Annotated in this window: 49 protein-coding genes and 1 pseudogene; 16 read left to right on the top strand and 34 right to left on the bottom strand. The window is 59.4% G+C overall.

The window, feature by feature from the left end:
- The 5 genes from AC6RA8_RS05600 to AC6RA8_RS05580 form a co-directional block, all read right to left on the bottom strand.
- Positions 1–452 (bottom strand): transporter substrate-binding domain-containing protein (locus tag AC6RA8_RS05600; protein ID WP_500351133.1); only part of this gene is annotated, 452 nt, incomplete at its 3' end.
- Between the two features lie 223 nt (positions 453–675).
- A complete protein-coding gene (locus AC6RA8_RS05595) occupies positions 676–2,877 on the bottom strand; it encodes a hybrid sensor histidine kinase/response regulator (RefSeq protein ID WP_500351132.1) in 2,202 nt (733 codons plus the stop codon).
- Positions 2,877–4,073: an FIST N-terminal domain-containing protein gene (locus AC6RA8_RS05590; RefSeq protein WP_500351131.1), complete on the bottom strand. Its 1,197-nt coding sequence runs from the start codon at positions 4,071–4,073 to the stop codon at positions 2,877–2,879. Before AC6RA8_RS05590 ends, AC6RA8_RS05595 begins: the two co-directional genes overlap by 1 nt.
- Before the next feature lie 33 nt (positions 4,074–4,106).
- Positions 4,107–4,808, bottom strand: coding sequence for a response regulator (locus tag AC6RA8_RS05585; RefSeq protein ID WP_500351130.1), 702 nt, complete (start codon positions 4,806–4,808; stop codon positions 4,107–4,109).
- Positions 4,809–4,918: 110 nt separating this feature from the next.
- Positions 4,919–6,685, bottom strand: a complete 1,767-nt coding sequence (locus AC6RA8_RS05580) for a PQQ-dependent methanol/ethanol family dehydrogenase (RefSeq protein WP_500351129.1) — start codon at positions 6,683–6,685, stop codon at positions 4,919–4,921.
- Positions 6,686–6,903: 218 nt separating this feature from the next.
- Here AC6RA8_RS05580 and AC6RA8_RS05575 point away from each other — a divergent pair, with 218 nt between their 5' ends.
- The 3 genes from AC6RA8_RS05575 (at position 6,904) to AC6RA8_RS05565 (ending at position 9,131) form a co-directional block, all read left to right on the top strand.
- The gene (locus AC6RA8_RS05575; protein ID WP_500351128.1) at positions 6,904–7,425 is read left to right on the top strand and encodes a hypothetical protein; all 522 of its coding nucleotides are present in this window, start codon (positions 6,904–6,906) and stop codon (positions 7,423–7,425) included.
- Positions 7,426–7,496: 71 nt separating this feature from the next.
- Positions 7,497–8,465: an ABC transporter substrate-binding protein gene (locus AC6RA8_RS05570; protein ID WP_500351137.1), complete on the top strand. Its 969-nt coding sequence runs from the start codon at positions 7,497–7,499 to the stop codon at positions 8,463–8,465.
- Positions 8,466–9,131, top strand: coding sequence for an ABC transporter ATP-binding protein (locus AC6RA8_RS05565; RefSeq protein WP_500351127.1), 666 nt, complete (start codon positions 8,466–8,468; stop codon positions 9,129–9,131).
- Here the strand turns inward: AC6RA8_RS05565 and AC6RA8_RS05560 are convergent.
- Genes AC6RA8_RS05560 through AC6RA8_RS05535 form a run of 6 tightly spaced genes read right to left on the bottom strand, consistent with a single transcriptional unit; the run spans position 9,071 to position 13,750 of the window.
- Positions 9,071–9,607 (bottom strand): tetratricopeptide repeat protein, encoded by a 537-nt coding sequence (locus AC6RA8_RS05560; RefSeq protein ID WP_500351126.1) that lies wholly within the window; start codon positions 9,605–9,607, stop codon positions 9,071–9,073. The genes AC6RA8_RS05565 and AC6RA8_RS05560 overlap by 61 nt on opposite strands.
- A gap of 53 nt (positions 9,608–9,660) precedes the next feature.
- A complete protein-coding gene (locus tag AC6RA8_RS05555; RefSeq protein ID WP_500351125.1) occupies positions 9,661–10,452 on the bottom strand; it encodes an ABC transporter permease in 792 nt (263 codons plus the stop codon).
- The gene (locus tag AC6RA8_RS05550; protein ID WP_500351124.1) at positions 10,449–11,165 is read right to left on the bottom strand and encodes an ABC transporter ATP-binding protein; all 717 of its coding nucleotides are present in this window, start codon (positions 11,163–11,165) and stop codon (positions 10,449–10,451) included. Before AC6RA8_RS05550 ends, AC6RA8_RS05555 begins: the two co-directional genes overlap by 4 nt.
- A complete protein-coding gene (locus AC6RA8_RS05545; protein WP_147113881.1) occupies positions 11,162–11,617 on the bottom strand; it encodes a hypothetical protein in 456 nt (151 codons plus the stop codon). The genes AC6RA8_RS05550 and AC6RA8_RS05545 overlap by 4 nt, the downstream gene beginning before the upstream one ends.
- 25 nt (positions 11,618–11,642) lie before the next feature.
- Positions 11,643–12,605: a YVTN family beta-propeller repeat protein gene (locus tag AC6RA8_RS05540; RefSeq protein ID WP_500351123.1), complete on the bottom strand. Its 963-nt coding sequence runs from the start codon at positions 12,603–12,605 to the stop codon at positions 11,643–11,645.
- Positions 12,602–13,750, bottom strand: coding sequence for an ABC transporter substrate-binding protein (locus AC6RA8_RS05535; protein ID WP_500351122.1), 1,149 nt, complete (start codon positions 13,748–13,750; stop codon positions 12,602–12,604). The genes AC6RA8_RS05540 and AC6RA8_RS05535 overlap by 4 nt, the downstream gene beginning before the upstream one ends.
- A gap of 178 nt (positions 13,751–13,928) precedes the next feature.
- On the opposite strand from AC6RA8_RS05535, the gene pedF reads away from it, so the two are divergent.
- From pedF to AC6RA8_RS05505, 6 genes are all read left to right on the top strand, one after another.
- Entirely contained in the window at positions 13,929–14,627 is a 699-nt protein-coding gene (gene pedF / locus AC6RA8_RS05530; protein WP_500351121.1) for a cytochrome c-550 PedF, read from the top strand.
- Positions 14,628–14,631: 4 nt separating this feature from the next.
- Complete coding sequence (locus AC6RA8_RS05525) at positions 14,632–15,531, top strand: substrate-binding periplasmic protein (RefSeq protein ID WP_500351120.1); 900 nt, start codon at positions 14,632–14,634, stop codon at positions 15,529–15,531.
- An 87-nt stretch (positions 15,532–15,618) separates the two neighbouring features.
- A complete protein-coding gene (locus AC6RA8_RS05520; RefSeq protein WP_500351119.1) occupies positions 15,619–16,134 on the top strand; it encodes an SRPBCC family protein in 516 nt (171 codons plus the stop codon).
- A gap of 39 nt (positions 16,135–16,173) precedes the next feature.
- Positions 16,174–16,659 carry a (2Fe-2S)-binding protein gene (locus AC6RA8_RS05515; RefSeq protein ID WP_500351118.1) on the top strand — a complete coding sequence of 162 codons (486 nt, stop codon included), beginning with the start codon at positions 16,174–16,176 and terminating at the stop codon, positions 16,657–16,659.
- A 15-nt stretch (positions 16,660–16,674) separates the two neighbouring features.
- Positions 16,675–19,047, top strand: coding sequence for a xanthine dehydrogenase family protein molybdopterin-binding subunit (locus AC6RA8_RS05510; RefSeq protein WP_500351117.1), 2,373 nt, complete (start codon positions 16,675–16,677; stop codon positions 19,045–19,047).
- A 12-nt stretch (positions 19,048–19,059) separates the two neighbouring features.
- Positions 19,060–19,842 carry an FAD binding domain-containing protein gene (locus AC6RA8_RS05505; protein ID WP_500351116.1) on the top strand — a complete coding sequence of 261 codons (783 nt, stop codon included), beginning with the start codon at positions 19,060–19,062 and terminating at the stop codon, positions 19,840–19,842.
- A 59-nt stretch (positions 19,843–19,901) separates the two neighbouring features.
- On the opposite strand, the gene AC6RA8_RS05500 is transcribed toward AC6RA8_RS05505, so the two are convergent.
- Positions 19,902–20,771 (bottom strand): FAD:protein FMN transferase, encoded by an 870-nt coding sequence (locus tag AC6RA8_RS05500; RefSeq protein WP_500351115.1) that lies wholly within the window; start codon positions 20,769–20,771, stop codon positions 19,902–19,904.
- Complete coding sequence (locus AC6RA8_RS05495; protein ID WP_500351114.1) at positions 20,768–22,876, bottom strand: 4Fe-4S binding protein; 2,109 nt, start codon at positions 22,874–22,876, stop codon at positions 20,768–20,770. Before AC6RA8_RS05495 ends, AC6RA8_RS05500 begins: the two co-directional genes overlap by 4 nt.
- Positions 22,877–22,979: 103 nt before the next feature.
- On the opposite strand from AC6RA8_RS05495, the gene AC6RA8_RS05490 reads away from it, so the two are divergent.
- The gene (locus AC6RA8_RS05490; protein WP_500351113.1) at positions 22,980–23,747 is read left to right on the top strand and encodes an ABC transporter permease; all 768 of its coding nucleotides are present in this window, start codon (positions 22,980–22,982) and stop codon (positions 23,745–23,747) included.
- Here the strand turns inward: AC6RA8_RS05490 and AC6RA8_RS05485 are convergent.
- The 10 genes from AC6RA8_RS05485 to AC6RA8_RS05440 form a co-directional block, all read right to left on the bottom strand.
- A complete protein-coding gene (locus tag AC6RA8_RS05485; RefSeq protein ID WP_500351112.1) occupies positions 23,744–24,391 on the bottom strand; it encodes a vWA domain-containing protein in 648 nt (215 codons plus the stop codon). The two genes, AC6RA8_RS05490 and AC6RA8_RS05485, sit on opposite strands and share 4 nt — an antisense overlap.
- A 62-nt stretch (positions 24,392–24,453) precedes the next feature.
- Positions 24,454–25,533, bottom strand: a complete 1,080-nt coding sequence (gene pqqE, locus AC6RA8_RS05480) for a pyrroloquinoline quinone biosynthesis protein PqqE (RefSeq protein WP_500351136.1) — start codon at positions 25,531–25,533, stop codon at positions 24,454–24,456.
- Entirely contained in the window at positions 25,523–25,801 is a 279-nt protein-coding gene (gene pqqD, locus AC6RA8_RS05475; RefSeq protein WP_500351111.1) for a pyrroloquinoline quinone biosynthesis peptide chaperone PqqD, read from the bottom strand. The genes pqqE and pqqD overlap by 11 nt, the downstream gene beginning before the upstream one ends.
- Complete coding sequence (pqqC, locus tag AC6RA8_RS05470; protein ID WP_500351110.1) at positions 25,798–26,544, bottom strand: pyrroloquinoline-quinone synthase PqqC; 747 nt, start codon at positions 26,542–26,544, stop codon at positions 25,798–25,800. Before pqqC ends, pqqD begins: the two co-directional genes overlap by 4 nt.
- Positions 26,541–27,428 carry a pyrroloquinoline quinone biosynthesis protein PqqB gene (pqqB, locus tag AC6RA8_RS05465; protein WP_500351109.1) on the bottom strand — a complete coding sequence of 296 codons (888 nt, stop codon included), beginning with the start codon at positions 27,426–27,428 and terminating at the stop codon, positions 26,541–26,543. The genes pqqC and pqqB overlap by 4 nt, the downstream gene beginning before the upstream one ends.
- Before the next feature lie 14 nt (positions 27,429–27,442).
- Positions 27,443–27,550: a pyrroloquinoline quinone precursor peptide PqqA gene (gene pqqA / locus AC6RA8_RS05460; protein ID WP_076630733.1), complete on the bottom strand. Its 108-nt coding sequence runs from the start codon at positions 27,548–27,550 to the stop codon at positions 27,443–27,445.
- A 108-nt stretch (positions 27,551–27,658) separates the two neighbouring features.
- Positions 27,659–29,008 carry a sigma-54-dependent transcriptional regulator gene (locus AC6RA8_RS05455; protein ID WP_500351108.1) on the bottom strand — a complete coding sequence of 450 codons (1,350 nt, stop codon included), beginning with the start codon at positions 29,006–29,008 and terminating at the stop codon, positions 27,659–27,661.
- Positions 29,009–29,012: 4 nt separating this feature from the next.
- The gene (locus tag AC6RA8_RS05450) at positions 29,013–29,138 is read right to left on the bottom strand and encodes a hypothetical protein (RefSeq protein WP_268244668.1); all 126 of its coding nucleotides are present in this window, start codon (positions 29,136–29,138) and stop codon (positions 29,013–29,015) included.
- Between the two features lie 3 nt (positions 29,139–29,141).
- Positions 29,142–30,416: a c-type cytochrome gene (locus AC6RA8_RS05445; RefSeq protein WP_500351107.1), complete on the bottom strand. Its 1,275-nt coding sequence runs from the start codon at positions 30,414–30,416 to the stop codon at positions 29,142–29,144.
- Positions 30,397–31,593: a formate dehydrogenase subunit gamma gene (locus AC6RA8_RS05440; protein WP_500351106.1), complete on the bottom strand. Its 1,197-nt coding sequence runs from the start codon at positions 31,591–31,593 to the stop codon at positions 30,397–30,399. The genes AC6RA8_RS05445 and AC6RA8_RS05440 overlap by 20 nt, the downstream gene beginning before the upstream one ends.
- A gap of 188 nt (positions 31,594–31,781) precedes the next feature.
- Between AC6RA8_RS05440 and AC6RA8_RS05435 the strand changes: the two genes are divergently transcribed.
- A complete protein-coding gene (locus AC6RA8_RS05435; RefSeq protein WP_500351105.1) occupies positions 31,782–32,366 on the top strand; it encodes a hypothetical protein in 585 nt (194 codons plus the stop codon).
- A 60-nt stretch (positions 32,367–32,426) separates the two neighbouring features.
- Here the strand turns inward: AC6RA8_RS05435 and fdh3B are convergent, their stop codons facing one another.
- The 6 genes from fdh3B to AC6RA8_RS05405 all read right to left on the bottom strand — a co-directional run bounded on the left by fdh3B (position 32,427) and on the right by AC6RA8_RS05405 (position 38,037).
- Complete coding sequence (fdh3B, locus tag AC6RA8_RS05430; protein ID WP_039689579.1) at positions 32,427–33,035, bottom strand: formate dehydrogenase FDH3 subunit beta; 609 nt, start codon at positions 33,033–33,035, stop codon at positions 32,427–32,429.
- 12 nt (positions 33,036–33,047) lie between these two features.
- Positions 33,048–35,945: a formate dehydrogenase subunit alpha gene (locus AC6RA8_RS05425; RefSeq protein ID WP_500351104.1), complete on the bottom strand. Its 2,898-nt coding sequence runs from the start codon at positions 35,943–35,945 to the stop codon at positions 33,048–33,050.
- 148 nt (positions 35,946–36,093) lie between these two features.
- Positions 36,094–36,282: a twin-arginine translocation signal domain-containing protein gene (locus tag AC6RA8_RS05420; RefSeq protein ID WP_189371898.1), complete on the bottom strand. Its 189-nt coding sequence runs from the start codon at positions 36,280–36,282 to the stop codon at positions 36,094–36,096.
- Between the two features lie 56 nt (positions 36,283–36,338).
- Positions 36,339–36,962, bottom strand: a complete 624-nt coding sequence (locus AC6RA8_RS05415; protein ID WP_500351103.1) for a TorD/DmsD family molecular chaperone — start codon at positions 36,960–36,962, stop codon at positions 36,339–36,341.
- Positions 36,962–37,507, bottom strand: coding sequence for a DUF3306 domain-containing protein (locus AC6RA8_RS05410; RefSeq protein ID WP_500351102.1), 546 nt, complete (start codon positions 37,505–37,507; stop codon positions 36,962–36,964). The genes AC6RA8_RS05415 and AC6RA8_RS05410 overlap by 1 nt, the downstream gene beginning before the upstream one ends.
- A complete protein-coding gene (locus tag AC6RA8_RS05405) occupies positions 37,504–38,037 on the bottom strand; it encodes a DUF3305 domain-containing protein (RefSeq protein ID WP_500351135.1) in 534 nt (177 codons plus the stop codon). Before AC6RA8_RS05405 ends, AC6RA8_RS05410 begins: the two co-directional genes overlap by 4 nt.
- Before the next feature lie 361 nt (positions 38,038–38,398).
- On the opposite strand from AC6RA8_RS05405, the gene AC6RA8_RS05400 reads away from it, so the two are divergent.
- The gene (locus AC6RA8_RS05400; protein ID WP_500351101.1) at positions 38,399–40,345 is read left to right on the top strand and encodes a 4Fe-4S binding protein; all 1,947 of its coding nucleotides are present in this window, start codon (positions 38,399–38,401) and stop codon (positions 40,343–40,345) included.
- Here the strand turns inward: AC6RA8_RS05400 and AC6RA8_RS05395 are convergent.
- Positions 40,339–41,070: a hypothetical protein gene (locus AC6RA8_RS05395; protein WP_500351100.1), complete on the bottom strand. Its 732-nt coding sequence runs from the start codon at positions 41,068–41,070 to the stop codon at positions 40,339–40,341. The two genes, AC6RA8_RS05400 and AC6RA8_RS05395, sit on opposite strands and share 7 nt — an antisense overlap.
- Positions 41,071–41,127: 57 nt before the next feature.
- Here AC6RA8_RS05395 and AC6RA8_RS05390 point away from each other — a divergent pair, with 57 nt between their 5' ends.
- Genes AC6RA8_RS05390 through AC6RA8_RS05375 form a run of 4 tightly spaced genes read left to right on the top strand, consistent with a single transcriptional unit; the run spans position 41,128 to position 43,573 of the window.
- Entirely contained in the window at positions 41,128–41,319 is a 192-nt protein-coding gene (locus AC6RA8_RS05390; RefSeq protein ID WP_500351099.1) for a DUF6494 family protein, read from the top strand.
- Between the two features lie 3 nt (positions 41,320–41,322).
- Positions 41,323–42,384 carry an Mrp/NBP35 family ATP-binding protein gene (locus AC6RA8_RS05385; RefSeq protein WP_500351098.1) on the top strand — a complete coding sequence of 354 codons (1,062 nt, stop codon included), beginning with the start codon at positions 41,323–41,325 and terminating at the stop codon, positions 42,382–42,384.
- A complete protein-coding gene (locus AC6RA8_RS05380; protein ID WP_500351097.1) occupies positions 42,381–43,091 on the top strand; it encodes a biotin/lipoate--protein ligase family protein in 711 nt (236 codons plus the stop codon). Before AC6RA8_RS05385 ends, AC6RA8_RS05380 begins: the two co-directional genes overlap by 4 nt.
- Positions 43,088–43,573, top strand: a complete 486-nt coding sequence (locus tag AC6RA8_RS05375; protein WP_500351096.1) for a DUF6505 family protein — start codon at positions 43,088–43,090, stop codon at positions 43,571–43,573. Before AC6RA8_RS05380 ends, AC6RA8_RS05375 begins: the two co-directional genes overlap by 4 nt.
- A gap of 112 nt (positions 43,574–43,685) precedes the next feature.
- On the opposite strand, the gene AC6RA8_RS05370 is transcribed toward AC6RA8_RS05375, so the two are convergent.
- The 4 genes and pseudogenes from AC6RA8_RS05370 to AC6RA8_RS05355 form a co-directional block, all read right to left on the bottom strand.
- A complete protein-coding gene (locus AC6RA8_RS05370; protein WP_500351095.1) occupies positions 43,686–44,489 on the bottom strand; it encodes an ABC transporter substrate-binding protein in 804 nt (267 codons plus the stop codon).
- Positions 44,486–45,202, bottom strand: a complete 717-nt coding sequence (locus tag AC6RA8_RS05365) for an ATP-binding cassette domain-containing protein (protein WP_500351094.1) — start codon at positions 45,200–45,202, stop codon at positions 44,486–44,488. The genes AC6RA8_RS05370 and AC6RA8_RS05365 overlap by 4 nt, the downstream gene beginning before the upstream one ends.
- Entirely contained in the window at positions 45,196–45,900 is a 705-nt protein-coding gene (locus AC6RA8_RS05360; RefSeq protein ID WP_500351134.1) for an ABC transporter permease, read from the bottom strand. The genes AC6RA8_RS05365 and AC6RA8_RS05360 overlap by 7 nt, the downstream gene beginning before the upstream one ends.
- Before the next feature lie 202 nt (positions 45,901–46,102).
- Positions 46,103–46,486: pseudogene (locus AC6RA8_RS05355) on the bottom strand (ParB/RepB/Spo0J family partition protein); the annotation flags it as partial.

Here is a 46,486-nt window from a genome sequence, read left to right as displayed (position 1 = left end):
ATTGTGCCGCCTTCAAGGTCCTTGGCTTCGGTAATGCCCAGGTCGCCATGTGCCATGAATTGGGTGCCGCCAAAGAAATACGGAAGGCTGAACTGAAGGCCAAGTTCCGTATCACGGCCCATGGTCCAACCGGTTGCCTTGATGATGACGTCGACGTCACCAGACTGCAGCGCCGGGAAACGTTGTGCCCAGGACAGCGGTACAATCTGGTTCGCGTTGGGATCGCCCAAGATGGCGGTTGTCAGCGCGCGACACAGGTCAATGTCCAAACCTTTCCATTCGTTTTTGTCGTTCACCTCGACGAAGCCGAAGTAGCTGCCGTTGTGACCGGAGCATAGCAGTGTGCCACGCTCCTTGATTTGCTTGACGGTTGCACTCTCGGCCATCGCAGTGACCGGGAGCAGTGCAAGCGCGGCCGCCACCACGCCGGTAAGAGACATTTCCCTGAGCATCTTATTTCCCTGTTGTTCTATATAATGGCACAAATGTGCCGTTATATAGCATGAATTTGAAACTCAACATGAGTCAAGCTTAAATCTTGATTGCTGCGCGTCCCGACATGCAGCGAGAACAAAGGTGCACTCATATTCGGCACGGCCTAGCGGCAGTGGATCAAGTGGAGGATGGAGTGTTTGGGATCGTCGGCAGAGTTATTGCGGCCGATGGCGACCGAAGTCAGCTTGCCTTGGTGCTTTCAGCCAAGAAATCGTTGACGCGCTGTGCGTTCACTGGCTTGGGCAGCAGTTTGATGTTCAAACGCTTGCAATGCGAGCGCAGTTCCGTCGTGCGATCCGCAGAAATGATCGATGCCGGGACACGACCGTATTTGTGTAGTAGATGCTCATACAGCGTGATGCCGGTCATGCCGTCGCCCAACTGGTAGTCCAAGAGAAACACATCGGGCACGAGGTCGATTTCAGAGATCGTCGACAGCGCTTCTTCTCCGGTTTCGGCCAAGATCACCTCGCCGCCGCAGCTTTCGATCAAATGGCTGATCGCCTGTGCGACACCCCGGTTGTTCTCAACCAGCATCACCAACAATCCGTTCAGATCGCGGAGTGTGTGTGAGTGCATAGTATCATGTGGGCTTTGTTGCCGTGCCATGGGTGCAGAAATTGGCACCACAATAGAAAAGCAACTGCCTGTACCCGGTTGTGACCAGAGTTCCAGCGGATGGCCAAGTCCCTTGCAGGCCCGTTCGACAATCGCCAAGCCCAATCCGAGGCCTGAGTTCGCCGCGCCAGGTCCCAGTTGCTTGAACTCCTGGAAAATCGTTTGTTGATCCTGTTCGGCAATACCGCATCCGGTGTCCCAAACTTCGATACGCGCAAAGTCTCCGACCCGTCTGACACCCGCCAGAACGCGCCCTGTTTCAGTATAGCGGATCGCATTCGACAACAGGTTCTGAACGACCCGGCGCAAATATCCCGGATCGCTGACTACCGTCAGGCCACTATGAATCAGGTTGAATGCAAGATCTTTGGCGCGCGCGCTTGGTGCCAGTTCATCCCTGAGCGGGTCAAAGATTTCGGTCAACGAGATGGGCTGGACATCAAAAACAGCCTTGCCCGCGTCCAGTTTTGAAATCGCTGACAAGGCTTCGATGATCTGCTCAACACCCTGCAGCGCCGTTTCAGTCTTCGCAACAATCTGTTGGACATCGTTGTCGTCGACCTGATCTGCAATCGATGACACAAAAAGTTTCGCTGCGGACAGAGGTTGCAGCAAGTCATGGCTGGCGGCTGCGACAAAACGGGACTTTGACGCATTTGCCCGTTCCGCTTCGGCCAAAGCATCCTCAAGCTCCGCTGTGCGTTCCTCAACCCACATTTCCAGCTTTTCGTTGACGTTAGCCAGGGCCCGGGTCGCAGCACGTTCCGAGGTGACATCGGTCAGACTGATCACGAAGCCTTTGTCCGGCATTTCCTGCGCAAAGATGCTGTAGATCTGATCACCCTTGCGAGTCACTTCGAAAGCGATGGGTTCACGTGATCCGGTGCGGTTTGCCCAGTCTGTCAGTCGCTGCGCGGAAAAGCTCGAGCCAAATGTCAGCTCTTCGCGAAACTGGTCCATCAGGTCGTCGAATTTCAGTTTGTCCCGCGTGCGCGTTGGTGCCACATCCAATAGCCGGTCCATACGCTTGTTCCATCCGACCAGCGTTTTATCGTGGTCAAAGATGCAGACACCCTGGTTCAGGTGATCAAGGGTTGCTTGCAACCTGCGCGCTTGCTGATGGCGCATCTTGTCACGTTCGTGACGCTCCATCCGAATGATGTCGGTTACATCGGTTTGCAGGATGACCGTCCCGTTGCGGGAGGTGCGGTGCTCAGAGGCTTGCAGCCAGCGATCCCAGATCAGGCTGACGTTGAAAACCACATGTTCTTCGCGGTGTCGCTCGATACGCAGTTGCGCCCAGTCTTCAGCGGTTTGCCCGTCTGGCAAAGCCAGAAAGCGGCTGTTTGAAATTGAAGTGACGTATTCCTGGAACGTTAGCCCTTCTTTCAAAACGGGTTCTACGTCCTGCAGGTCACGGCAAAAGCGACTGTTGAACAGGACCAGCTTGTCCTGCTCGTCAAACAGGGCGAAGCCTTCGTTGATCGTCTCGATTGCTTCGGTCAAATTCGACCGGGCCGTTTCAGTCTCTATGTTGGCCTGTTCAAGCCGCGCGTTAGAGTCCTGCAGAAGGTCCAATGTGCGTTCAAGGTCACGGGTTCTCTCCCGCACCTCGGATTCCAGAAGCGCCGCACGTTCGAATTGCTGATAGGCAAAGCCGGATTGTTCCGTCTTTTGTTCGACCCGCCGCATCAACGCCTGAGATATCTGGAGAAGCTTTTCGTTCTGCCGTTCAAGCGAATCCCGTGGATCGATCAGAGACATTATGCGCGTCCCTTATCTCGCGGGTCAGGATGATAGAAAGCCACGCCGCTCATTGTGTGGTTCACGTGCAAGGGGCCGATCTGTTCACCATAGGTCGAAAAGCCAGTGACCCGATGCTCGCCCAAGACGTCCGAAATCTGCCGCGTCTGTTGTGATTGCTCGGCCTCGATCCGGCGCAGAATGCAGTCGCAACCAATGATGTTGGCCGGTTTTCTTGGGTGGCTCAGATCTGAAAGTTTGTTTTGTAAATGCGCCGATAGGTTTTCCTGCGATGCGACTGTCAGAACCATCCCTTCGTCAATGGCGGAAAAGAAGACCAACTCGCCATGTTCGTTTACCTGTTGGATTGCACGAACGTGGTGCGTGTCGCCAATCCTGACGACAACAGGATGCGATGCGAAGGTGAAGCGATCCAGCTGGTTTGGATCCTTACCTACCAGCCGTGCATACTCTCGCGCTGCGGGCTCCGCATTGATCTCTTTGACAATGCGGCGAGCCGGGTCGGCGCCCGTCACAACCATCTGTGTGTCACCGGGCACCAGATGGTTCAGACTGAACACACGAGTGTGAAACTTGCTGCGGGCCAAGGTGAGGACCGCAGCGTTGCTCGCAACTTTGCCATTCAATGCCACGAGGGTCTGGGAAAAGCTGGTCCCATCGCCCGCTGATCCACCAAAAATGGGAAAGTCGCGCAACGCCGGCGCAATCGTGGCCGCCAACGTGTCCTCGCTGAGCGACAACCCATCCACGACGAGAAACGCAAAACTGTCATCAAGGTCAGGCGTCTTGTCCCGAAGGGCGATCCGTTCAAGCGTGATTTCGTCGATGGTCGCTTGCATATCGAGAGCATTGACGTCCTCGATCATGATCGATTTCGTCACAAAGCCGTCTGATGGAAATCCCACGGCAACGACAAGGCCTTCCTCATATCCCGTTGCACCGATCTCGCCCGCGGTGGTGCAGGCCAGGACATCGGTATCAGGAAACAGTGCCGCAGCCTCTGCCACGACACCGTGAAAATCGACCACTGGCGTTACAAACAAAGCAACAAGGGCAAACGGCCCCTCACCCAACTGTCGTTGCAGGTGTTTGACAGGCGATGTCGTTGAAGCGCGCACTTCACCTGTACGAAGTATATCGTACTGGTCTGCCACGGCACGTCCCTCAAGCCTGTCGGCCTTGGACTGCAATGTCATTTGATTATCTCCCTGACGCGCAGGATAGGTGCGTCAGTCCGATGTTGGCAAGACTTTTGAATACTTCGCTTCCTGCGCAACAAGAACAGCCTGAGTTCGGCTTTGCACACCAAGCTTGCGCATGATCGCCGTGACATGTGCCTTTACCGTTGTCTCAGCAATCGACAGATCAAAGGCAATCTGCTTGTTTAGCTTGCCCTCACAGATCAGGTCGAGAATGCGTGCTTGCTGATTTGTCAAAGAGGAAAGACGGCTCAGGTGATCCTCTTTAGCCTCCGATCCGTTTCCTTCGACATAACCCGCTGGTTTGTAAACGTCCCCGGCTGCAATGGTTTGAATAGCTTCAAGAAAGACGGAGCGGTGCGAATGTTTGGGCACAAACCCTTGCGCACCTGCGACGATTGAATTGGCTATGATCGAATTGTCGGTCATCGACGATACGATGATGACCGGTGTATTCTCGGCCGTACGTTTCAACCGCATCAACCCGTCCAGCCCATCAACGTCAGGCAGGTTTAGATCGAGCAGGATAAGTGATGGAGGCGCGTCGCCGGCCAATCTGTCGAGTGCATTCTCGAGGCTATCTGCGGTCACAACCTTGTCGAAATTGGCGACAGATCGCAGCGTCAATTCAAGCGCGTCACAGAACAGTGGATGATCATCGATGACCAGCGCCCAGCCTTGTGGCACCTTGGCTTCGGATGGTTTGGTCAGAGGTGTGGTTTGAAATGACATGATGTCAGCTTAGACCACCGGGTGCAGGCCGGTCACTTGCCAAAAGGTACTACATCAAAAGGACAAGCGCCCCCGCTGTTGCAGGAGCGCTTGCATGTGATGTTCGATGATTAGTTGGCCGAGGCCAGCTGTTCTGGCAGACGGAATGTCCAAAGCATACCGCCCTGGTTCAGGTAGTTTACTTTCTTGGCGACCTCACCGCCCCAGAGTGGAACCGCGCCACCCCAACCGGAAATGACGGTGACGTATTGTTCGCCGTCCTGTTCCCAGGTGACAGGTTGACCCACGATGCCCGAGCCGGTCTGGAACGACCAGAGTTCTTCACCGGTTTCATCGTCCAAGGCGATGAATTTGCCTTCCGGTGTGCCGTAGAACACCAGACCACCCGCTGTGGTCATTACACCGGACCATAGAGGTGCATCGTTCTTGGCCTCCCACTTGACGTCGCCCGTATCGGGGTCGATGGCTTTCAGGCTGCCGATATGGTCCTCGTAGTTTGGCTTGATGGTAAAGCCCGAGCCCAGATACGCGGCACCCTTCTTGTAGGTGATCGGCTCGTTCCAGATGTCCATGCCCCACTCGTTCGAGGGCACATAGAAGTTGCCGGTGCGCTGGCTGAAGGCCATTGGCATCCAGTTCTTGCCACCCAGGAACGATGGCGACGCAAAGACGACCTCACCTTTCTTGCCGTCGGCCGCTTCGGCAGGATCGCCGGGGCGGTTTTCTTCGTTGAAGATCGGACGACCGTTGTCATCAAGACCGCTGGCCCACGAGATGTCCTTGACGAAGGGTACGCCGCGCACGAATGCGCCGTCTTCGCGGTTCAGGACATAGAAGAAGCCGTTGCGGTCGGCCGTCGCAAAGCGCTTCTCGCCTGCGCGGTTTTCGTAGGCCACAACCTCGTTCACACCGTCATAATCCCAGCCTTCACGTGGTGTGGTCTGGAAGTGCCACTTGATCTCACCCGTTTTGGGATCGATGCCCAAACGCGACGCGGCATAAAGGTTGTCGCCCGTGCCGTCATTGTTCTGGCCCGCATCGCGCAGCCAAGAGTTCCACGGCGCCGGGTTGCCGGTGCCAAAGACCAGCGTGTCAGTGTCGGCGTCATACGAACCGCCGAGCCACGTCGCACCACCCCCGGTTTTCCACATATCACCGGGCCATGTCGCATTCAGGGTGCCGGTCATGGTGCTTTCTTCGCCGTTGAGCATACCCATGTGACCCTCGATCACCGGGCGATACCAAACCAGCTCACCGGTTTCGGCGTCGCGTGCTTCGACCGCACCAACAATACCAAACTCACCGCCGGAGTTGCCGGTAATGACCAGACCATCCACGATCAGCGGTGCGGCAGTATAGCTATAGCCGGCTTTGTAGTCAGCGATTTTCTTGTTCCAGACGGTGTCGCCCGTCTTGGCATTCAAGGCCACGATGCGCGCGTCGAGTGTACCGAAATAGATATTGTCTCCGTAGATGGCCGCGCCGCGGTTCACCACGTCACAGCAGGGCAGGATGCCCTCGGGCAAGCGGGCATCGTACTGCCAGATCTCTTCACCCGTCTTCACATCGATGGCGTACATCCGGGAATAAGAACCGGTGATGTACATGACGCCATCATGGACGATTGGTTGTGTCTCCTGACCGCGCTGTTTTTCGCCACCCAGTGAAAAGGCCCAGGCTGGGACAAGGTTATCCACGTTGTCCTTGTTCAGGATATCGAGCGGAGAGTAACGCTGAAGGTGGCGACCCATCCCGTTGGTCAGTACGTCTGACGTCGAGGCAGTGTCGTTCGCCAACATCTCCTCGGTCACGCCTTCTGCAAATGCTGGTGAGGTCGCAAGCACCCCCACAACCGCAGCGGCAATAAATCTGTTCATTTGTTTTCCTCCCAAAACCCGTTGGTGGGCAGTTCTTACAAAGGGGGCATGCCGAAACAGGCCGACCTTTGCCCTACGTCAATTATTTGCGCAAACGGGGCGCGCAGGTATTGCACAATGGTCGTAAGACCCCAAAGAACTTGACAGATGACGTGCGACTTTGGTCGTGCAGCGACTCGGTTGGACTGCTCATATCTTGCGTACCGGGGGGAATTGTCATGACATTTAGAGCAGTGCTTGCGCTTGTCGCGATGGCTTCGTCAGCCGCGGCGGAAAGCCAGAGTGTTTATCTTGAATCGCAGGATGGTGTGCAGATCAAGATCGCGACCATCGCTGTTGCGGATGACGGTGACTACTCCATTGCAATGGAAGAGGCGCCGTTCACAGATCATTTCCTGTCCATGCGCCCCTTCCGATGCCTTGAGGGTCCAAAGAAGCATTGGTGCCATGTCCCTTACCCCTATGACATAAATCGAAATGTCGACGCGGACCTGACCGATCTCGAATATGACTTTCTCTTTATTTGGAAGGGCGCCACGGAATACGGGATCAATATGTGGAATGGCATATACTACAAATTGGCCGAAGAAGATGGTCGCATGATCGGCACCTTGCACGAGATGGATATGGACCTGCTGTCAGCGCCACCAGAGGCCGGCAACCTTCGCCCTTTGAAGGCGACAGACCTGCACGAAAGTGACCCGGACAGTCATTGGTTGCCGCGCATGGTCATCGAATGAAGCTGCGGCTTTGGTCGTATTCCAGCCCCGCATGATGCTGTTAGGCTAAGGCCATACGGGAGGATCACATGATGCTGTTCAAAGCACTGGCAGGAGCGATTGCCGCCGCAACCATCGCCACGGCTGCACTGGCAGAAAATCCGGCATTGCGGGCTTCGGTTTTAAAGTTCGGAACCGTGAACTGGGAACTGAACACGATCAAGCATCACGGATTTGACGCAGCGCACGGGTTCGATTTGCAGGTGCAAGGCGTTGCCGGGGGATCGGCGGCCAAGGTCGCCTTCCAAGGCGGCGAAGCCGATGTCATCGTGTCCGACTGGCTTTGGGTCGCCCGCCAGCGTGCCGCCGGAAAGGACTACGTGTTCATACCCTATTCCAAGGCTGTTGGAGGCGTCATGGTGCCGGACGACAGCCCCGCCCAATCGCTGTCTGATCTTGCGGGTACCAAGATCGGGATTGCAGGCGGTCCATTGGACAAGAGCTGGCTGATCCTGCGCGCTTATGCGGAAAAGACGTACGGTGTCGACCTCAAGGCCACCACTGAACAAGTATTTGCTGCCCCGCCCCTGATCTTCAAATCCGCGCTTTCGGGTGAGTTGGATGGGGCCATCAACTTCTGGCACTTCCTCGCAAAGATGGAATCGTCGGGCATGCGAAAGCTCGTGGATGTTACGGATGCGGCAACTGATCTTGGGCTTGATCCCGACACACCTTTGCTGGGTTACGTTGTGAAAGGCGAGATGCTGCGCGACATGCCTGACGTCGTGAAGGGCCTTGCCGCTGCGTCGCGCGATGCCAAGAGTCTATTGGCGACCGACGATGCGGAATGGGACCGTCTGCGCGACAAGATGAACGCCAAGACCGATGCGCAATTTGAAGCGCTCAAGGCCGGGTTTCGCGCGGGCATTCCTGCCCCCGGTCCCGTGGATGAAGATGCCGCTGCACGCATGCTTGCACTGATGATCGAGCTGGGCGGCAAGGAGTTGATGGGCGAGGCGCAAGAGTTGCCAGCAGGTACATTCTTGCAACCTGGCAGCTAGTTGGCCTCCCCTCTGCTCGACGTCCGTCTGCGGAGTTTGTGCCATGACAGCACTTTGATCCTGCGCGACGTGTCCCTACGGCTAACTCGGGGTGAAACACTCGCCCTGGTCGGGCCATCCGGGATCGGCAAATCGTCTCTTTTGCGGGTCATCGCCCACCTGAATACCGATTTCGAAGGGACATGTATGTTGGATGGAACCTGCGCCATGGTGTTCCAAGAGCCGACTCTGCTGCCATGGCGAACGGTGCAGGACAACATCGGTGTCACAACAGGTGCCACAGCTGCTCAGATTGATACCGCGCTTGAAGATGTGGGTCTTGCCGGGCGCGGAAATGACTATCCGGCACAACTTTCGCTTGGCCAGCAACGCCGCCTGTCACTCGCCCGTGCGTTTGCAGTGAAACCAGACCTGTTGCTGCTGGACGAACCTTTTGTGTCGCTTGACCCCGAGTTGGTCGACGAGATGATGACGCTGTTTGCCCGGCTACGGGCCACGCACAATGTGACAACAATCCTGGTGACCCACGTTGCACAAGAAGCGGAGAAGCTAGCGAGCCGTATCGTGACGCTCGGCGGTAACCCCGCGACCATCGTTAGCGATGTTCAGAATGATGGCGCATACTTCCAGTTGTCAGCGTCTGGCGTCACCTCGTCCAGGTCGTAGTCAGCGCGCTGCAATCTTTGCGCGATCACCAGCCCTTCGCCCGCTGCCTCATCAACATACTGTCGTCCCAGGGTTTCGTCCTGCGCAACGCCGTGCCCCCGCATCAGCGCGATACCATAGTTAAACTTGCCCACAGGGTCGCCAAGTTCGGCCGCCCGGCGGTCCCATTCGGCAGCGGCATCCGGATTGTAGTCACCGCCCAACCCGTTGTTGTCCAGCTGACTCATCCAGGTCATGGCACCGGTATACCCATCGTTTGCGCAGTTCTCGAACAGTGTTCGTGCTGACTTGTGATCCCCCGACTTTGTCAGGGCATAGCCCATGGAACAGATAACCATACCCGTCTCACCACGCTCAGCTTCCTCAAGGAAATGCTGCCACGTCATCTCGTCCGGATTGAGTGTGCCAAACTCGTCGGCCAGAGCGGCTCCGGTGCAGCAAGTGCAAATGAGCGTTGCGATCACAGCGTGTTTCATGGCCCCTCCATACCACAGTTCCCGTCAGTCCGCGACTGAGCCATTGGTCGGGCCTATCCGCGTCGTCCGATCCGGGTACGCGCAGGATCATATCCAATCAACGCCGCCGCGGCGAAGACAGATGCCGCCAGCACAGTCCAAGCCAGTGCTGTCACGTTCACGTCGACATAGAGCGCGAAACGGATCAACTCGACCGCGTGTGTGAATGGATTGAACGCGCAGATATCGTGCAAAAGCTCTGAACTCTCCGCCATTTTCCAAAGTGGATAAAGCGCCGATGACAAGAAAAACATCGGGAAGATCACGAAGTTCATGACACCTGCGAAATTCTCAAGCTGCTTGATAAAGCTGGACAGAAGCAGCCCGAGCGCGCCAAGCATCAATCCCGCCACGATCAGGGCGGGCAAAACGGTCAGATAGCCCCAAGCCGGCATCCTGATGTCAAACGCAGCGGCGATGGCGAGGAACGCATAGACCTGCAAAATCGAAATCGTGGTTGACCCCAGAAGCTTACAGAACAGCAGCCACCAGCGCGGAAAGGGCGAGGTCAGCAACAGCTTCATCGAACCCATTTCCCGGTCATAGACCAGTGACAGCGACGATTGCATCCCGTTGAACAACAGGATCATTCCGCACAATCCCGGTACAATGTAGGTCTCGTAGGTGATGTAGGTCTGATAGGGTGGGATGATGCTCAGCCCGAGGGCCGCGCGAAATCCGGCGGCAAACACAAGCAGCCAGACCAACGGGCGAACAAGGGCCGCCACAAAGCGTTCCCGTTGATGGATAAAACGCAAGGCTTCACGCAGGACAATGGCTCGGAGAGACGTGAGATAGGCTGTCATGCATCCGCACCTGTCAGCGCAAGGAACCGATCTTGCAGGGTCGTATCTCCGGCAATGTCCCGGGCTTTGCCGGTTGCCAGAACCCGGGCCCGATGCAAAATCACCAGATCATCATCCGGCTGAACCTCATCTGTAAGATGCGTGGCCCACAGAATCGTCTTGCCCTCGTCCGCAAGCCCATGGGCATAATTCGTGATCGATGCGCGGGTCGCGGCATCAAGACCGACGGTGGGTTCGTCCAGCAGCAGGACACTTGGATCATGCAGCAATGCGCGGGCAATCTCGGTTCGGCGTCTGTGGCCGCCATTCAGGGTTCGGGCCTTTTCCCCGGCCCGCTCGCGCATGTCCAATCGGTCCAGCGCGCTTTCAATCTTGCTTTGGGCCCCGCGCCCCGAAAGCCCGTGCAGTGCGGCGAAATAGGACAGGTTCTGTTGAACTGTCAGATCCAGATCAAGCGTTGTTTGCTGAAAGACGATACCCAGCTGCGCCAACGCAGCCCGCGGGGATTGCCGCAGATCATGCCCCGCGATGGTGATCTGGCCCTCGGGTGCCACAAACAGGCGGGTCAGCAGATTGAAGAGAGTCGATTTGCCGGCCCCGTTTGGGCCAAGCAGCGCACAGAAGGCGCCAGAAGGCACGCTGAACGATGCATCGTCCAGCGCGCATTTGGTTCCGTAGGAATAGCTGAGGCCACGCGCCTCAAGTCCTGTCATTTAATAGTGATATCCAAGCGCTGCGTTTCGCCCGAGGTGCCCGGGATCTTGATGTAATATGCGCCGGGTTTGATCGCGACGAAACCAATTTCCATCTCGCCCGCTTCGTCAAACTCGATACTGTCGAGGCCGAGGGGGCGGATTTCGAGGCCTTCGACGACAATCTCGTCGATCCAGATGGCTCGGAAAAACTCTGGGCCGACCAGCGCCAGTTCCTGGCTGCCGTCGCCCTGGATTTCGAACTCGTAGTAGGTGCCGGATTTCAACTCCCACGCGCCTTCCGGCGCGATGGGTTCGCCTGCCGACAGGATGATTGGTGGTAGGTCTTCTTTGTTGCTGCCACCCAACAGACCCGCAGCGCCAAAGCCGGGGCCGTCATCATCGTCGTTGTCCGCCAGTGCCAGTGTCGGTGCGGCAAGCGCCATCGCGGCAATCAAAGCCAGAGTTTTCATTGGGTTCCTCCCGAGATTTTAGTGATTAGGATCCGGTGGGCCGATACGCGGCCCCCCAGGGAAAACGGCCCACCTTGATGGACTTGATGGCTTCGCGTTTGGCGACGTCAATCACAGTCACGTCGCCGGATACGCCATTGGTGGTGAACAACAGGGACCTGTCCTCGTTGAAATCCATATGCCAGACGCGACGCCCAACGAGGATGTAATCCTCGACCTCGTAAGTCTCGGCATTGACGACGGCCACGTGGTTTGACGGTCCAAGCGCGACAAAGGCATGGGTGTCCCCAGCGGTGAACTCGAACCCAACAGGCTGCACACGGTCAGGATGCACGCCCTGCACCTCAAAACTCATCTTGGCCTTTTCAGTCTGGGTTGCTGTGTCGAACACTGTCAGCGTGCCACCGATCTCCGAACTTACCCACATCTCGGCCCCGTCTTTGATGAACTCGGCATGGCGCGGGCGGCTGTCGACAAGCGTATTCGCGAACAACTCCTGCGTTTCGGTGTCGATCCAATGCGCCATGTTTGTCGTCTCGGACGTCGTGATGGCGATCTTGCCATCAGGCGACACAGCCATGCCCTCCGGCTCTACGCCCACGTCGATCTGCGCAACCACTTTCCGGGTTTCCACATCGACCACAGTCGTGATCGCATCGTCCTCGTTCGCGATGTAGAGGTGCCGGTCGTCCGGGTGCAGCACAAACTGTTCCGGGTCATCGCCCGAGGGCAGCTCGTGCAGTATCTCTCCCGAGTTCGGGTCCATTACCTGTACGGCATTGCTGTCTGAAGCACAGATGTAGACGCGGCTGTAGTCACTGTTGAACAAGATACCGCGCGGGCGTTCACCCGTGTCATAAGTCTTAATGACCTCTAGCGTTTCGGTCGAGATGACCGAGATCGTGTCATCCTTTTCATTCGTCACCCAAATCTCGCCCGCCATTGCGGTGGACGCCAGAAGGGAAAACATCGCTGTCAATCGGATCATTGGAAGGCCTCGCATTTGCTTTCGGGACGGTCGAGTCCCAGGCTATCAAGTTCATTGTTTTGGTGCAGGAACCCCTCAAGCGGGGCCAGAGCCACAAGCGCGCGGGGGTGCACGATGGCGATGGGCTGGCGCAACTGTCCGTTCCAGTCGCGGTAGGTTAGCGGCCGCCCTTTGAAACCGGCCAGCTCGAACTGGTCGGACATAATATAGCTGCGCAACGTCTCTGGATCATTCGCATTGGTACGCGTCATCGCCTCGCCTAGCGTTCGCACAGCAGCCCAAGCGGCATAGTCTTGCGCGGTCATCTCTCGCGTATGTTCTTCCTCGAACCGGGATTGCAGTTGCGCCGCCCCCCATTGTTCGATCACAGGGGACCAGCCCACGGCGGTCAGCCCTTCTGACCCCACGACCGGGCGCGCTTGCCATGTGTTGTAAAGTACATAGCGGCCGAAATCATGCACCTCGTCCGCAATGATCAGCGCATCGTAGTCGCCAAAATCCTGTGTGAAGAGCGGCACCTCTTGCGATGCGTTGCGACGCATATCGGCATCAAAGGCCCATTCTTTTTCGCCTTCGAGATCAAGACCGAACTTCGTCAACGACCGGCGCACTGCCTCGGCATAGCTAACGTCTGAAGCATGCGTACCGGCAATCATCACCAGATCATCCCACCGCTTCTTGACCAACACCTGCGCCAGCGCATCGGTGCGCATCGCATCGGAAGCCAGCGTGTGAAGGAGGTTGCCCCGGCATTCCGCGTCGCGAAGAGCGAGATCACCGGCGGACGTGTTGAATAATACTGCACCTTCCGCCTCGGCCAGATCGGCAATGGCAACGATATCTTCAGGTGCCGCGTCGATCACGAGGTAGGGAGAGGCCGTTAGTAGATCCCGCGCAGCGGCCAGTGGGTCTTCGCCTTCGAACACCTCGGTCACCGTCAGCTCATACTTCTGCCCCAGGAACTTTCCTGTTGTTAGGTTGTCGGCCAGGCCCGTTTGCGCACCTGCAAGCCCGTTATTCTCTGGAATCGGATCGAGGTTCGATAGGGTTGGCGGCGCCGGTTGTTCGACGCGCAGATACCCGATGTTCAGCGTTAGCTCGGCCGAAGCAGGCACGGCCAGCGCACCCCCAAAGAGTGCACCCATCACAAGGTGTTTCAAGACAATTCCTCCCATGGTTGCTAGGCTATCGTGGCGGGCAAAGTGACCGGTATAGGACCATGGTCTTACTCCTTTCGACGCACAACCAAAGTCCAATACCGCGCATCGTTTTACTGGCGTAGGACAAGGGCAAAGAGGATCACTCGTGTCAGGGAGGCATGTGATGAAAAGCACAACCCAAAAACAGTTTCTAATGGCCGGCGCGCTGACGGCTATTGCGACCCTTGCAGTTGCCCATGGCGACGTTGCACCACAGGCCGTTGACACCACCGGCCTCCCAACGATTGAGGGTGATTGGCTAACCGAAAACCCGTACCGCGCCGACAAGGTGGGTGAGGAAACCTGGCTGCGCGCCGTCGAAATCGGCGCCTCTGGCTACAACCAGAACTGCGCCCGCTGCCATGGCCTCGAAGTGGTGTCTGGTGGCCTCGCTCCCGATCTGAGGTTCCTTGAGGCCGAAGAGTACGGCGACGAATGGTATGTCGAACGCTTCGTCGAAGGCTACACCCAGAACGGCATCACCAAGATGCCGGCCTTTGGTGAGCTTCTGGGACAAGAGGCGGCTTGGGCCATCCGTACCTACATCGAAGCGCGCCCAGACGACGTCGCCATGGAAGAAGTTGCAGGTGAGCTGAAAACAATTCGGGACGAATTGGCTGGCTACATCAGCGACGCCAGCGGCGCAGATGCAGACGCACTTAAGGCACGGCTGGGTGAAATCGCAGGAGATATCCCGACACTGTCAGGTGCCCCTGTCGCTGATAGCGTCGCTTTCCGGGCCGCGAACCTGATCGATGGAACGCCCGGTGCATACAAGTCAGCCTCCGAAGCCTTGACCATCGGATTGTCTGCCGCAAACTGACGGCATGACAATTCGAAACACGCTTCTCTCCCTGGTGGTTGTGGGTCTGTCCGTTGGGCAGGCCCACGCTGCTGATCCCTGTGCTGACCACGTGCCACAACCCAAGCCCCAGAACGTGGGGCGCGACATCGTCGGCAAGGAACTGGATCAGATCCAGGACCAGGGCCACATGCTGTTCGCCGTATACGAAGACTACCCGCCCTATTCCTGGAAAGAGAATGGCGAGCCGATGGGCGTGGACATTGAGATTGCCCGTATCATCGCCGAGGATCTGGGTGTTGACGCCCGGTTCAACTTTGTGGCCGCGGGTGAGAACTTGGACGCCGACTTGCGCAACAACATCTGGCGCGGTGCGCTGATCGGGGGCCGCATCGCCAACGTGATGATGCGCATTCCCTATGACAGCGCGTTCAAGTGCCGGGTCGAACAAGTCGTATTTACGGGTCAATACGCAGGTGAAAGCATCGCCATCGCCTATGACAAGGCGACCTACCCTGACGACAAGCCGGTTCCGGCCTATTTCCGCTTTGATACCGTGGGGGTCGAAAATGACTCCATCTCCGACTTCTACCTGTCAGGCTTTGTGGGCGGACAGCTTCAGAACAACATCCGTCGCTTCCCCACCACCAGCGCAGCTATGGCGGCGTTGAACGCAGGTGAAGTAAAGGCAGTCATGGGGCCCTTAGGCGAGCTTGAACATGGATTGACGGACAGCACTGATGTGCACCAACCACCCCTTGCAGGGTTCGCGGTCAGTCAGTGGACCCTCGGCGTGGCAGTGAATTTCCGCTATCGCCCACTGTCCTATTCCGTCGATGACGCGATCAATTACGCGCTGCAAGACGGGCGGATTCCGGCGATCTATGAGAAGTACGGGCTGACCCATCAAACCCCTGAACGTTAAGGGCGACTTTGGTCGTACACACTTGGTCGAATGGTGCCCCTTTGCCCCGCCCAATAGGCTTTGCGAGAAGTAGAAGGGGAACCCATCATGAATCTCAGCGATTCACGTGTCATTGATGCCGAACGCGACCAAGTCTGGGCAGCCATTCTCGATCCCGAAGTATTGAAACTGTGCGTCCCCGGTTGCCAGGAAATGGCTGGCACCCCGGAGGACGGGTTCACCGCGACGGTCGTGCAAAAAGTCGGCCCGGTCAAAGCGACGTTCAAAGGGGCCGTGACCCTCTCGGATATGCAAGCGCCCGAAAGCGTCACCATCTCGGGCGAGGGCAAAGGCGGGGCCGCAGGCTTTGCCAAGGGCGGCGCCAATGTACGGCTGGAAGCACAGGGCGCACAAACGGTCCTGCACTACGAGGTGGAAGCCAAGGTTGGCGGCAAGCTCGCGCAACTCGGCAGCCGCATCATTGACGGCTTTGCAAAGAAGATGGCCGATCAATTCTTTACGAATTTTCAGGATCACGTCGGCGCACCGCCCACTGAGGAAACAGACCCCGAGGCGTCGGAAGAGACGCCCAAGAAGGGTTGGCTCAAGCGCTTGGTCACCTGAGCGCACCACACACAAAGAGATGTTCTAAGGGAGGACAGGATGACAAAGGTAACCATGACGGTGAACGGAAAGGCCGTCTCGGGCGACGTGGAAGGGCGCACTTTGCTGTCGTCCTTTCTGCGCGAGGATCAGGGGCTGACCGGGACCCATGTAGGCTGCGATACTTCGCAATGCGGGGCCTGCGTCGTGCATGTGGATGGGCAGGCGGTGAAGTCCTGCACCATGCTTGCCGCCGAGGCGGATGGCGCAACGGTCGACACGATTGAAGGGCAAGCAAATGCTGACGGCTCGCTCAACGTGATCCAGCAAGCGTTTCAGGATCACCATGGCCTGCAATGCGGGTTTTGTACTCCGGGGATGGTGATGTCGGCAGCTGCATTGCTCAAGGATAACCCAAAGCCGTCCGAGCAAGAGGTGCGCGAATACCTCGAAGGCAACATTTGCCGCTGCACCGGCTACCACAACATCGTCAAAGCGATCATGGCAGCGTCCGGTCAGGACGTCACCGCCATCGCCGCCGAATAAAGGGGAGGAGACAAGATGCCCAAAGATACAGGGATTGGTGCCGCCACCGTGCGCCGCGAAGACGTCCGTTTCCTGACCGGAACCGGCGAATACACCGATGACATCCAACTGGCCAAGCAGACCTATGCGGTCTTTGCCCGTTCGACCGTAGCCCATGGCAAGATCAAATCCATCGACACTTCCGCAGCCGAAGCCATGCCCGGTGTGCTGGCCGTGTTCACCGGAGAGGATTTCGCCGAAGTTGGCGGCAACCCGGCTGGTTGGCTGATCAATTCGCGCGATGGCGAGCCGATGAAAGAACCCAAGCGCCCGGTACTGGCCCATGGCAAGGTGCGCCACGTGGGTGACGCTTATGCCGCCGTCATCGCCGAGACAGCGCAACAAGCACGCGACGCGGTTGAAGCCATGGAGGCGGACATCGAAGAGCTTGACGCCATCGTTGACATGAACGCAGCCCTTTCGGGGTCCAACTTCGTCCATGACGAGATTGGCACCAACCAGTGTTTCGACTGGGGCTGGATCGAAGACAACCGCGAAGCAACGGACAATGCGATCAAGAACGCACATCACGTCACGACACTGGAACTGGTCAACAACCGCCTTGTACCGAACGCGATGGAGCCCCGTGCATCCATCGGCAGCTACAAGGCCAGCACCGGTGAATACACCCTGCACACAACTTCGCAAAACCCGCACCTGACGCGGCTGCTGATCTCGGCCTTTGTCCTTGGCATTCCAGAAAACATGTTGACGGTCATTGCGCCCGATGTGGGCGGCGGATTTGGTTCCAAAATCTATCACTACGGTGAAGAGGCGCTGGTGTTGGCTGCGGCCAAGAAGATTGGTCGGCCCGTGAAATGGACAGCAGATCGGACAGAGAGCTTCCTGACCGACGCGCACGGCCGCGACCACGTGACCAAGATCGAACTTGCGCTGGACAAGGACGGCAAATTCCTCGCCTTCCGCACCGACACCAAGGCAAATGTAGGCGCGTACTTGTCCAACTTCTCGACTGCCACGCCCACGTTCCTGCACGGCACGCTGATGGCCGGGAACTACACAGTGCCGCTTGTATATGTGAACGTGAAGGCCGTGTTCACCAACACCGCCCCTGTCGACGCTTATCGCGGGGCCGGACGGCCTGAAGCGACCTATTCTATCGAACGCGTTATCGACAAGGCCGCGCGCGAGCTGGGGATGGATCCCATCGAGCTGCGGCGCAAGAACTTCGTCAAACCCGACCAGTACCCCTTCGCTTCCGCCGCCGGACTGGAATACGACGCGGGCAACTACGACGCGCTCATGGACAAGATGGAAGTAGTCGCGGACGTGGCCGGTTTTGAGGCCCGACGCAAAGCAAGCGAGGCCAAAGGCCTGCTACGCGGCTTTGGCGTGAACGCCTATATCGAGGCCTGTGGGATCGCGCCGTCGAACCTTGTTGGCGTCCTGGGCTCCCGCGTTGGTCTCTATGACGCCGCAACGGTACGGGTGAACGCCACAGGTAATCTGAGCGTCATGGTCGGCGCGCACAGCCACGGGCAAGGGCATGAAACGGCCTTCCCGCAAGTGGTGGCCGAGATGTTGGGTATCGACCCCGCCGTCATCGACATCGTGCATGGCGACACGTCCAAAATCCCCTTCGGCATGGGCACTTACGGCTCGCGCAGCCTTGCAGTCTGCGGCTCTGCCGTGGTTCGCGCCACCGAAAAGATCATCAACAAGGCAAAGAAGATTGCCGGCCACATGTTGGAAGCCTCCGAACATGACATCACGCTGGCTGACGGCGTGTTCTCAGTCTCTGGTACGGACAAGTCGGTGACCTTTGGTGAGGTCGCGCTAAAGGCTTACATCCCCCACGAATACCCTCTCGAAGACATCGAACCGGGGCTGGAAGAAACGGCGTTCTACGATCCAGCGAACTTCACCTACCCCTCGGGCGCCTATGCCTGCGAGGTCGAGGTGGACCCGGAGACGGGCAAGGTGACAGTGGACCGCATGACGGCAGTCGATGACTTTGGCAACGTCATCAACCCGATGATCGTGACGGGTCAGGTGCATGGCGGTCTGGCCCAGGGTATCGGGCAGGCGTTAGTTGAAAACACCTCCTACGACGAAAACGGCCAACTGCTCAGCGCGTCCTACATGGACTACACCATGCCCCGCGCCGACGACATGCCCATGTTCGCCGTCGATCACAGCCAGGGCACGCCCTGCACCCACAACCCCCTTGGGGTGAAGGGTTGCGGCGAAGCCGGAGCAATCGGCTCGCCCCCCACGGTCGTGAACGCGGTCATCGACGCCCTCCAATCGGGCGGCAAGAACGTCACCCATATCGACATGCCCGTCTCACCCGCGCGCGTGTGGGACGCCATGCAGAACGCTGAATAAAGGAGGCTTCAAATGTATAATTTCGACGTTGAAAAACCGGGCACGATTGCCGAAGCCGCCATAGCAATGGGGGCCGAGGATGCGCAGGCGCTGGGTGGGGGGCAAACACTGATCCCCACGCTGAAGCAGCGCCTTGCCAGCCCGTCCAAGCTGGTTTCCCTGTCCGGCGTAACAGAGATGCAAGGCATCAGCAAAGAGGGTGACACGCTGCGCATCGGCGGGGCCACCACTCACGCCGCAGTTTCAGCCGACGGCAGCTACCCGGCGCTGGCGGCGCTCGCCTCGAACATTGGCGATCCGGCGGTGCGCAATCGCGGGACCATTGGCGGCTCACTGGCCAACAACGACCCGGCTGCCTGTTATCCAGCGGCGGCTCTGGCCTCGGGCGCCACGATCGTCACCAACTCGCGCGAGATCGCGGCGGATGACTACTTCCAAGGCATGTTCGACACGGCCCTGGATGAAGGTCAGATCATTACCGCCGTCAGCTTTCCGATCCCGCAGGCAGCGAACTACCAGAAGTTCGTGCAACCCGCATCGCGCTTCGCACTGGTGGGTGTGTTCGTCGCCAAATACGCCAACGGCGTGAGGGTTGCGGTCACGGGTGCGTCGAACGAGGGCGTATTCCGCTGGACCGAAGCTGAAACAGCCTTGAGCGCAAACTTCTCTGCCTCTGCACTCGACGGGTTGAGCGTATCTCCTGACAACATGATCACCGATCTGCACGGTTCGGCCACCTACCGGGCGCATTTGGTCAAAGTGATGACAGGCCGCGCGGTGACCGCCGCAAGCTGATCCACGGTAACTTGAAAGACAAAGGGCGGGGATCATCCCCGCCCTTTTCATTTCAGCTGTCACAGTGTGATCAGGTCTCCATCCGGATCAATCAAGGTGATCCGATGAACGCCCTTCGCACCACGTACCCGCTCAGCCAGTTCCAGATCACCCAGCGCCAACCCAGTCGATAGCGCGTCGGCCATGGTTGCCGTCTCAGCCTCCACCGATACTGTCGACCAACGCGGGGTCTGTACTGCGTGCACGATGTGACCGTGTGGTCCCACCGCCGTCGCTAAAGGGCTGGAAGTGGCAACAGCCATATTCTCGATTGTCCGCATCCCGAGTTGGCCGTGGATCGGGTCGGCAAGTCCCAACCGCCAAGGGCCACTAGACCCGCGATGTTCCCCGATGTTGACCAACGTCTGGTCAAAGCCGCGCTCGCGCAGCATGTCCGACACCAAATCCGTCGCGAAGCCCTGCGCAATGCCATTGAAGGTCAGCGCCTGCCAGGACCCAAGCTGCACTCTGTTGCCTTGCATCGTCACACGATCCCAACCAACCAGGCCCTGCGCGGTTGCAACATCCCCGCCCTCTGCCAGAGCTCGCCAAAGCGGCTGCACCGTAGGGTCGAACAGACCGTCGGTCAGGCGATATGCTTCGTCAGCGGTCCACATCAGCATCTCGAAACGCGGTGGCACTGTCCGCGCACCCTGCGCGTTCAACAAAGCCAGGTCTGATCCGGGATCATAAAGCGAGAACAACCCCTCAACCTCAGCTATCAACGCCTGTGCCCGCTGCAAGGCCGGGCCGGCGACATCGTTCGGCCCGCGCAGGTCAATCGACACTTCAGCCCCAAAGGCGTGCCCAGTCCAGCTGGTGCGTTGCGCAATGGCTGGCGTGGCGGCAAAGCTGCCCGCAATGGCAAGGAAACGACGACGGTTCATCATTCTGCAGCCACCTGCAATCTGCGCCCCTTGGCCGCCAGGATCAGCGGCACACACTGGCTCTCATCATCATGGATCGTCACACAGTCCAGACACTGGAAGCATTCCGAGTACTGGATTTCGCCGGTCTTCTTGATGGCACCGTAGCTGCACTTGACCTTGCACAGCTGGCACGGTGACCCACATTCGGCACGCCGCGCGATCCAGTCGCGCCCGCGCACCAACCCGCCAATGGCCATCACAGCGCCCAGCGGACACAGGTAGCGACAGAACCCCTTGAACAGCACCATGGACAGCACCAGCAATCCAACGGCATAGGCAACGTAGTACCATTCGCGGACAAAGAACGTGGTGATGGCTGTCTTGAACGGCTCCACTTCGATGGCCTTGTCCAAAGCCGCAGGCGCGGTGATCATAAGGGCGACGAGCACAGCCAGAACGACATATTTCAGGTTCTTGAGCTGCGCGTCCCAGAACGCGTTGGGTTCAATCTGTGGAAGGCGCAACAACCGCCCCAGATGATTGGCAAACTCCTGCAGCGCACCAAAGGGGCAAAGCCAGCCACAGAACAGCCCCCTGCCCCACAGAACGAAGCCAACAATGGTCACGCCCCAGATCACCAGGGAAAACGGGTCATACAGAAGGAATGTGTAGCTTCCACCCTCCAGCGCAGTGCGCCCCACAGCCAAAGGCGTGGCAATAGACAGCTGCCCTTGCCCCCACCAGCCGATGAATCCCGTGACAAAAGCCAGAATGCCCAACCGCAGCGGTGTGAACCATCGGTACGCTGCCAGCCGGTTCGTCCCAAAAAGAAGCAAAGCAACAAGACCGACCAGGAAGACCCCAAGCACGATCAAATCAACCGCCCGGTTGCGCAGCGCGTCCACCCATGGCGGCGCCGGCTTGATGATCTCGGGGCGGGCATAGAACCGCTCGGGTGTCACATGCGGCACGTCAAGCGTAACCGAGCCAATCTCCGGCTGAAAAGAGCCGTGCTCGCGCAGCGCCTTGATCTTCAAGGTCCAGTCGCTGGTGGGATCAAACCCCAGACGCCGATCCGTACGCAGGATCAAAGCCGCACCGTCATACACTGCATTGTGTAGTTCGTTCGGCAATGCGTCGTTCAGTTCGACATAGATGTCGCTGTCTCGAAACGCGATGGGAAAGCCGCCCTGCTCGGCACTGATCAGATTGGGAGCGGTATTGCGCACAAACTCGTCCGTTACGAGCCCATGCCGCGCCGCCTCGATCACCAGCACAGGCTCATCCGTATCAGCAATCTCCATGAACCCCTGCAGCTCTTCGAAGCTGCTCTTGCTCAGGACCGCTTGCGCAATGGACGGCGCACCAATGTCGACAACCCAAAGATCCAGATAAGCGCCATCGGGATCATCCTTTGCGTCGGGATCGTCATCCTCCCAAAGCGTACCTTCGAATGCGATATCCATTTCGGCGTTTGTGACGACCTTACGGGTCACTATTCCTTCAGCAACCAGATCATCCCACGTCAAATCTTCGCTGTATTTTGGGTTGGGATAAGCAGGTGGGCCGGATGAAATACCGCCCATCTTCTCGCGCGCCACCTGCAAGGCAGCGGCCAGAATGCTCTCATGCGCAATGCGCACCGATGCGGTCCCCTTGGTCACACCGTCGAGGTAGACCAACGCAGACCCCTCGCTGCCAGCGCCGTAGGGCGATCCGACGACCAAAGAGTCCGAAATCGAATGTCCGCGATACTGCTTGAAGAAGTCATAAAACAGCTTCTCCGGCAGACCAGAAACAAAGATCGGTTCGTTATGGGAAATCAGTTGCACATCCAGAAAACGGCCATCCAGATCAAGCACGACAAGCAAGTTGATCGCAGCCCCGGAGAAGCCGGGCAGTGGCGCCATCGGTTCCGTCTCGAACACATAGCCAGCCTCGGCCCCGCCGGAATTGAGAAGCTGCCAAACGCCGTTGTCATTGATCTGCTCGCCCAAGGACATGGGCGGCACGATATAGGGCGCTATCACGTCACGGGTCAGTGGCTCGGCAACGGCCAGAACCGCGGCCATACACCACAGAATGGCGGACAGCAGCACAGCGGTTATGGACTTGATCACTGACATCCCGCGCAGCCTATGACGCCTGATGCTACGTCCCTATGCGACTAAGGTATGACCGCAGCCCAAATAGCTTTGGGCACGATCACATTTGTGACAGGCTCGGCCCATGACCGATACCCGCTTTGACGTCAAAACGCTCGCTCTATCGCTAATGGCCATGCTGGCCCTGTGGTGGACAACGGCATGGGTTGGAAGTGACCCAAGCGTCCTGCCTGCACCCAATCAGGTATGGGACATCTTCGCGGATGAATTGACCCGAGGAGAGCTACAGCTGCACTTCACTGCAACGCTTTTGCGCGTTGCCGCAGCCTTCTCGCTCGCCATGGGGTTCGGTTGCCTCATCGGTTTTGTCATGGGCGTGAATACCACCATCAACCGTTGGTTCTCCCCATGGCTGGTTGTGCTGCTCAATGTCCCTGCCCTGGTGGTGATCGTACTGTGCTACCTCTGGATCGGCTTGAACGAGGTGGCCGCCATCACCGCAGTTGCCTTGAACAAGACAGCAATGGTGGCGGTATCGATCCGCGAAGGGGTGCAAGCACTTGATCCCAAGCTGCGCGACATGGCGCGCGTGTTCCGCATGAGCCGCGGCGCGCAACTGCGGCATGTCATTATCCCGCAGCTTTGGCCCTACATCGCCAGTTCCATCCGCAACGGGCTCGCCATCATCTGGAAGATAGTGCTGGTGGTCGAGTTTCTGGGCCGAAGCAATGGGATTGGCTTCCAGATCCACCTCTATTTCCAACTGTTCGAAACCGGATACGTGCTCGCCTATGCGCTCAGCTTCGTGGCCTTCATGCTGATTTTGGAGTTCACCCTGCTGCGCATGATGGAGACACGCGCGACACGGTGGCGGCAATCAGCGACCACCTAGAACAACAGCTTGCAGCCAAGGGTGCGGTTCATGGCTGCAACCAGTTCATCCACGGTTTCTGTGTTCACATATTCCCCGCCGGTCTGGGTGGCGAGGCACTTGGCCCCACTGACCGAGGTTTGGTAGTCCGTCGGCCCCTGGCTTTCCCAACCGAAATGCTCGCCCCGGACTTTGAACCCGATCACGTGGACGGTCAGGCCCGTTCCCATAAGTTGGTTTGCCAGCATGCAAGTCTGCCCACCGCAGGTTTCGCGACCGTCGGTGACCAGCACCACAGTGCCCGGCTGGGTCGGTGACCCAAGCGTTTCTGCAGCGAGGCTCACCGCTTCGGTCAGTGCCGTTCGCCCTTCCGGTTCCAGACTGTCCACCGCAGCGATTACGGCTTCCGCCGCATCCATTCGCGGACCAAAGCGCAGATCGACGCCAGAGCATTCACCGGCGCCGCCTGCGCCACCGGGACCGTAGATGATCAATCCAATCCGCCGAAACGGCGCCACCTGTGGCATGGCCGTGCGCACTGCGCGGCGCGCTTCGAAGATACGAGGCTCATTGATCTGGTTGAAACCCATCTCGGCCATAGAGCCTGAACCGTCGAACACAATCATGGCGTCTTCGGTGCAATCCGCCCTTGCGGCGGTGGACATCAGAACCGCCGCAATAGCAGCAGCTGCAACAGTTCTCTGACCTCTCCGCCGCATGACCCCTCCTACCGACGAAACACGAACTCCGGTGCTGGCACGTCCTGCACCTCTTCATTCAAAAGCGCGTTCAGGGCTGTGCGGCCGGGCGATTTGCGGCACACCGGATCCGGCTCAGACGCATCACCCAGTACCGCCATCGCCTGACACCGGCATCCCCCAAAGTCGATGTCGCGCCGCTCGCACCCCTGGCACAGTTCGGGCAACCAGTCCGTCCCGCGATAGGCATTGAACGCGGCACCATCATACCAGATGTCTGTCAGTTCGCGTTCTGCCACATTGTCAAACTGCAAATGCGGGATCGTTTCCGCTGCATGGCAGGGCAGTACGGTACCGTTTGGTGTGATATTCAAACCGGTCGATCCCCAACCATTCATACACGCCTTGGGAAAATCCGAATAATAGTCTGGCGGCACAAAATCGATGACCAAGCGGCCCTTCAACGTTTCGATCGCACGTGCGACTGTTTTCTTTGCCACATCCACCTGTTCCCTACTTGGCTGCAAGGCAGCACGATTGACCAAGGCCCAGCCCTGGAACTGCACACAGGCAATCTCGATCCGCCGCGCGCCAAGCCTCAGGGCCATGTCTATCGTGGCAGGCAGGTCATCCAAGTTCTCGCGATGCATCACGGCATTCAGGGTCAGGGGAAAGCCGATGTCCGCGATGATTTCAGCCACGTGCATCTTGCGATCAAAGCCACCCTTGTACCCGCCAATCCGGTCAGCCATTGCCGCCGTTACGCCCTGCAAAGACAGCTGCACATGGTCCAACCCAGCCGCATCCAGCGCCTGCAAACGACGCTCGTTCAGACCGATGCCCGAGGTTATGAGGTTGGTGTACAGCCCCGCCTCACGCGCGGCGGCCACCAGCTCAACCAGATCCCGACGCGACGCGGGCTCACCCCCCGATAGATGAAGCTGCAAGACACCCAGCTTTGCCGCCTGCAGAAAGATATCTGCCCACGCCTCGGTGCTCAGCTCCGTTTCCTTGGCCAACAACTCGGTCGGGTTGGAACAATAGGGGCAGGCCAGCGGACAGCGATGCGTCAGCTCGGCCAACATCGCCATCGGGGGATCAACGCGGATGGACATGCACCATCCCCTTGTCCCGCAAATCCTCGACAAACGCGATCACATCGGGCGCGATCACATCCACCGGCGCGTCATACACAGCCGACAAATCGGCGGAGATCTGGTCAAGATTCGCCACCCCATCCAGTCGACCCAGCACAGCAGTACCCACCTGATCCAAAACCAAAACCCGTTCGGGTCCCAAGAGCACATCAACCTTGCGCACCGCATCAAATTGCGTGCGCACGCCGCGCGGCAGAAAGGGCACGTCGGCCCCCGTCATGGCGCCAGCCCTTCACCCGGCTGCCATCCGCCGGGAGGGATGCGGCCCGGTTCAACATAGGCCGACCAAAGCGCATCCAACTGCGCCCAAAGCACTTCGGTCTTGAATGTCAGCGCACGGACCGCAGCATCCTGATCCGTTTTCGTGACGGCATGATCCATCACCCACTGTAGACCAAATGCCACGTCCTTCGGCGCTTCGGTCAGCCGGTTCTGGAAGTAAGACAGCGTCTCACTGTTCGCGAAATCATAATGCTCCAGAAGTCCCGCAATCCGGTTCTTGTGGATGGCCGGAGCGAACAATTCGGTAAGCGAAGAAGCGACAGCGGGCAGCAGCGGCTCATCCCGCACAAAGCGCACATAAGCATCCACGGCAAAGCGTGTGGCAGGCAATATCCCCACCTCGGACGCGACATAGTCTGGGTCCAACCCAACGCCCTCCGCCAGCTTCAACCAGCGTGCAATGCCACCCTCCCCCGGCGCAGATCCATCGTGATCTTCGATCCGCGATCGCCACGTACGGCGCAGATTGGGATCAGACACGCGGGACATGAATGCTGCATCCTTCATCGGGATACGCGTCTGGTAATAGTATCGATTAATCACCCAAGCCCGTACCTGATCAGGGGTGCAACCACCCGAGTGCAACAAGTGATGGAACGGGTGCTTGTCATGATACTGCGCGTCGCCAACGGCACGCAGACGCGCCTCAAACACCTCCAGACTGTCGGGCGGGGCGGTCACAGCGTGATCTCCATCCCGTCAAAGGCGATGTCCCACCCCTTGCCCAAAACCTCCGCCCGCTCGGGGCTGTCAGGTTGCAGGATCGGGTTGGTGTTGTTGATGTGAATAAACACCTTGCGCCCGGCCACTTCTGACAAACGCGCCAGACTCCCCAACTCACCGTTCAACGGCACATGCCCCATCCGCGCGCCCGTCTTTTCTCCGGTGCCAGTGCGTTGCATATCATCATTGTTCCATACGGTTCCGTCAAACAGCAGCAAGTCCACCCCGTCCAGGCGGTCAATCAGCCAATCAGGGATCGCCGCACATCCGGGGATGTAGGCCGCCCGCGCCGATCCGCTGTCCAACAACAGACCAACAGTCTGCTCCCCAACTTCCTCGAGATTGAGCGTGCCCCCTTCGAGGAACAACGCCACCTTCCCCGGAACGGCAAAGGGCGTCACCGTCAATCCCGGTACCGGTTCAAAGGGCGTCTCAAGCGACACCCGATGCTGCGCCACAAGGTCTGGATCCAGCACGCCAAAGACTGAATTGCTGCGCAAGATGTCCAGTCCTGCCGACGTTGCGTAGACATCAAACGCCGTCTTTTCCCGCAAGGTCAGAAGCCCCGCAATGTGATCAATGTCGCCATTGGTCAGGATCACCGATGCAATCGGCGATCCACGCAGTGCACGCGGGTGCATCTGAGGGCACGCATCAACCTGTGCACGGATATCCGGCGAGGCGTTCAGAACGACCCAAGCCTGCCCATCCAGCGACACAGCAACAGAAGACTGTGTCATGCGCGGGATCATCCCCGCGCGTGCATCCGTGCAATTGCGGCAGCCACAATTCCATTGGGGCAGCCCCCCTCCGGCGGCTGCCCCAAGAACAATCAGTCTCATGTAATAAGGTTGGCTTAGATTACGTCGCGCTCGGCGCCACGATCATCGTCTTCACCCGGGCCATACATGTTGATTTCCATGCCGCACTTCACTTCGCGGGCCTTGGGTTTTGTCCATGCCATTGCACATTCCTCCTCTATTGCCTGGTTACGATAGCGCCCTGTCCCCTACCTATATATGCGACTTTAGCCCTACGTCGCGGTACGCGCGGTTCACAATTGCGCAACCCCTCACTCCGACCACGCCGCCATCTTCCGGTCGATTGTCTTGCGCGACACACCCAGACGACGCGCCGCCTCGGCCCGGTTGCCTCCGCACAGGTCAAGCATCCGCAGGATGTGGCGCTGTACGACCAGATCCAGATTCTCGATCGCCTGCGCCCCGGTCACACTGCCCCCACCCGAAAACTCCTCGGGCAGCGCTCCAAGGATGACCGACCGTTCGATCAGGTTGCGCAACTCTCGCACATTGCCGGGCCAGCTATAACGGCGCAGCTTCAGCAGTGTTTCCTCATCCAGATCCAGCGAAGGCATGGCAAGAGACGCAGAAAACTGTTCCATGAAATGGGCAGCAAGCTCAACGATATCCTCCATCCGATCCGTGAGCGGCGGCATGTGAATCTTGACGACGTGGATGCGGTGATAGAGGTCTGCCCGGAACCGACCAGCCTCCACAGCCGCCTCGATGTCGTCATTGGTGGCAAACAGGAATCGCACGTTCAGCCGGATCTCACGCTCCGCCCCGACCGGGCGCACTTTCTTGTCCTCAAGCACGCGCAACAGCGCGGCCTGCACCGTTTCTGGCATCTGCGCGATCTCATCCAGCAGCAGCGTGCCCCCATCGGCCAGCAGCAACAGGCCGGGTTTCAGACGGTCTTCTGCCTCAACCACACCGAACAGTTCCTCGGCAAAACGATCAGGCTGGATGGTTGCGCAGTTCACAGGGACAAAGGGCGCTTCGGCCCGATCTGACAGATCATGCAAATGACGCGCTGCCATTTCCTTGCCCGTTCCACTGGCCCCGGTGAACAAGACAGGCGTGGGCAGGGGGGCGAGCCGCGCCAGCATCGCGCGCACGTCTTCCATCGGTTCGGAATTGCCCAACAGCTTGCCATGTCCATTGCCGCTGGACAGCTCGCGGCGCAGCAAGGTGTTGTCGCGCTTCAGATACTTACGGTCCAGTGTGCGGGCCACGGCGCTCAGAATCTGGTTGGCGCGGAAGGGTTTCAACACGAAGTCGCTAACCCCAGCGCGCAAGGCCGCAATGGCTGTCTCAAGATCGGCATAGGCGGTGATCAGGATCGCGTCAGCAAACAGGCCCTTGCGCTTTTGCTCGGTCATCCAGTCCAGCCCGGTACCGCCCGGCATCAGGTTGTCGATGATCACCAGATCATATTGCGCCTCGTCCAGTGCCTTGGTTGCCTGCGCGGGAGAGCCCACGGCATCCACCCGCTTGACCCGCGTTTCCAGCGTCTTGGTCAGGAAATGGCGCATCCCCGGCTCATCATCGATCACCAAGACCGAGGCACCCGCCAGCGAAGTGCCATAGATGTCCGGCGTGGATTTGTGGGGCGCATTCATGGGATCAGTCCAGCCTCACCGCATCGCCTGAACCGCGATCTTCGGATGAAAAACCCAACTCTTGCAGCGCGAAATACGAACCCACGGAAATCACGATCAATGCGGCAAAGCCCAGCATCATGGCTTTCATGGTTCACTCCTTTTGTGTGGCCGTCCGCAGAAAGGCGATCAGGTCCGCCCGGTCCTGCGCCCCGGCGATCACTTGCATAGGCATCTTGGACCCGGGGATATAGTGATCGGGACCCTCGTCAAAGAGGGCATCGATGGTCGTGTCGTCCCAGATAATTGCAGACCCGTCGAGCGTTGACGAGTACCTATACCCCGGCACCACCCCTGCCCTGCGTCCAAACACACCATGCAGAGTCGGCCCCGCCTTGCGTGACGGCCCGTTCTCAAGGCTGTGGCAGATCGAACATTTGCGCATGAACTGCCGCTCGCCATTGCTCATCGTTTCGGCGTCGCGCAGGAAGCTGCGCGTATCGCCGCCCGCCGGATCATAGGTATCCAGCAGCGCCACGGGCCAGGCATAGATCACGTCGTCAATGCCACCGGCATGAATGATTGTACCGTCCTGCGAAAAGGCCAGCGCCCAGACCGGCCCTTGCCGCATGGCGCGAAAGTCGCGGGAGATGCGCCACGCCTTGGTGTCCACCATCATGATATGACCCTCGCCATCCCCGATGGCCAGCTGTCCGGTCGGCACGTGATGCTCCATCGACAGGATCGGGCGGCGATCAAGGGTGAAGTCATGCAGCGCCTCGCCTGTCTCGGCATCAATGACGCGCGTGCCGCCATCGACCGCGCCATAGGCGAGCCAGCCGTCCCCCACGACAAGGCGATTCACGCCAAACCCATGGCGCACCAGTGGGCGCGGCGTGTCTCGGGTCGCCATATCATAGCGCAACACATCGCCCTTAGAGGTGGCCGCATAAAGGAAGGCGCCATCGGCGGAATAAGCCACCGCATTCACACCGGCACCTGGATAGGGCAGCGTCTCAGGCTCTCTTGCCCCCAAAGGCCACAACACAATATCGCCATCCCACGAACCGGCAGCGATCACCGACCCATCAGGGGACGCTGCAAGCGATGTGACCTTGCCCTTGTGTTGCCCGATCTTGCGCGGGCTGTCGCCCCAGTGCCAGACGCCAAAGTCATCGCCACCCGTAACCAGCACCCCGTTCATATCTTCGGTAATTGCGGTCACAGCGGCATCATGCCCTTCCAACCACTCGGGCACTTGGCCGTCCCAAACACCGACAGAGTTGTCAAAGCTGGCAGAGGCCAACGTACCATCTTTGTTCACGACCAGACCCATGACCGGCCCGCCATGCCCTTTGTAGGTGGTGAAGTCCTGCGCCCATGCGGGCAGCGCGAGGCACAGGAGCAGGCTACTCAGCAGGCGTCGCATCTTTGGGTGCTGCCTTGCCCTTCTCTTCCAACTCCTCGAGCCACAGCGAATGGTGCTGCCGGGCCCAGGCCTCATCCACTTCACCCGATCCCATGGCGTCATAAGCGCCCTCCATCCCGACCGAGCCGATATAGATGTGAGCAATGATGATAGCCATCAGGACAAAGGCAACGATGGCGTGCCAGGCTTGGGCGTATTGCATCTCTTCATGCGGGGCCATTGCCGTGGGTAGTGGACCATAGATGGGCAAGCTCTCGATCCCAACGCTGCGCATCAGGTCAAAGGTCTTCATGAACATCGGGAATTCAAAGGGGAAGAGCAGAGACACACCTGACAGCGAGATCGACCCGCCCAGCAGGATCACCGACCAGAAGATGATCTTCTGCCCACCATTGAATTTCTTGGCTGGCGGGTGCTTGGACCCCACAATGCCACCGGCCTGTGCGAACCACGTGATGTCATTGCGGTTCGGAATGTTGTGCCAGACCCACATCACGAACACCGCTACCAACGCCACGATAAATGCCCAGGCGACGTTATTATGGATGTACTTAGACACCATCAGCAGGGTCGCGTTGAATTCCTTGGAAATGTACGGCGCAATGAACATGCGACCGAACAGTGTCAGCAGACCGGTGATGCCCAGCAGAATGAATGACCCTGCCAACAGCCAATGGGCAGCGCGCTCGAAGGTCTTGAAGCGCGTCACGGTTCGCCCAGTCTTTTCATAATCCAGCTTCACCTTGCCGCGCAGAAGGAAAAACACAATCAACAGTGCAATGGTGCCCAGCAGCAGATAGCCGCCATATGTGGCGAGCGGACCTTTGCGAAACTCAAGCCAACCCATGCCGCCGTCCTGCACCAGTACAGTAGCCACCTCACCCCCGGATGAAACCGTGATGTCAGCCGACCCATAGCGCAGCGCACGCCACAGGTCGGGGTCCGACGCACCACCCAGCGTCCCCAACTGTCCAGAAAGATCACGCGCGTTTCCGGCAGCATCCCCGGTCTTGGGCGCAACCTCTTCTCCGCGCTGACGGGCCATGATGTCCTCAAGCGTCTGCGCCCCGCCTGTAGCAGACCGGTCAGACGCCGGAGCAGTCTCCTGTGCGGCCGTCGGGACCGGTTGGAAAACGGAAAACGCAAATGCGATACAGATCGCCAAGATCAGTCTCATGAGATGACATTCCTGGGAAAGAGCGACGCCATGGGTCCGGGTAGTGAATACCCGCATATGGCCGATAACACGCTCATGTTACGGTTAGACGCGCCAACTTTATTCAGGCGCGCATTTTTTTGACTAGCCAATTCTTTAGGAGTGTTCAGATGCGAACCAGATTTCGATTTGCCATTTGTCTCGCCGCAATGATGCCGTTTCCGGCCATTGCTGATAACCATATTGCCGTCGGAGAAGAGGCGCAGCCGCCCTCCAGCTCCCCCGGTTTCATTGTGCTCAGGCAACCACAGGCGGACCATGTCGTGACGATGAATGTCCGCCCGATTGCAGGACAGGGCGGCGACCCCGCAGACCACGTTTGGGAACGGACCGACCCGGCGGGCAACGGCTATACCGAACAGCGTTCGATCCGCTGGAATGCAACGGCTTCTTGTGCCGAAGGGATCAACTGGATTCGGATCACGGGACCGGGCGGCACGCAAACCCAGACGTTCAACGGGTCGCGCAATGCGATTGCGGGGTTCACACTGTACGACAGCTTCGATCCCGACGCGCTGGACGCCGTTTGTCTGGGATGGGGCCAAAGCATCAACACCGCATGCGCCAACGGGACCTCTGGTGGTTGCCCTTCCGACATGGTCTTTGACGAAAGTCATCGCGCCATTGTGCGTGGCAGTGCGCCGATCACGGTCAGCGGGGCGTGCACAAACGGGCGAATGCCGACGCGCACGTATCGCCCTCGGCTTGAACTCATATGTCAACGGGCGCAGTAATCCGCGCCTGATGGGGGAGGCCCGATCAGGGCCTCCCCTTTTTTTTAGCCTAAGCTGCACTCAGCCGTCCTGACGGCCGTAGGCTGAACCCCAGCCCCAGGCGCCCGATCCGAAGCCCCGGGCCACCACGCGCTCGCGGTAGATGGCCGACACGACGTCGCCATCCCCGGCCAGCAGCGCCTTCGTCGAACACATCTCGGCGCAGATGGGCAGCTTGCCCTCGGCGATCCGGTTGCGTCCGTATTTGGCGAACTCGGCGGTCGAGTGGGTCTCTTCGGGGCCACCGGCGCAGAAGGTACATTTGTCCATCTTGCCGCGGCTGCCAAAGTTGCCCGCCTGCGGGAATTGCGGCGCGCCGAAGGGGCACGCGTAGAAGCAATAACCACACCCGATGCAGAGGTCTTTGGAGTGCAGAACCACCCCTTCCTCGTTCTGGTAAAAGCAGTCTACCGGGCAGACCGCCATGCAAGGTGCATCGGAACAGTGCATACAGGCCACGGAAATCGACCGTTCGCCGGGATCACCATCATTGATGGTGACCACGCGGCGGCGGTTGATGCCCCAGGGCACTTCATGCTCGTTCTTACAGGCCGTGACACAGGCGTTGCATTCAATGCAGCGCTCGGCGTCGCATAGGAACTTGGCTCTCGCCTGTCCTCCTAATGCCATGTCGTTTCCTCCTTACGCTGTCCAGATTTTGCAGAGAGTCGCTTTGGTCTCCTGCATCTGGGTTACTGAATCGTAGCCATAGGTCTGGGCGGTGTTTGTGCTTTCGCCCAACACGTATGGATCGGCACCCTCGGGATATTTCGAGCGTTGATCCTCACCCTGGAAATGACCGCCAAAGTGGAAGGGCATGAAGGCCACGCCTTCGCCCACCCGGTTGGTGACCATTGCCATAACCTTGACCTTGCCGCCTTCGGGTCCTTCGACCCAGACTTGGCTGCCGTCCCGCACACCAAGGTTGTTGGCGTCGCGCGGGTTGATCTCGACAAACATGTCCTGCTGCAGCTCGGCCAGCCACGGGTTCGAACGGGTCTCGTCCCCGCCGCCCTCATATTCGACCAGACGGCCGGAGGTGAGGATGATCGGGTAGTCCTTCGAAAAGTCCTGTTTCTGGATCGACGCATACAAGGTCGGCAGCCTGTAGGCGTGACGGTCCTCGTATGTCGGATAATCCGCAACAAGATCCCTGCGGTTGGTGTACAGCGGCTCGCGGTGCACCGGGATCGGATCGGGGAAGGTCCAGACGACCGCGCGGGCCTTGGCGTTCCCGAAGGGCGCACAGCCATGCTTGATCGCCACCCGCTGGATACCGCCCGACAGGTCGGTCTTCCAGTTGGTGTCAGGCCCCGCAACCGCATCAATCGCAGCGCGTTCCTCGTCCGTGAGATCACCGTCCCAGCCAAGGTCCATGAGCATCTGCATCGTGAATTCAGGGTATCCATCCTGAATTTCCGAGCCCACACTATAGACCCCTTCGGCCAGCAGGTTGTCACCGTCCCGCTCGACGCCAAAGCGTGCGCGGAAGGTCAGACCACCTTCAGCCACGGGCTTGGACATGTCGTACAGGTTCGGAGTTCCCGGGTGGTTCATCTCGGGTGTGCCCCAGCTGGGCCATGGCAGACCATAGTAATCGCCATCTGCCGGACCACCAATGGCTTGCAGCGTCGTCCGATCGAACGTGTGCTGGTTCGCCATGTGCTTCTTGATCCGCTCAGGCGACTGACCGGTATAGCCAACCGTCCACATACCACGGTTGATCTCGCGCAGCGTGTCTTCGGGTTCCGGCGTCAGGCCGTCCTCCTCCAACTTGATGTTGCGGAAGATGCGGTCGTGGAAGCCGAACTTCTGGGCAAAGAGGGCAATGATCTCATGATCAGGCTTGCTCTCGAACAGCGGGTCGATGATCTTTTCCCGCCACTGGATCGACCGGTTCGACGCCGTGACCGAGCCACGGGTTTCGAACTGCGTCGTTGCCGGCAACAGATACACACCATCGGTCCGGTCATGCAGCACGGCAGAGACGGTTGGGAAGGGGTCGATGACAACCAGCATATCCAGCTGCTCCATCGCCTTCTTCATCTCGACCATGCGGGTCTGCGAATTGGGCGCGTGACCCCACAGCACCATGGCACGCACCTTGTTCGGATTGTCCATGTTCTCCGGATCTTCGAGGATGCCGTCGATCCAGCGCGAGACAGGAATACCGCTGAGGTTTTGCAGCGCCTTTTCCTTACCGTCGACACCAGTGGTCGTGGCAAACTGTCCAGCCAGCCATTCAGGGTCTTCACCCCAAACGCGGGCCCAGTGACCCCATGCACCCGCCGACAGACCGTAGTAGCCGGGCAGCGTGTGAGACAGAACACCAAGGTCCGTTGCACCCTGCACGTTGTCGTGGCCGCGGAAGATGTTGGTGCCGCCGCCGCTGGTGCCCATGTTGCCAAGGGCCAGTTGAAGCACACAATAGGCACGGGTGTTGTTGTTGCCGTTGGTGTGCTGCGTGCCACCCATGCACCAGATCACGGTGCCGGGGCGGTTGTTGGCCATGGTCCGGGCAACGCGCTTGAGCTGCGAACCGGGTGCGCCAGTGACACGCTCGACTTCCTCGGGCGTCCACTTGGCCACTTCTTCCTTGATCTGGTCCATGCCCCAGACGCGGGTGCGGATGAATTCCTGATCTTCCCAGCCGTTGTCGAAGATGTGCCACAGAATACCCCAGACCAGCGCCACGTCGGTGCCGGGACGGAAGCGCACATACTCATCCGCATGTGCTGCAGTGCGCGTAAAGCGCGGGTCACACACGATGACGGGGGCGTTGTTCTGCTCCTTGGCGCGCAGCAGGTGCAGCAGGGACACAGGGTGTGCCTCAGCCGGGTTGCCGCCGATGATAAAGATTGCCTTGGAGTTATGGATGTCGTTGTAGCTGTTGGTCATGGCGCCGTAGCCCCATGTGTTCGCAACACCCGCAACAGTGGTCGAGTGACAGATACGCGCCTGGTGATCCACGTTGTTCGTGCCCCAGTAGGCCGCGAACTTGCGGAACAGGTACGCCTGTTCGTTGTTGTGCTTGGCTGATCCCAGCCAGTACACGCTGTCCGGGCCACTTTCTTCCCGGATGTTCATCATGCCGCCGCCGATCTCGTCGATCGCCTGCTCCCAGCTGATGCGCTTCCATTCCCCGTTTTCTTTCTTCATCGGGTACTTGAGGCGGCGCTCGCCGTGGGCGTGCTCGCGAACCGATGCGCCCTTGGCGCAGTGGGCGCCCAGGTTGAACGGGCTGTCCCAGCCGGGCTCCTGCCCCGTCCATACACCGTCCTGCACCTCTGCCACGACCGTACATCCGACCGAACAGTGCGTGCACACCGATTTCTTCAAATCTACCTTGCCCGCTGCCGCCGTGGCAGCGCTGGCCTGGGTGACGGTCCCGCCCGTGGCGGCAATGGCCGACAGGCCCCCAATCACCAGTCCCGACCCGCGTAAGAACGCACGCCGGTCTACCGAAGCATTCGCCGCTTCAGTCAGGATACTTGTCCGCTGGGGGCGTCGCGCAACCCCGTTGGTCTTTTTCCTAAGCATGTTGCATCTCCCTTGCTTGCTTCCTGCCTGAGCAGGTCACTCGCTTGGCTTCCTTTGGCTCTCAGCAGTCGGGCGTCACGCAACCAGTCGCTGATCTCCTGCCTCGTCCGGGCTTATTCCCGGGCGCGGCTCTCCCTTCCCCGTTTGTCTAGAAACGGGCGCTGTCAAAATACGCGCGGGTGTGCGCCGTATCCTGCATCTTCTCCGAGGTCAGATCCGGTTCAGCCGCCTCTGCCTGCTGCGCACCGGTCGCAACCGCCACCGCCGCAATTGGCGCCGTGGTTCCGGCCAGCTTCAGAAAGTCGCGGCGCGATGCACCGTCTTCTTTCTTGCTCATCGACAAGTCTCCTCTCGATGTTGTGGGGCAGTTGCCCGCCCCCTTGATGACGCCAATCACTCGGCGCCGCTCATCCGGAAGGCTTCCGCCTCCACAGACATGAAAATCCGACCCACAGTGCCGACGGGCGTGTAGAACACGGACGTCTTGGCCTCTTCGAGATCGGTAAAGAAGTGTTCGGCCCATGGGCCGATATGCTTGTTGAAGAACTGTTTTTGCGCCGTGATGTCGGCCGGCGTGCCAAAGCGGCCCACGATCATGGCCGCCATCATCTCCATCAGGCTGGCAATGCTGTCTTCGGGTTCGAACACGGTCTCGGACCGCTGCATGCCCTTGGCCAGCATGTCCTGCCGCAGCAACGCCAGCGGCTTTTCGTTCAGGAACCCAGTCAGATAGTAGCTGGCAAAAGGCAGCAGCTCGCCGCGCCCCAGACCAATGAACAGCTTGTTGAACTCACTCTCTGCCGCCTTGGGCTTGGTCACGCGCGCCAGCTTCGACAATGTGCCAATAGCTTGTCCCAGATCAGTATCATCGCCGGTCAGGCCCGCTGTCTGCGCGAGCAGCATCTCGTCCGGCGGTCCGGCCAGCAATGCGCCAAGGAAGTTGTAAAGGTCCGCACGGGCGCGATCCATGTCGGCGATTTGAATGTCTTCGGCGGCTGTCACGGTCTTGTCTTCCATCATGCTGTATCAAAAGCGAACCGCATCCGGCGCTGCGGCATCGCGGTTGGTTCGGGTTCAGGATCTGGCAGCGGAACAGGTTCAGCTTCCGCAATCAGCGGAGCCTCTTCTTCCTCTGCCTCAATCTCTTCGACCTCTTCGACGGCCTCCGCCTCGTCTTCCTCATCCTCAAGAAACGCGGTCACCATGCCCTTGCCCACCTGATAGACGGTCTGCATGTTCTCGATGACCATGGCAGCGTCGGTATAATCCTCGCCGTAGTCCACCAGCCCATCCAGATTGGCGAGCATCGGGTTCAAGCGCCACAAACGGCGCAAGGCGCGGGTCTTCAGCCGCTGAGGCAACTCAGCCTTCAGGAAATCGCGGACCGCATCCGGGCTGTCCAAATCCTCAGGCTCCGGCAGGTTCAACTCCGCCAACAGCTCTTCATCCGGGCGCTCTTCCAGCTTGGCAACTTCAGCCTCGGCCACACGGGCCTCAAGCACCTGCTCTTCGGCCTCTACCCCGGCACGCCGCCGGGACCAGAAATCACGCCCGCTACTCAATGCACCCGCCTCCGCTGCCGTGCGGGCGACGCATAGATGTCCGCGGAAGTCGCAATGCGCGGATCGCCAATGCCATCCTGCGTCAGGTCGGTCCGCTTCTTGTCGCGCTTGCGTTTGATGAAGGCTTCGTCCTGGTGGAAGTCTGTGACAAAGCCCTGCACCCACGCCATCAGACCAGCGGGCATCGGCACTTTCTCAACAATCTCTTCGCCGCTGTCGGTGTAATCCTGTGCCTCATAGGGCGACGCGGTGACAAGCACGACCTCAAGCGGCTGGTCACCCCCGCATTCGCGCATCACCACGTAGATCGCAGGCTCCGCCGCAGACAAGCCATGCAAGTATGCCTCGGTCTCGGCGCCGTGCAGTTCCAACGGCAGCGTGGCCGCATGGTACTCGACCGCCTCACCTTCGCGACGCATCTCCTGCCATTCGGCAGACCCAGCGCCGGGCAGAACGGCAACGGCTTTCCAACTGTAGGAGGCCCAACGAGTCACGCCAGGCAGTCGTCGTAAAACAACGCCCAGAGGCATGGTTTGGTACTGGTCGGGGTTTCGGATCACCCTATGTCCTCCCTTGAAATCATCAAACTGCCAAAAAAATCATTCGAGAAGGTTCTTCTGCGGGTTTTTGCGTATCCGATTGACGCAAAGGCAGTTTGGCCAGCCTGTCCGGGGCATGCCGCGTTAAAGGGACTAAATGTCTAATTCGAGCGTTTCGCTCGGGAATACGACGGTGTACCGAATCACGAATCACTTGAGCGTTTTCCATGCCCTTCCGCATGGTCCGCTGGCTTGAAAACGGTTTGTGAAGCACCACGAATCAAGTCTAGGCTGGCGCCGCGACGCAAGCGGACAGGGGGTAAAAAACAGCCCTGCCGCAAGGGAGGAATACGTGGTCAAATCTCTGATAACATGTGATTGTTTGGGCACCCAGACCATCGACGCCAAGGGGCTGTCCGAAGCCACCGGACTGGACGTGCGACCCCCCTGTTCGGCCCTCTGCACCACCCAGTTGGCCCAGGCCGAAGCCGCCCTGTCGGACCCGGATGTAGTTTTTTGTTGTATCCAGGAAGCCCGCGTTTTCGAGGAGCTGGCAGAGGGTCTGGACCGCACTGCCCCACCCGTTCTAGACCTGCGCGACCGTGCCGGGTGGAGTGACGATACCGCCCCGAAACTGCCCAAAATGTCCGCACTCATTGCGGACGCCATGCTGCCATCCGAGCCGGAAAAGACGCTGGATTTGATCAGCGAAGGGTTGTGCCTGATCCTCGGGCCTGCAGAGGTGGCGCTGGAGGCCGCAACCCAACTCAAGGACCATCTGGGCATTACCGTGCTGATCGAGGATGGCAGCGATATCCCGGACACCCGCGATTTCGACGTCGTCGTGGGCAAGCTGCGCCGCGCCTCGGGCGCTTTTGGCGGCTTCGACGTGGTCATAGACGCCCTGCAACAAGTGAACCCGGGCGGACGCGGGGCCTTCACCCTCACCGACCCGCAGGACGGTGCCCGGTCGCAATGCGACATCATCCTCGACCTGCGCGGCGACACGCCCCTGTTCCCGGCGCATGAAAAGCGCGACGGCTACCTGCGGGCCGAGCCGGGGCATGCCCCCGGCGTCGCTGCGGCCATCATGGCGGCCTCCCACCTGACCGGCACGTTCGAAAAGACGCTTTACGTCAAAACCACGCCCCTGCTTTGCGCCCATTCCCGGGCCGAGCAGACCGGGTGCACCAACTGCCTCGACCTTTGCCCGACCGGCGCCATCAAATCCGCCGGGGAACATGTGGCGATCGACCCGATGATTTGCGCAGGCTGCGGGGCGTGCTCGGCCACTTGCCCATCCGGTGCGATCACCTATGACGCGCCTGCAGTCGATCTGACCATGCGGCGCGTGCAGACCATGGCCAAGGCATATCTCGACGCAGGCGGCAACGCTCCGCGCCTGCTCGTCCACGACGCTCACGGGGCCGAAATGGTGCGCCTCTCCGCCCGCCACGGCCGTGGATTGCCTGCGGACGTGGTTCCGTTGGAGATGACAGCCATTGGCGCGTTTGGTCATGCCGAGGCGGTGGCTGCCCTGGCCGCTGGTTTCGCGTCGGTCACACTCCTGCCCGGTCCCAAGGCGGATATCCCTGCATTAGAGACACAAATTTCCCTGACCAACGCCATCGCTGGCGACGAAAATGCCGCGCTGCTCGACACCCCCGACCCCGACGCAATGAGCGACGCACTGTATGGGTCCGAGGCCCCTGCCCCCGTCGCTACGCCCGTGCGGCCCATGGGCACACGGCGGCAGATCACACGGCAGGCAGCCAAGGCCTTGCACCCCGACACCGACAGAATCGCACTGCCGGATGGCGCGCCTTACGGGGCGGTGCTGGTCGACACCGATGCCTGCACCCTCTGCCTGTCCTGCGTTTCGCTCTGCCCCTCCGGCGCGCTCGGCGACAACTCGGACAAACCACAGCTCAGGTTCCAGGAAGACGCCTGCCTCCAATGCGGCCTCTGCGCCAATATCTGCCCGGAGGACGCGATCACCTACGAACCGCGCTTCGACCTGACAGACGCGGCCCTGCGCCAAGAGGTGCTGAACGAGGAAGAACCCTTCCCCTGCATCGAATGCGGCGCGCTCTTTGGCTCCAAATCCGCCATCGACCGCATCACCGACAAGCTCAAGGATCACGCGATGTTCTCGGGCGACAAGCTGCGGATGATCCAGATGTGTGACAATTGCCGGGTCACGGCACAGTTCCATGCGGACGACAACCCGTTCCAGGGTGGCGAACGTCCCCGCGTCCGCACCACAGATGACTACCTGTCAAAGCGGCGCGATCACTGATGTTCGAGCGGTTTGCCCAGATCGGCAGGGTCCAGCACAGCCACATAGGCCAGGATCGCCTCAAGGTCATCGAGCGTCAGTTCGATGGGCGCGATGGGCGACGGGCGGTCGATGGGAAACGGGTCAGTCACACCTTCCAGCTGGGTAAAGGCCGCGTGCGGTTTCAACGTGTAGAAACCCGCAAAACGCGACTGCCAATCCTCGAATGTGCGCATGACAAAGAAACTCGGGGTCGAGCCAATGCCAAAACTATCCTTGCCCCGCTCGGTCACATGACAACGCCCGCACTTGGCCCACGACACCCCCTGCCCTGCAACGGCGTCGCCCGTCATCTCGACCTCGGCCACGACGCGCTGCTGCACCTGCGGCTCGGTGAACAACGCCTCCCCGTCCGGCTCAAAACTCAGCACCGTGCGGCGGCCCACATCCGATGTCAGCCAGTCGGCAAAGCGCTGAGCGCCCTTGCCGTCACCACGCAGATCCATGTGCCAAGTCTGACCCAAACCAGAAAACAATGCCCGCCCATCCGATCCCAGAACCAGATCAGCAACCGCAGGATCATCGGCAATTTCGACCCTAACTTGGGTTTTCAGCGAAAAACGCGGGGCAATGTGCTTGATCAAGCCACTCTCGACCAAAGCGGGCGGAGCATAGAACACTACCCGCTTGTCATCGGCCATTGCCAAACCCGGCAACAAAGCCAAGATCAGAACCAAGATGCGCATTACGGCAGACTACGGCCCACCGGCGCGATCCGTCAACGTTAGGGAGGGCAAAGCCCCATGAGCGACGATTTCAACATGTCCATGCGCAAGTTCCTGAAGCAGGTCGGCGTGACCTCGCAACAGGCGATCGAAGAGGCGATGCGCAGCGCCGAGACAGGCGGCAAAACCTATGCGGTCAAGGCGACGATCACCATCGAAGAGCTCGACATGACCCACGAGGTTACCGGCGAGATCAAGGGACAGGACTGACGCGTGAGCACCAGCAGAGAAGAAATACTCGAGGTCCTCAAGGGCCTCGACGCGCCGGGGGGTGACATCGTGTCATCCGGCGTCATGCGGGCGCTGAATGTCGATGGTGGCACAGTGCGCTTCGTGATGGAGATCAACCCGGCGCAGGCGACCGCCTATGAAAGTGTGAAAGCCGCTGCCGAAGCCGCCGTGGGTGCGCTTGATGGTATCGAGAACGTGTCGATTGTGCTGACCGGCCACACGGAGAAGGCGCCGCCGCCTGATCTGAAACCACAGCGCCCTGCAGACCCGAAAGGGCCACAGAAGGTCCCGGGCATTGACCGCATTCTCGCGATCGCATCGGGGAAAGGCGGCGTTGGTAAGTCCACCGTGTCGGCCAACCTCGCTTGTGCACTGGCGCAACAGGGCCGGCGCGTGGGTCTGCTGGATGCGGATGTCTATGGCCCCTCTCAGCCCCGCATGCTGGGCGTGTCTGGCCGCCCCGCCTCCCCCGATGGCAAGACGATCCTGCCGATGCGCAACCATGGCGTCACGATGATGTCCATCGGCCTGATGATGAACGACGATCAGGCGGTTGTCTGGCGAGGGCCCATGCTGATGGGTGCGTTGCAGCAGATGATGAGCCAAGTGCAATGGGGCGCGCTTGATGTGCTGCTGGTGGACCTGCCCCCAGGCACTGGTGACGTGCAGATGACATTGGCCCAAAAGTTTGTTGTGGACGGTGCGATAATCGTCTCTACACCGCAGGATGTGGCACTTTTGGACGCGCGCAAAGGTGTGGACATGTTCCAGCAATTGCACGTGCCCATCGTTGGGATGATCGAGAATATGAGCACGCATATCTGCTCAAACTGCGGGCACGAGGAACACGTGTTTGGGCACGGCGGGGTCAAAGCAGAAGCCGAGAAATTGGACGTACCCTTGCTGGCCGAAGTGCCACTGGATCTGCAGATCAGGTTGGCCGCAGATGGCGGCGCACCCGTGACTGTCAGCCAACCCGACAGCCCGCAAGCCAAGGCGTTTCAGGATGTGGCCGCTGGACTTTTCACAGCGGGGGCAGCATGAGCGACGCGGCCGAAGTCACCTTCCCCCCGTTAATGTGGGGCGAAGAAGCACCGGACGGTGCCTTTGACCATGCGGTTATGCGGGCGACGCTGGGCTGTGATGCCGGCCTCATCTCTTACAAATTGGGTGCGGCAGAGATGGAAGCCGCGTTGGTCTTTGCGCCCGAAGTGCCTTTGTCCAAGGCCATTGCGATGCTGCCGCTCTGCGGTGTGGGCTTTCAGAACGCACTTGGCGCGCTGGCCCCGCCCGAGGTGGCGGTACATCTGGATTGGTGGGGCGGCATTCGCGTTAATGGCGCGCGCTGCGGTCGGTTCCGCGTCATGGCGTCGGAAGCTGAGCCCACAGCGGTGCCGGATTGGCTCGTCGTCGGCTTCAACCTCCCCCTGATCCCGGCATCCGAGGACACAGGCCTGACCCCGGACGAAACGGCCCTGTTTGCCGAAGGCTGTGCAGAGGTGTCACCACCAACGCTGCTTGAATCCTGGTCGAGACACACGCTGAACTGGCTGAACCGGTGGGAGGATGAAGGCTCTGCCTCTTTGCACTCAGAATGGCGTGGCCTGGCTGATGGGATCGGGGAAGAGACCGAAAATCAGTCTCTAAGAGGGACATTTCTGGGCGTAGACGAAGAGTTTGGCATGCTTCTGCGCGACACCGACACAACGCATTTGATTCCGCTTACAGCCGTGCTGGAGAACCCATCATGAAACTCGCACGCGCGATCCATTTCGACGAAAGCGACATGAACGTGTTCGCCTCCCCTGCCCGCACGGGCGAATGGTGCATCTCGGGTGGGTTCGAGTTTTCCAACTGGGGCGAAAGCGACCTGACCGGCAAGGCGCGCCAGGCCTTTGCCAACGGATGGTTCGGGTTGGAAACCGGCGGGCGCGTGACCTTTGTGGCCGTCACGCAGCTGGAACAGGCCGAACTGGAGACGCTGACCGCCCTGCTGGCCCAGCACTTCGTGACGTATTACGGCGCTCCATCTGTCGAGGCGGCACAGCCCGTCGCGGCTGAGGAGCTGTCGCAAATGATCGATCTGTGCGAGGATCACGACCCCAACACGCTGCTGACCGTTGCGCGCGAGTTGACGGAAGCAGGCGTGCGCGAAGCGTATCGCACCATCCAGCCGCAAGACGCCGGGCTAGATCAGTTCGCGGTCCACGGGGATACGGATCACGGTCACTAGTCCTGTTCCGAATTGGCTTGGCCAATCCGACTGATACGAGAGGGGTGTTACCCCTCTCGTACTCTCCCCATGGTATTTCTAGTCAGAAGAAGCAAAAGAGCCTTGTTAGAGCCTATTTTGCATTGAAGACGAACAGCGTTTCACCGTCGATGGTGTAGCCGTCGATCAGGATTTGCGCGCGTTCGGATGTCAACCATTCCTCCAGTTTTGATGCCAGATCGGTTTTGACGTGATCGTGCCGTGCAGGGTTCACTGGCAGGTAGGCGTATTGGTTGAACAGAACGGGATCGCCCGCAAAGAGCAGCGCCAGATCACCCTTGTTCCCGAAGTTCAGCCAGCTTGCGCGGTCTGACAGCACATAGGCATTCAAACCAGATGCCGTATTCAGTGCTGCCCCCATGCCCGCACCGACGGCATTGTACCACGCATCGAATGTGTCAGCGTCCAAGCCTGCATCCGACCACAAGCTCAGCTCTTTCTTATGGGTGCCGCTGTCATCCCCACGACTTACGAAAGCAGCACTTGCGGACCAGATCTTGTTCAGGGCATCAGCCGCAGTCTCAGCGTTGGCAATCGCGGCCGGATCGTCCGAGGGACCAATGAAGACGAAATCGTTATACATGATTTCACGTCGATGCGTGCCATAGCCGCCGTCCACAAATGCCTCTTCGGCCGTGCGGGAATGCACGAGGATCGCATCCACGTCACCGGCCTCACCCAGCCTGATGGCCTGGCCCGTTCCGACCACCAGCAACTGCACCTCAAGATCGAGGTCCTTGGCGATCTCTGGTAGCAACACGTCAGCCAGCCCTGAATTGTGGAACGACGTTGTTACTGCCATGCGCATCTGATCTGCCGCATGTGCAATCCCGGCGGCAAAAATCGTCAAAAACGTCAGTATCAGGGTTTTTTTCATTCCACGATGTCTCCATTCAAAAAGGCCCGTGCTTCGGGCGTTTGCGGCGCATCAAAAAACCCCTGCGCGGGGCCGGTTTCGTGAACCTGGCCGCCTAGGATGAAAATTACCTGATCCGCGATCCGCCTGGCTTGACCCATGTCATGTGTCGACAAAATTAGTCGCGTTCCATCGGCTTTGGCTTGCAGCAGGATCGCTTCAATTTCGCGCATCGCGCGCCCGTCCAACGATGCCGTCGGTTCATCCAGAAACACCAGTGCAGGATCGGTGATCAGTGCGCGGGCGATGGCCAGCTTCTGCTGTTCACCTCCAGACAGGACCATGGCACGGCGGGTCAGGTGCGGGCCCAGCCCAACCCGTTCAGCCCAAGTTTGGGCGGCTGCCTTGGCTGATTTTCGATCCACGCCACGCAAACGCAACGGGTATGTCAGGTTCTCTTCAACCGTGCGCCGCAGAACCACTGGCCGCTGAAAGACAAAGGCCTGATGGTGGCGGGCCGTGTCAGTATCGCAGGCCCATTGCACGGTACCACCTGTCAGGCGCGCCGTCCCATGCATGAGACGCAATAGCGTGGTCTTACCTGCCCCGTTTGGCCCCAGAACAACACACAGCCCCTGCCCGTCCAGAGACAGATCGACTGGCCCAACCAGCCGCTTGCCACGGCGTGACGTTTCGGCCCCCTTGAGCGTCACGGGAAAGAGTTCGGTCACCATCGGCTGTCCCGCTCTGTCTGGCCGATCCAGTGGATCGCAAGGTTCACGCCCAGGGCCAGTGCGATAAGGACGAACCCGAGCGCAAGCGCCAGTGCGAATTCACCCTTGCCCGTCTCAAGCGCGATGGCCGTCGTTAGAACGCGCGTGGCATTGTCGATGTTGCCCCCCACGATCATGATGGCGCCGACCTCTCCGATCCCACGGCCAAACCCGGCCAGCGCGGCCGTCAGCAGCGCCCTGCGCGCATCCCAGAGCAGTGTCCGCATCTTCTGCATCTGCGTGACGTTCATGGAGATCAGGAGGTCGTGGTATTCCGCCCAAAGCTCGCGCAAGGATTGGTGCGCAATGGACGCTATCAGCGGCACAATGATGATGACTTGCGCCACGATCATGGCCGTTGGTGTGAACAGCAGGCCAAGCGCGCCGAAGGGGCCAGAGCGGGACAAGAAGATGTAGACGATCAGCCCGACAACAACCGGAGGCAGGCCCATTAAAGCGTTCAGCATCGCAATGGTCGCACGCCTCCAGCGGAAGCGACGGACCGCCAGCAATGCGGCAAGGGGCAGGGCGATCACACAGGCGATCACCAACGCAGTGAGGGTGACGCGCAGCGAACGCAGTGCAATCTCTGCCAGCTCTGCATCAAACGTGACGACCAGCCAAAAGGCGTGTCGCAAACCCTCCCATAGATCGACGATGGCCGACCCTCCCGTTGTTTCTTTTTCCCGAAATTGGACGGTTTTGCGCGGGGATACCAGCCCCGTTCTGACATGCAGCCACCTTGTCTCGGTGACCGTATTTTTGGCTGCATCAAGCGGTCAGATTGTCCATCACCCAAAAAGTTGCCCATGGGCAATTTCCACGGGCAGAGCCAGAATTGCCCATGGGCAATTTTTCAGATCAGGCGTCGAACTCGGCCTTGAGATAGGCTGAAAATGCGCCTTCAAGCTGGGCGCGAGACATGCCTGCATCGAACTCGATCTGTATCTTGCGCCCTTTCTTGGCAACTTCGATCCCCTTGTCATGGGCACTGCGGCGATAGATACGGCCCGTCGGTTCGGGCTTGGGTTGCGCGGGTTTGCCGGCGCGGGTCAGCCGCCGCATGACCGTTGCCGCATCCACAAATGACCCGCGTCCGGCACGCGCCTGCGCCTGTTCCCGACCGATGGCGCCAGCCTCTTCCAAAACCGCGCGGGACGTTTCGGGCTGTGCGAGAAGCGGTTTCAGCTCACGCGCATTGCGTTCACGGATTTCACGGATGTTCGGGAACGCATCGACGATGGA

Source organism: Tateyamaria sp., assembly GCF_059783535.1.
Note: the sequence above shows the minus strand (reverse complement) of the source record. Positions and strands in the feature narration are given on the sequence as shown.

Coding starts and splice junctions, on each gene's coding strand:
- AC6RA8_RS05450 (WP_268244668.1), bottom strand. CDS start 29,138: ATGAAAGCCATGATGCTGGGCTTTGCCGCATTGATCGTGATTTCCGTG.
- AC6RA8_RS05575 (WP_500351128.1), top strand. CDS start 6,904: ATGACATTTAGAGCAGTGCTTGCGCTTGTCGCGATGGCTTCGTCAGCC.
- pqqD (WP_500351111.1), bottom strand. CDS start 25,801: ATGACGGGGGCCGACGTGCCCTTTCTGCCGCGCGGCGTGCGCACGCAA.
- pqqA (WP_076630733.1), bottom strand. CDS start 27,550: ATGGCATGGACAAAACCCAAGGCCCGCGAAGTGAAGTGCGGCATGGAA.
- pqqB (WP_500351109.1), bottom strand. CDS start 27,428: ATGAGACTGATTGTTCTTGGGGCAGCCGCCGGAGGGGGGCTGCCCCAA.
- AC6RA8_RS05375 (WP_500351096.1), top strand. CDS start 43,088: ATGAAACTCGCACGCGCGATCCATTTCGACGAAAGCGACATGAACGTG.
- AC6RA8_RS05505 (WP_500351116.1), top strand. CDS start 19,060: ATGTATAATTTCGACGTTGAAAAACCGGGCACGATTGCCGAAGCCGCC.
- AC6RA8_RS05525 (WP_500351120.1), top strand. CDS start 14,632: ATGACAATTCGAAACACGCTTCTCTCCCTGGTGGTTGTGGGTCTGTCC.
- AC6RA8_RS05440 (WP_500351106.1), bottom strand. CDS start 31,593: ATGAGACTGATCTTGGCGATCTGTATCGCATTTGCGTTTTCCGTTTTC.
- AC6RA8_RS05520 (WP_500351119.1), top strand. CDS start 15,619: ATGAATCTCAGCGATTCACGTGTCATTGATGCCGAACGCGACCAAGTC.
- fdh3B (WP_039689579.1), bottom strand. CDS start 33,035: ATGGCATTAGGAGGACAGGCGAGAGCCAAGTTCCTATGCGACGCCGAG.
- AC6RA8_RS05500 (WP_500351115.1), bottom strand. CDS start 20,771: ATGATGAACCGTCGTCGTTTCCTTGCCATTGCGGGCAGCTTTGCCGCC.
- AC6RA8_RS05490 (WP_500351113.1), top strand. CDS start 22,980: ATGACCGATACCCGCTTTGACGTCAAAACGCTCGCTCTATCGCTAATG.
- AC6RA8_RS05415 (WP_500351103.1), bottom strand. CDS start 36,962: ATGGAAGACAAGACCGTGACAGCCGCCGAAGACATTCAAATCGCCGAC.
- AC6RA8_RS05540 (WP_500351123.1), bottom strand. CDS start 12,605: ATGATCCGATTGACAGCGATGTTTTCCCTTCTGGCGTCCACCGCAATG.
- AC6RA8_RS05365 (WP_500351094.1), bottom strand. CDS start 45,202: ATGGTGACCGAACTCTTTCCCGTGACGCTCAAGGGGGCCGAAACGTCA.
- AC6RA8_RS05380 (WP_500351097.1), top strand. CDS start 42,381: ATGAGCGACGCGGCCGAAGTCACCTTCCCCCCGTTAATGTGGGGCGAA.
- pedF (WP_500351121.1), top strand. CDS start 13,929: ATGAAAAGCACAACCCAAAAACAGTTTCTAATGGCCGGCGCGCTGACG.
- AC6RA8_RS05370 (WP_500351095.1), bottom strand. CDS start 44,489: ATGAAAAAAACCCTGATACTGACGTTTTTGACGATTTTTGCCGCCGGG.
- AC6RA8_RS05515 (WP_500351118.1), top strand. CDS start 16,174: ATGACAAAGGTAACCATGACGGTGAACGGAAAGGCCGTCTCGGGCGAC.
- AC6RA8_RS05395 (WP_500351100.1), bottom strand. CDS start 41,070: ATGCGCATCTTGGTTCTGATCTTGGCTTTGTTGCCGGGTTTGGCAATG.
- AC6RA8_RS05560 (WP_500351126.1), bottom strand. CDS start 9,607: ATGAAACACGCTGTGATCGCAACGCTCATTTGCACTTGCTGCACCGGA.
- AC6RA8_RS05420 (WP_189371898.1), bottom strand. CDS start 36,282: ATGAGCAAGAAAGAAGACGGTGCATCGCGCCGCGACTTTCTGAAGCTG.
- AC6RA8_RS05535 (WP_500351122.1), bottom strand. CDS start 13,750: ATGGGTGCACTCTTTGGGGGTGCGCTGGCCGTGCCTGCTTCGGCCGAG.
- AC6RA8_RS05405 (WP_500351135.1), bottom strand. CDS start 38,037: ATGCCTCTGGGCGTTGTTTTACGACGACTGCCTGGCGTGACTCGTTGG.
- AC6RA8_RS05455 (WP_500351108.1), bottom strand. CDS start 29,008: ATGAATGCGCCCCACAAATCCACGCCGGACATCTATGGCACTTCGCTG.
- AC6RA8_RS05390 (WP_500351099.1), top strand. CDS start 41,128: ATGAGCGACGATTTCAACATGTCCATGCGCAAGTTCCTGAAGCAGGTC.
- AC6RA8_RS05550 (WP_500351124.1), bottom strand. CDS start 11,165: ATGACAGGACTTGAGGCGCGTGGCCTCAGCTATTCCTACGGAACCAAA.
- AC6RA8_RS05590 (WP_500351131.1), bottom strand. CDS start 4,073: ATGACATTGCAGTCCAAGGCCGACAGGCTTGAGGGACGTGCCGTGGCA.
- AC6RA8_RS05435 (WP_500351105.1), top strand. CDS start 31,782: ATGATGCCGTTTCCGGCCATTGCTGATAACCATATTGCCGTCGGAGAA.
- AC6RA8_RS05425 (WP_500351104.1), bottom strand. CDS start 35,945: ATGCTTAGGAAAAAGACCAACGGGGTTGCGCGACGCCCCCAGCGGACA.
- AC6RA8_RS05580 (WP_500351129.1), bottom strand. CDS start 6,685: ATGAACAGATTTATTGCCGCTGCGGTTGTGGGGGTGCTTGCGACCTCA.
- AC6RA8_RS05510 (WP_500351117.1), top strand. CDS start 16,675: ATGCCCAAAGATACAGGGATTGGTGCCGCCACCGTGCGCCGCGAAGAC.
- AC6RA8_RS05595 (WP_500351132.1), bottom strand. CDS start 2,877: ATGTCTCTGATCGATCCACGGGATTCGCTTGAACGGCAGAACGAAAAG.
- AC6RA8_RS05570 (WP_500351137.1), top strand. CDS start 7,497: ATGCTGTTCAAAGCACTGGCAGGAGCGATTGCCGCCGCAACCATCGCC.
- AC6RA8_RS05495 (WP_500351114.1), bottom strand. CDS start 22,876: ATGTCAGTGATCAAGTCCATAACCGCTGTGCTGCTGTCCGCCATTCTG.
- AC6RA8_RS05585 (WP_500351130.1), bottom strand. CDS start 4,808: ATGTCATTTCAAACCACACCTCTGACCAAACCATCCGAAGCCAAGGTG.
- AC6RA8_RS05445 (WP_500351107.1), bottom strand. CDS start 30,416: ATGCGACGCCTGCTGAGTAGCCTGCTCCTGTGCCTCGCGCTGCCCGCA.
- AC6RA8_RS05485 (WP_500351112.1), bottom strand. CDS start 24,391: ATGTCCACCGCCGCAAGGGCGGATTGCACCGAAGACGCCATGATTGTG.
- AC6RA8_RS05545 (WP_147113881.1), bottom strand. CDS start 11,617: ATGAAAACTCTGGCTTTGATTGCCGCGATGGCGCTTGCCGCACCGACA.
- AC6RA8_RS05555 (WP_500351125.1), bottom strand. CDS start 10,452: ATGACAGCCTATCTCACGTCTCTCCGAGCCATTGTCCTGCGTGAAGCC.